Origin of the sequence: Tsuneonella aeria, from assembly GCF_009827495.1 — a bacterium.
Taxonomy (GTDB): Bacteria; Pseudomonadota; Alphaproteobacteria; order Sphingomonadales; family Sphingomonadaceae; genus Tsuneonella; species Tsuneonella aeria.
The window spans coordinates 2,001,087-2,058,757 of sequence record NZ_WTZA01000001.1 but is presented as its reverse complement, the minus strand read 5'-3'; the positions used below and the strand labels follow the sequence as shown (position 1 = coordinate 2,058,757).

Below are 57,671 nucleotides of genomic sequence, written 5' to 3'. Positions count from 1 at the left end.
CGGGCGAGCGTACTGACAGGCGGCTCACGAAAAAGCGGCCCCGGATCGCTCCAGGGCCGCCTTTGATAAGATCGTTGATCGGATCAGGTCGGGTCGGTGGTGTTACCGGCAGCCTGGTCCTGGGCTTCGCCGACTTCTTCCATCGCGTCAGCCTTGTCCTCTGCGGCGTCGGTGACGGCATCGGCCTGGTCGTCGGTCAGCTGGCCGGCGTCTTCGAGGGCTTCGGCCTGCTCGTTCACGACTTCGGCGTTCTGTTCGCCGGCGTCTTCCATGGCGTTTTCCTGCGGGCCGTCGCACGCAGCGACGGTCAGGCCGAGGGCCAGCGCCGACGAAAGGGCAATTAGCTTCTTCATTTCAGTCTTCCCCTTTTGAATTGGGGGGCCTGCATAACAAGCCGAACCCCCGGTGGTAAGCGATTTCTGCGAGACGCCTAGCGGGCCAGTTCGCGGCGCGTCAGTTGATAAGCGCCGAGCAGGGCCACGGCCCCGGCGAGACCCAGGCCGAGCGCCGTAGCCGACAGACCTTCGATGAGCGAGGTCTGGGTGACGAGCGCCGCGCCGATGAAGGTGCCGAGGACGCCGATGGCGACATTCTCGCCAACCCCGCGCGTGCCGTCGCGGCGAGTGATGATTGCAGCCAGCCAGCCGAGAATGCTCCCGACCCCGACAAGTACCAGGAGTCCCATGTTCAATCCGAAAACAAATTTAGCGTAAGCCTTGAGGACGGAAAATCGCGAGCTCGCCTTTGGTTCCTGATTTGCTTTGCTGCGGCCCGACGCCGGGCCCGCCGGTCAGGCGCTCATGAGCCAGACGATGACCCCGGTGCCGAGCGCGATGCGGTACCATGCAAAGGGCGCAAAACCATGGCGGCTGACATAAGCCACGAACAGGCGGATCACCGCGAGGGCCACGAGGAAGGCCGTGATGAATCCCGCAGCGATCTCGCCCCAGCCGATGGCCGCTTCCCCCGCCAGCAGCACCGGATCGTCGAGAATCTTCACCGTGGCGGCGCCCAGCATCGTGGGCACCGCAAGGAAGAACGAGAACTCCGCCGCCGTCTTGCGGCCGACGCCCATCGCCAGCGCGCCGAGGATGCTGGCGCCCGAACGGCTGGTTCCCGGGATCATCGCCAGGCACTGGAAGAACCCGATGGCGACCGCCGTGCGCATGGGCATGTCCGCAACGCCCGTGTCCGGGCCGGGCCGCACGGTCCGTTCCAGAACCAGCATGGCAATGCCGCCGACCACCAGCGCGATCGCGACGACCAGCGGGCTGCCGAGCATCACCTCGATCGCGTCCTTGGCCAGCAGGCCGATCACCGCGGCCGGCAGGAAGCCGGCGATGATGTTGCGGGCGAACCGCAGCGCCTCCGCCTCGCGGCGCAGGACCCCGGTGCCCATCTGCCAGAACAGCGTGCGATAGGTCACCAGGACGGCCGAAATCGCGCCGAGCTGGATGACGATGTTGAACTGGCTCCACTGCGCCGGATCGTAGCCGAAGATCGCCTGCCCCAGGATAAGGTGGCCGGTCGAGGATACGGGGAGGAACTCGGTCAGCCCTTCGAGCATGCCGAGGAGGATTGCGGTCAGTAACAGGCCCATCGGCTGCGCTCCATGACGAAAGGCCGGGGCAAGTCAAGCGACTGCCCCGGCCCGTCATGCCGCCTGCGGCGGATCACCAGATGCGGATGCGCTGTTCCGGCGGAATGTAAAGCGCGTCGTCCGGCGTCACGCCGAACGCCTTGTACCATTCGTCGAAGTTGCGGACGATGCCGTTGACCCGGTACTCCTCGGGGCTGTGGGGATCGGTGCGCAGCCGCTGGCGTGCGGCATCCTCGCGCTGCTGGGCGCGCCAGATCTGCGCCCAGGCAAGGAAGAAGCGCTGGTCGCCCGTCAGGCCGTCGATCACCGGCGCTTCCTTGCCGTTGAGCGACATGCGGTAGGCACGGTACGCGATGCTGAGCCCGCCGAGATCGCCGATGTTCTCGCCAAGCGTCAGGCGGCCGTTGACGCAGGTCTTGCCGTCATCGAGCGGGCACAGCGCATCGTACTGGGCCACCAGCGCATTGCCGAGCTTGTCGAACGCGGCGCGGTCCGCGTCGGTCCACCAGTTGCGCAGCATGCCGGTGCCATCGGACTTGGAACCCTGGTCGTCGAAGCCGTGGCCCATTTCGTGGCCGATCACCGCGCCGATCCCGCCGTAGTTCACCGCCGGGTCCGCCGTCAGGCCGAAGAACGGCTGCTGGAGGATGCCCGCCGGGAACACGATCTCGTTCTTGGTGGAGTTGTAGTATGCATTCACCGTCTGGGGCAGCATGCCCCATTCGGTGCGGTCGATGGGGCCGCCCAGCTTGGACAGCATGTCGGCATAGGCCCACTTGCCCGCCGCCATGCGGTTAGCGAGCGGCTGGCCCGGCGTGATCGCGAGCCCCGCGTAGGTTTCCAGTTCATCGCGGTAACCGATCTTGGGGTCGAACGCGGCCAGCTTGGCCATCGCGGCGGGCTTTGTCGCCGGGCTCATCCAGGCGTTTTCCTGGATGCCCACGGCCATCGCCTTGCGCAGGTTTTCGACCAGCTCGGTCATCGCCGCCTTGTTCGCAGGCGGGAAATAGCGCGCGACATACGACGCGCCCACCAGCTCGCCCAGCAGGCCTTCGGTCTCGTCGATCGCGCGCTTCCACCGCGGGCGCTGTTCCGGCGTGCCGTTGAGCGTGCGCCCGTAGAAATCGAACTGCGCCGCGTCGATCGCGCTCGGCAGCACGGCGGCGTTGGAGTTGAGGAAGTTCTTGATCGTCCACGCCTGCAGCACGTCGACCGGCGTTTCGCGCAGCAGCTTCATCATCGCCGGGGTGCCGCCGCCGATCTTGGCAACCGTCGCCGCATCGAGGCCAAGCTCTGCCACGCGGTCGGCGGTGGGCGGAAGATCGGACACGATGAAGCGGTCCGTCTCGTCAAAGCCCGATGCCTTCAGGAACGCCGCAGTCGGAAACGACGGATCGAGCGCGGCCAGCTCCGCCGGGCTCATCGCGTTGTAGGTCAGGTCGCGGTTGCGGCGGACCGCGCGGTCCCAGCTCACGTTGCGCGCGATCGCGTCTTCGAAACCATAGACCCTGGCCGCCATGGCCGCGGCATCGGCGTAACCGGCCTGGCCGAGCAGGAAGGTGAGGTATTCCCGGTACTTGGCCTGGATACCCTTACCTTTCTCGGTCGTGTCGAGATAGTAATCACGGTCAGGCAGGCCCAGGCCGCCCGATCCCACGCCGACGGAATAGCGCGTCGGCTCCTTGGCATCGACCGTCACATAGCCGCCGACCGGAGAGGGGTAGCCCACGGTGCCCCACAGGGTCGCCAGTTCGCCCAGCGTGTCCGCTCCGCGGATTTCGTCGAGATAGGGCTTTGCCGGGGCAAGGCCCGCGGCATCGATCGCGGCCGTGTCGAGGAACGACTTGTACGCCCCCACGATGCGACGCTCGTCATCGCTGAGGCTGGCCGGGTCCTTCGCGACGAGCGCGTCCACCAGCGCCTTCACATCGCTGGTCGATTTCTCGCGCAGCAGGTTGAACGCGCCGAAACGGCTGAATTCGGGCGGCAGCGGATTGGCATCGAGCCAGCGCTGGTTGGCGAAGGCGAAGAAATCGTCACCCGGATCGATTGCGCGGTCGATGCCCGCCGGATCGAAGCCCCACTTGCCGAAGCTCATCGTCGGCAATGGCGCTGCGGCGGGCTTGGCCGTCGCCGGCTTGGCATTCGCGGTAGCGGGCGTGGGCTTGGCGGTGGTCGCCTGGGCAGGCGCCGATTGGGCCAGCGCCGGTGCCGCCGCTGCCAATGCAAACGCGCTCGCGCCCAAGGCGATGAAATTCCGGATGATCATGGATTGTGCTTCCCGTTTGTCCCCGCAGATGCCGTGCAGCACCCGCACACTACCTTTGACTGCACAGCCTTGCGGCCTCGCGGTCAATGCCGTTGGTCGGCGCTCATGCCCCGTTGATAGAGTTTCCTGCCTGAGGGCGGCCTGAACGACGGATCGCGATCACGGGGATCACGCCGCTTCGGCGCCGCCGAACTGCAAGGCTGCGAGCCGGGCGTAGAGGCCCCCGTTTTCCGCCAGTACGCCGTGGCTGCCCTGCTCCACGATCCGGCCATCATCCATCACGACGATCCGGTCGGCCTGGCGCACGGTGGCGAGACGGTGCGCGATGACCAGCGTGGTGCGGTCCGCCATAAGGCGTTCGAGCGCATCCTGCACCAGGCGCTCGCTTTCGGCATCGAGCGCGCTCGTCGCTTCGTCGAGCAGCAGGATCGGCGCATCGCGCAGGATCGCGCGGGCGATCGCAATGCGCTGGCGCTGCCCGCCGGAAAGCTGCGTGCCGTTCTCGCCCAAGAAGGTGTCGAGGCCCTGCGGCAGCGCGCGCAGGAAAGCGCTGGCGTTGGCCGCCTCCGCCGCGTGCCAGATTTCCGCATCGGTCGCGCCCCAGTTACCGTACCGCAGGTTGTCGCGCGCGTTCGCGCTGAAAAGCACGCCTTCCTGCGGCACGAACGCGATACGCTTGCGCACTTCGGCCGGGTCCGCGCTGGTCAGCGGCACGCCGTCGAGACGGATCGTGCCGGCCTGGGGGTCGTAGAACCGCTCGGCGAGCTGGAAGATCGTGCTCTTGCCCGCACCCGACGGGCCGACGATGGCGACCGTTTCGCCCGGCTGCACCTCGAGCGTGAAATCGCGCAGCGCGGGACTTTCAGGCCGGGTCGGGTAACGGAAGCTGACGCCGCGGAAGCTCAGCGATCCGCGCGGCGGCACGGGCAGCGCCTCGGGCCGGGCGGGCGTGGCGATGGTCGGCTTTTCCTCCAGCAGTTCCGCCAGCCGGCTGGCCGCGCCCGCGCCCCGCAGAAGATCGCCGTACACTTCGGTAAGCGCGCCGAACGCGCCGGCCACGATGCCCGCCGTGATGACGACCGCAGCGATCGTGCCGCCGGAAATCGATCCGCTGGCCACGCCCACCGCGCCGCGCCACATCAGAAGCACGATCGCGCCGAACACGACCGCGATGATCATCGCGGTCATCGCGGCGCGGATCAGAATCCGGCGGCGGGCGGTGTTGAACGTCTGCTCCACCGCCTCGTCGAACCGGCGGCGTTCGCGGTCTTCCTGGTTGAACGCCTGGACGATCTTCATCGCGCCCAGCACTTCGGACACCATGGCGCCGATGTCGGCGACCCGGTCCTGGCTGGTCCGCGACACCTTGCGCAGACGGCGGCCGAACACGCTGATCGGGATCACCACCGCCGGGATCACCAGCATCATCCACATCGTCAACTGGGGCACCAGCCAGAACAGGTAAGCCGTGCCCAGCACCGCCATCAGCACGTTGCGCAGCGCCACCGACACGGTGGTGCCCACCACCTGTTCGATCAGCGTGGTGTCGCTGGTCATCCGGCTGGAGATTTCCTTGGGGCTGTTCTCCTCGTAGAACCCGGGCGCCAGCCGCAGGAGATTGTCCTGCACCCGCCGGCGGATGTCGGCGACCACGCGCTCGCCCAGCCAGCTCACGAAGTAGAACCGCATGGCCGTGCCCAGCGCCAGCACGACCACCACCACCGCCATCAGGCGGAACGCATGGCCGATCCGGTCCATGTCGCCGCCGCCCGAAAAGCCTTCGTCGATGATGAGCTTGAAGTAGGCCGGGATAGCCAGGGTGGCGAGCGCCGTGATGGTGAGCGCGATCAGCGCCAGGACCACGCGCCCGGGATAATGCCCGGCCTGCTTCCAGATCATCAGCAACGGGCGCACGCTGCGCGCGGCGCCCGGATCGCGCTGCTTGCGCCGGAAGAGGCCGCGCCGCCGGGGTTCGAGCGCTGGCGCCGCATCGGCGGCCGGTTCGGTACGGGGGGTGAGGCTCTCGTCCATCACCCGCGCACATAGGGCCACGAACCGCGTAAATCTACCGGATGCGGCCGGCGCCGGACCCATGTCCCCGGATTGTGCGTTGCACAACTCACCGAACCTCGGCACGATGCCGAAGTCTGGCCATACCGGCCGCTTTAAATTCCGGCGCACCAGGGGAAACCGATTGCTCTACCACGCCTACGAACTGCAACGCGCGTGGCTCACCGGGGCCAGCGCCTGGGCCTCCATCGGGGCCGAAATGCTGGCCAACCCGCGCAATCCCCTCGCGTACAATGGCATGGGCCCGATCGCGGCCAGCGCGCTGGAGGTGTTCGCGCACGCGACGCAGCCCCGCGGCAAGCCGGCATTCGGCATCGAACGCGTGACGGTGGGCGGCACGGCGCACCGCGTGACCGAGGCGATCGCCTACAACAAGCCGTTCGGCGACCTGCGCCGCTTCACCCGCGATGGTCTCCCCGCCGATGCGCCCAGGGTCCTGATCGTCGCGCCGATGAGCGGGCACTACGCCACGCTCCTGCGCGGGACGGTGGCGCGCATGGTCGAAAACGCCGACGTGTACATCACCGACTGGGCGGACGCCAAAATGGTGCCGCTCAGCGAAGGCCGGTTCGACCTTGACGATTACATCGATTACCTGATCGAATTCCTCGAATTCATCGGCCCGGGCGCCCATGTCATTGCGGTGTGCCAGCCTTCGGTGCCCGCGCTGGCCGCGACCGCGGTGATGAACGCCGCCCGCCACCCGGCCCGCCCCGCGACGCTGACCATGATGGGCGGGCCGATCGACACGCGCTGTTCGCCCACTTCGGTCAACGACCTGGCGATGGATCGGCCGATAGCCTGGTTCCGCCAGAACGTGATCGCCACCGTGCCGATGCAATATCCGGGGGGCGGACGGCGGGTCTATCCCGGCTTCCTGCAGCTTGCCGGCTTCATGAGCATGAACCTCGGCAACCACATGCTCAGCCACTACGAGATGTTCAAGCACCTCACCGTGGGCGACGAGGCGAGCGCCGAGGCGACCAAGGCGTTCTACGACGAATACCGCAGCGTCTGCGACATGAGCGCGGAGTTCTATCTCCAGACGGTGGAGGAGGTCTTCCAGAAGCATTCGCTACCCGGTGGCACGTTCGTTCATCGGGGCGCGCCGGTCGATCTCGGCGCCATAACCGACACCGCGATCCTGGCGGTCGAGGGGGAGCGGGACGATATCTCCGGCATCGGCCAGACCAGGGCGGCGCTCGACCTCGCCACCGGGCTCGCGAAGGCGAAGAAGCAGTACCTGCTGGCGGAAGGGGCCGGCCATTACGGGATCTTCAACGGCCGGCGCTGGCGCGACAGCATCGCCCCCGTGGTGGAACAGTTCATCGCCCGCCACGCGGCGCGCACGCTCAGGGCGGCTGCGTAAACGTTATCGATTAATCGAGGTTATTTTCGGAACGGACCGGCGCGCCGCAGCTTGGGAGGGGGTAGCCCCCCAACAAGACGGATGCCCGCGTGCCCGACACACCCCACCCCGCCGACGATGCGCCCGTAGCGGCGTCGAAGAACATCAAGTCCGATCGCGCCCTGCTGGAAGAGGCGGTGACGATCCGCCGGCCGGCGCAGGAACTCTACGCCTTCTGGCGTGACCAGACGCGGCTGGTCGGCGTGCTGGAAAACGTCACCGCGATCGAGCGCCTGGCGCCCGACCGATCGCGCTGGACGGTGAAGGCGCCCGCGGGCCGCGAGGTGAGCTGGGAATCGGTGATTACCGACGACGATCCCGGCCGATCGCTGACCTGGCAGTCGGCCGAAGGGGCCGATATCGCCAATTCGGGACGCATCGTGTTCGAAGACGCGGGCGAGCGGGGGACCGTGGTGCGCGCGACGATCGCCTATGATCCGCCGGCGGGCACGGTCGGCAAGCTGGTGGCCAAGCTGTTCCAGCGCGAACCCCGCATCCAGACCCGCCGCGATCTCCACCGTTTCAAGCAGCTGATGGAAACCGGCGAGATCGCCACGTCGGCCCGTAACCGCCGCGAGCGCGACGAGCGCGGCGAGGACCAGACCGAAACCACAGAGCAAGCGGAGCAAACGGCATGAAGGCCATCGCCTGGCACGGCAAGCACGACGTTCGCTGCGATACCGTCGACGATCCCGAGATCCTGAACCCGCGCGACGCGATCCTGCGGGTGACCTCCACCGCGATCTGCGGGTCGGACCTGCACCTTTACGATGGCTATATCCCGGCGATGAAGCCCGGCGACGTGCTCGGCCATGAATTCATGGGCGAGGTGGTCGAGGTGGGATCGGCCAGCACGCTCAAGAAAGGGCAACGGGTCATCGTCCCGTTCCATATCGCGTGCGGCAACTGCTATCATTGCCACAAGCACGATTATTCCGGGTGCGAGAACGGCAACCCCGCCGACAAGCAGGACGCCGGGCGCGAGGCCTATGGCCAGCCGACCACGGCGGCGTTCGGCTACAGCCATCTCACCGGCGGCTATTCGGGCGGGCAGGCGGAATACGTGCGCGTGCCGTTTTCCGACTTCGGCCCGCTGGTGATCCCCGATGACAGCATCGAGGACGACCGTGTCCTGTTCCTGACCGACATCCTGCCGACCGGGTGGATGGCGGCGGAAAACTGCAACATCAAGCCCGGCGATACCGTCGCGGTATGGGGCTGCGGTCCGGTCGGCCTGTTCGCCATCCAGTCGGCGTTCCTGATGGGCGCGGAACGGGTGATCGCCATCGACCACTTCCCGCGCCGGCTGGAACTCGCCCGCGGCTTCGGGGCCGAGACGGTCGATTTCGAACAGTCCAAGGTGTACGAAGCGCTGCAGGACATGACCGGCGGCATCGGCCCGGATGCCTCGATCGACTGCGTGGGCCTGGAAGCGCACGGCGCCTTCGCCGACAACATCATCGACCAGATTAAGGTTTCGACATTCCTCGGCACCGATCGGGCGCATGTCATTCGCCAGACGATCATGGCCACGCGCAAGGGTGGCACCGTGTCGGTGCCCGGCGTCTATGGCGGCGTGGTCGACAAGTTCCCGATGGGCGCGCTGATGGAAAAGGGTCTGACCATCAAGACCGGGCAGACCCACGTCCACCGCTACACCCAGCCGCTCTACACCGCGATCGCGGAGGGCAAGCTCGATACCACCTTCCTCATCAGCCACCGGATGCCGCTCGAAGCCGGCCCCGAAGGCTACCAGAAGTTCCACGACGAGCAGGATACCTACACCAAGATCGTCCTGAAGCCGGGAATGTAGCCGTCGATACCCGGCGGTAACAACGGAGAGCGAAGGAGCAAGGGCATGTCAATTTTCGACAAGATCGCTGCGGCGGTCATGCCGCCCGAGTCGGACGAGGATCGCGCGGAAGCACGGCGCAAGGCCGAAAGCCTGGCGACGGGCGACGATTTCCTGGCCGACGTGCTCGACCATCACCGCCAAATTGAGGCGGCATTTGCCTCCACCCTCGGCGCCAGTGACGCCGCTTCGCGCACGGCCGGGCTGAAGAACCTCGGCCTGGTGCTCACCGGCCATGCGATCGCGGAAGAATCCGTGCTTTACCCGGCGCTTGCCGACAACGGCGAAAAGGCCCACGCCGGCATGGGGTATGACGAGCAGGCGATGGTCAAGGTCGAGATGGCGCTGCTGGAAAACCTCGATCCCATGAGCAAGGAATGGACCGACAAGCTTGAGCATGTCCAAGGGGCCGTCGCGCACCACATGTACCAGGAGGAAGGCACCTGGTTTCCCGAGCTTGCCGAAGCCGTGCCCGCCGGGATGCGCCAGAAGCTGACCAGCGGTTCCGCGAGGAATACGAACGTTACGTCGGTGGCGCCAAGGCAGGGGCGCGCGCGGCCGCCCTCGCCTGACCCATTGCGTCAACCGGGCGGCGTCTCCTGCCGCCGTCCGGGACCGCGTCCGAACAGGCGGCGCAGCACGCGCCGGGCCATGAGCAGGGCCGCGACCGTCAGGGCGAAGAGGATGACCGCCACCGCCGCGGCCGCGTAGGGGTATTCATACACGCCCCACAGCAGGCCGGCCGTCGCCACGTCCTCCGCAGTGGAAACCGCCACGTTGCTGAACGGTTCGGGGCTGGTGTTGACCACCGCCCGCGTGCCGGCCTTGCCGGCGTGGGATGCGAGCGCCGCCCCGCCCCCCAGCAGGAACGCGATCGCCTGGGTGGCGGGATCGCCGGGATCGACGATAGCAAGCGCCAGAAGCGCCCCGCCCACGGGCCGCACAAACGTGTGTACCGCGTCCCAGGCACTATCCAGCCAGACGACCTTGTCGGCGAAGAATTCCGCCAGCGCGGCGATTGCGGCAACGCCCATGACCCAAGGGTTCGCCAGCACATCCAGCGCGGCAAGATGTTCGGGCAGCGGAATGGCTCCCAGCCGCATGGCAAGCCCGGTGGCAAACACCGTCAGGTAGAGGCGCCAGCCCGCCAGCAAGCTCATGCTGCCGGCGATCCCGAGGATTTCGACGATACCCATGCGGCTTTCTCCTGCCGGATCAGACGGCAGGTAGATGCCCCGCCCCGGCCCGCAACGCAATCAGGCGATGCGCGTGGGGGCCGATGCGGAATCGAACGGGAATAGGCCGCCGGGCGCTTACAGGACTTCGAACAGCCCCGCCGCGCCCATGCCGCCGCCGACGCACATCGTCACCACGACATGCTTCGCCCCCCGGCGCTTGCCTTCGCGCAGGGCGTGGCCGACGCAGCGCGCGCCGGTCATGCCGTAGGGGTGCCCGATGGAGATCGACCCGCCGTTGACGTTCAGCAATTCGTTGGGGATGCCCAGCACGTCCTGGCAATAGAGCACCTGGACGGCGAATGCCTCGTTCAGTTCCCACAGGCCAATGTCGTCCATCTTCATCCCGAACCGGTCGAGCAGCTTGGGGATCGCATAGACCGGGCCGATGCCCATCTCGTCCGGTTCCGTACCCGCGACGGCCATGCCGACATAGCGGCCCATCGGCGCGAGGCCGCGCTTCGCCGCCACGCCCGCTTCCATCACGATGACCGCGGCCGATCCGTCAGAAAGCTGGCTGGCGTTGCCGGCGGTGATCGTGCCGCCTTCGATCACGGTCTTCAGGCCCTGGAGCCCTTCCAGCGTGGTATCCGGGCGATTGCCTTCGTCCTTGTTCAGCGTGATCTCGCGGTCGGAGATTTCGCCCGTCGACTTGTCCTGCACCTTCATCGTGGCGGTGACTTCGACGATCTCGTCATCGAACAGGCCGGCGGCCTGGGCCGCGGCGGTGCGCTGCTGCGACTGCAGGCCATAGGCGTCCTGCCGGTCGCGGCCGATGTTGTACCGGCTGGCGACCGTTTCGGCCGTTTGCAGCATCGGCATGTAGATGGCGCCGTGCATCGCCATCAGCGCGGGATCGGGCTGCACGCGCATATCCTTGGTCTGGACCAGGCTGATCGATTCCTGGCCGCCGGCGGCGACGATGTCCATCCGGTCGGTGATCACCTGCTTGGCGGCGGTGGCGATGCTCATCAGCCCGCTGGAGCACTGGCGGTCCATCGTCATGCCCGACACACTGATCGGGCAGCCGGCGCGCAGCGCGACGAGCCGCGCGAGGTTGCTGGACTGCGTGCCCTGCTGCAGCGCGCTGCCCCACAACACGTCGTCGATTTCGCCCGGTTCGATGCCGGCCCGCTCGATCGCGGGCTTGAGACTCAACGCGCCGAGCGTCGGGCCGAGCGTGTTGTTGAACGCGCCCTTGTATGCGCGGCCGATGGGGGTGCGGGCGGTGGAAACGATGACGGCGTCACGGGACATGGGAATTTTCCTAATGCGTGATCCCAGCGAAGGCTGGGGCGGGTGGGACTTGGTCGGACGTCGCCAAAGGGTGCGACGCGATCCCGGCTTTCGCCGGGTGACGGGTTTAGACGAAGAACTGCATGATCCATTCGGTGATCAGGGCGGGCTTGTCCTCGCCTTCGATCTCGATGGTGATCTCGTGCGTCTGCTGCCACTGGCCGGGGCGTTTTTCTTCAAGCTCGATCAGCTTCCAGTGGCCGCGGATGCGCTTGCCGCTGCGGACGGGCGAGATGAACCGTGTCTTGTTGCCGCCGTAGTTCACGCCCATTTTCACGCCGTCGACCTTGGGCAGGTCCGAATGGGCGCTGAGGTAGGGGATCATCGACAGCGTCAGGAACCCGTGGGCGATGGTCCCCCCAAACGGGGTCATCTTCGCCTTTTCCGCGTCGATGTGGATGAACTGGTGATCGCCCGTCGCGTCGGCGAACAGGTTGATCCGTTCCTGCGTCATCTCGACCCATTCGCTGGTGCCGACGTTCTGGCCGACCATGGCCTTGACTTCCTGCGGGGTCATCCGCGCCTCCTGCTGGTCCATCCGCCGCGCCGACCGTGGGCGCGCTGCGGCGGCTTCATGGCGCAGCGCGGCGCCTAGTGCAACGGCGCGGGCGCTGCCGTTACGGCATCCGGGGCCGTGCGCGGCGCGGGCGCGGCGTGGCGTCCGGGCGCGCGCCTGCCCGGCGAATCGGCCAGCCGCACCAGGTCCACAGCGCGCACTGCACGCCCAGCAGGGTAAGGATGAACGGCTGATAGGCGATCCCCTGGAACAGCGACCCGACGAGATAGACTGCCTGGGCCAGCTGCAGCGCGCCGGCCAGCGGCGCCTGCCATGTCTCGCCGGCGCCGGTGCGGTTCCTCCACCGCCGGCGGATCCGCTCCATCTGCCACAGGCCAAGCGCGTGAATCCACAGCCAGAGGACCAGGCCCGGCCACCCCTGTTCGCCCAGCATCTCGAACACCGCCGAATGATAGGCGCGAGCGCGGTCCGTCACCTCGACCATGCGGATCGACACCGTGCTGCCTTCCACCACCCGCTGCGGCAGGTGGTAGGTGAAGCTGTTGCCGCGATAGGCATCGAACCCGCCGCCCAGCGGGTGCTCCGCGGCGTAATCGATCGTCCAGTCCCATACCGCCATGCGCGTGGAGGCCGATTCGTCGCCCGCCGGGGTCTCGATCGTGCCCATCCGCTCCCAGTAGCTCTGCGGCACGAACGGCAGGGCCACGAGTGCGAGAGCGCCCGCGCCGGCGAGGTAGAGGAACCGCCGCTTCACGTCGCGCAGCAGCAGCACGGCCAGCGCCGCCGCGCACAGGAGCCCGGTGCGCGCCTCCGTCCCGATGGGGATCAGCAGGCATGACAGGATCAGCGCGTAACCGAACAGCTTTACTGCCCGCCCCGGCGGGAACACCGTGCCGTGCCGCATCAGCCAGACGATGATCGGGATGATCGCGATGGCCACCGTGGAGAGGGTGGAGCTTTCGTAGATGCCGGTATTGTCGTTCACGAACATCGTCAGGACGCCGTAGCCGCCGCCGCCCGTCGCCGTCTTGATGCCGCCATCGATGATGATCGCGCCCGCGGTCAGCACCATCGTCAGCAGGACCGCCTCGATCCGCAGCCGGGTGGTGAGGGCGAGCGGCACGAAGATGGCGAAGACCAGCGCCTTCCATACCCAGTCCCACTTGGCCGCCGCCGCTTCCGGGAAATCCGCGTGCATCGTGGTGAAGGCGCAGAGGGCCAGCAGCGCCAGCAGCAGGCCCTGACGGAACGTGAAGCGCGCGCCGTGCTTGCCGTCGATCAGCAGCCAGCCGCCAAACGCCGCGCAGAACGCGATCAGCGAGACCGGGAGGGCGGCAACGTATTCGTACCCGATCGTCTGCGGCGAAAGCGTGTCGATATAGACATAGGCGAGCACCCACAGGAACGGGCGCCGCAGCCCCAGCAGCAGCAGCGCCGCGATGAACGCCAGCAGCGCAAGGTCGATCATTCCGGCGCCTCGCCATCCTCGGCAGGGGAAGGATCGCGGTCGAGATCGGCCCGCGCGATCAGCCGTAGCGCCATGACCAGCAGCAGGCCGTGCGTCAGCGTGAGGGCGAACATGTCGATCATAGGATGCCGCTGCGGGTACCAGCCGGCGGTTGACGCGCCGTTAAGGCTATCGTGCGATTCCTCCGGGCCATGACCCGCGTGCTCCACGTCCTCGATCACTCGCTGCCGCTGCACAGCGGATATACCTTTCGCACGCGCGCCATCATGAAGGCGCAGGCGGCGCTCGGCCTCGACGTGCGCGGCGTGACCGGCTTGCGTCACGAAGCGCCGGGGCCGGCAGCGGCGGAGGTCGCGGACGGGCTCCTGTTCCACCGCACCGCCGGCGCGGCAGGCGGCCCCCCGGGCCTGCGCGAATGGCGCGAGGTGGCGCGGCTGGCGGACACCATCGGGCAGGTGGCGCGCGACTGGCGGCCCGACGTGCTCCACGCGCATTCACCGGCGCTGTGCGGGCACGCGGCGCTCCAGGCGGGGCGCGCGCTGGGCATTCCGGTGGTCTACGAGATTCGCGCCTTCTGGGAAGACGCGGCGGTAGGCAACGGCACGGGCCGTGCAGGCTCGCTTCGCTATCGCCTGACCCGCGCGCTGGAGAACGCCGCGGTCACCCAGGCGGACGCCGTGTTCACCATTTGCGCGGGCCTGCGCGACGATCTCGTCGCGCGCGGCCATGCGGCGGGGAAGATCGGCCTGTCGCCCAACGGCGTAGACCTTTCGCTGTTCGGCGATCCGCCCGCGCGCGACGATGCGCTGGCCAGGCGGATCGGGCTGGGGCCGGGCCCGGTTATCGGCTTCATCGGCAGCTTCTACGACTACGAAGGGCTGGACGACCTGATCGACGCCCTCCCCCGCCTGCGCCAGCGCCACCCTGACGCCGCGCTGCTGCTGGTCGGCGGCGGGCCGATGGACACGGCGCTGCGGGCGCGGGCGGCGGCATCGCCCGCGGCGCAGGCCATCCATTTCACCGGCCGCGTGCCGCACGCGGAGGTGGAGCGGTACTACGCCCTCATCGACGTGCTCGCCTATCCGCGCAAAGCGAGCCGGCTGACCGAACTCGTCACCCCGCTGAAGCCGCTGGAAGCCATGGCCCAGGGCCGCATCGTGGCGGCCAGCGACGTGGGCGGACACCGCGAGCTGATCGCGCACGGGATCACCGGCGCGCTGTTTCCGCCCGACGACCCGGCGGCTTGCGCCGATGCACTCGCCGACCTCGTGGACAACCGCGCCGATTGGCCCGCGATGCAGGGCCGGGCGCGGGCCCACGTGGCCGCGCACCACGACTGGGCCGAGAACGTGAGCCGTTATCTCAGCGTTTACCGGCACCTGATAGTCCGGCGCGCGAACGGGGACCTCCCCGCCGCGGCCTGACCGGCACGCGGACGGGCAGCGCTCCCCACGGCAACGGGGCAAGACGAGTGAGCGACAAGCAGACGCGCATGGCGGAGCATCAGGCATCCGTCACCGCGCACCCCGCATTCCCGGTGATCGTGTCCCTGTGGCTCGCGTCGCTGTGCGCGATCGCGGCGACGGCCCTGCCTGTCGCCCTGGTGGAGAGCCTCGCCCGGTCGAGCGGCCTCGCCGCCATCGCCGAAGCCGTGGACGCCGGGGCCCGCATCCCGGTCGTGCTGGCGGCATTCGTGCTGGGCGGTATCGCCGGCCTGTTCGTCGCGCGCCGCATCGCCGCCGCCAAGGCGCGCGCACGCGTCGCGGCAACGGAGGCGTCCCCAACGGGCCCAACGCGCCCCATCCTCGCCGTGGCGGACATCGGGAGCGACGGATTCGACGAACCCGAACCGGCCGCTGCCCCCTGCGAAGCAGCCGAACCTGCGGGAACCGACGCCACCATGGCTCCCGAAGACCGCCCCAACGACGAATCGGTCGAACATCCGCGCGCGCGGGGTGTCGAGGGCCGTCCCCTGAGCGAGCTCGGCACGGTCGAGCTGGTCGAACGCTTTGCGATCGCCCTCCAGCGCCACCGTGCCGAAGAGGCGGATCGCGGCGCGCGAGCGTACCCCGCCCCGCAGCCCCCGCTGCTGGCGGATGACGACGCAGACGCTTTCGTCAACGACAGCCATCGCGCGCCGGCGACGGCGAGCCCGTTCACCGCGCCGCGCGCACCGACGCGCCCCGGCGCGGACTTCCCGGAACAAGCGCTGCGCGATGCGCTGGCGAAGCTTGAGCGCCTGAGCCGCACAGCCTGATCGCCGCCACCCGGCTGGCCGCAGCGGGGAAAGCCGCGCTTTAGCCGGCTCAACTCCCCGCTCGGTTGCACGCGGTGAATCCTTTCGCCATTGCAGCATTTCGCGATCGTTTTGCTGCGTCCGGCTGCACGGCGGCTCGCGGTTCGTTGCCGAGTGCACCCCTGAAGGTGCGCCGGCCACCGCAAGAGGATGGACACGGGCCCGATGGATTTTCCGCCGACCCAGGGATTGTACGACCACCGGAACGAGCACGATGCCTGCGGCGTCGGGCTGCTGGCGCACATCAAGGGCGTGAAAAGCCACGACATCGTCACTCGGGCGCTGGAAATCCTTGCCAACCTCGACCACCGGGGCGCGGTCGGCGCCGACCCTCTGCTGGGCGACGGCGCGGGCATTCTGATCCAGATCCCCGATCCCCTGTTCCGCGACTGGGCGTCCCGCGAAGGGCGCGACCTGCCGGAGGCGGGCCGATATGCGGTGGCGCAGTGCATGATGCCGCAGGACGCGGCCGCCCGCGCATTCGTGACCGAACAGTTCGAGAAATTCGTCGCCAAGGAAGGCCAGCGCCTGGTCGGCTGGCGCGATGTGCCGACCACGGCGCAGGGGCTGGGCAAGGCGGTGATCGAATCGATGCCGGTCATGCGCCAGTGCGTGATAGCGATGGGCGCCAATTGCGCGGATCAGGACGCGTTCGAACGCAAGCTGATCGTCATCCGCAAGCAGACCCAGAACCCGCTCGCCAGGCAGGAAGCGAAGTTCGGCATCCCGGGCCTCACCCAGCTGTACATCCCCAGCTTTTCCAGCCGCACGATCGTGTACAAGGGGCTGCTGCTGGCGACCCAGGTCGGCAGTTTCTACGACGACCTGCGCGATCCGCGCTGCGTGAGCGCGCTCGGCCTCGTCCACCAACGGTTCTCCACCAACACGTTCCCCAGCTGGCGGCTGGCGCACCCATACCGGTTCATGGCGCACAACGGCGAGATCAACACAGTGCGCGGCAACGTCAACTGGATGAACGCGCGCCGGCGGACGATGGAATCGCCGCTGCTGGGCGCCGATCTCGACAAGCTGTGGCCGATCATTCCCCACGGGCAGAGCGATACCGCCTGCCTCGACAACGCGCTCGAACTGCTGCTGCTGGGCGGATACAGCCTTGCCCATGCGATGACGATGCTGATCCCGGAAGCGTGGGCGAAATCGCCCACGATGGACCCGGTCCGGCGCGCGTTCTACGAATACCACGCCGCCCTGATGGAGCCGTGGGACGGGCCGGCGGCGGTGTGCTTCACCGACGGCCGCCAGATCGGCGCCACGCTCGACCGTAACGGCCTGCGCCCCGCGCGCTACTGCGTGACGAAGGACGATCTCATCTGTCTCGCTTCGGAAAGCGGCGTGCTGCCGTTCGCCGAAGAGGACATCGTGCGCAAGTGGCGGCTCCAGCCCGGCCGCATGCTGCTGGTGGACATGGAGCAGGGCCGGATCATCGAGGACGAGGAACTGAAGGCCGGACTGGCCGGCGCGGAACCCTATGCCGAATGGCTGCGGGCCGCGCAGTACAAGCTGGAAGACCTCGACCAGATCGAACCGGAACTGAGCGCGGTGCCGGAACCTGCGACCGACCTGCTGCAGCGCCAGCAGGTGTTCGGCTATACGCAGGAGGACGTTTCCCGCTTCCTGGAGCCGATGGCCCAGGCGGGCGACGATCCCATCGGGTCGATGGGCACCGACACGCCCATCGCCGTGCTATCCGCCAGGCCGCGCCTGCTGTTCGATTACTTCAAGCAGAACTTCGCCCAGGTCACCAACCCGCCGATCGATCCGATTCGGGAAGAACTGGTGATGAGCCTCACCAGCATGATCGGGCCCCGGCCCAACCTGCTGGGGCGCGACGCCGGCACGCACAAGCGGCTGGAGGTCGGCCAGCCGATCCTGACCAATGACGATCTTGCCAAGATCCGCTCGGTGGAGGCGGCGCTCGACGGCGCGTTCCGCTGCGCCACCATCGACACCTGCTGGGATGCCGAAGCGGGGGCCGAGGGGCTGGAACTGGCGCTGAAGGAAATGTGCTGGGCGGCGACCGAAGCGGTGCTGCAGGATCACAACATCCTGGTTCTGAGCGACCGGGCGCAAGGGCCCGGCCGGGTGCCGATCCCCGCCTTGCTGGCGACCGCGGCGGTGCACCACCACCTCGTCCGCCAGGGCCTGCGGATGCAGACCGGGCTGGTCGTGGAAACCGGCGAGGCGCGCGAGGTCCACCACTTCTGCGTGCTGGCGGGATATGGCGCGGAAGCGGTCAATCCCTACGTGGCGTTCGAGACGCTGGAGGCGATCCGCGCCGCGCGCCTGCCGCACCTTGCCGAAGACGAAGTGCGCCGCAATTACGTGAAGGCGGTGGGCAAGGGCCTGCTCAAGGTCATGTCCAAGATGGGCATCAGCACGTACCAGTCCTATTGCGGGGCGCAGATCTTCGACGCGGTCGGCCTGTCGTCCGCCTTCGTCGATCGCTATTTCACCGGCACCGCCACGACCATCGAGGGCGCGGGCCTGGTGGAAGTGGCGGAAGAGGCGCTGCGCCGCCACGGCATCGCCTATGGCACGAGCCCGCTTTACGAACACATGCTGGATACCGGGGGCATCTACCAGTTCCGCCTGCGGGGCGAAGATCACGCCTGGACGCCCGGCTCCGTCGCCGACCTGCAGCACGCGGTGCGCGGCAACAGCCAGGACCGCTACGAAGCCTTCGCCGCCGCCGTCAACGACCAGTCGGAACGGCTGCTGACGATCCGCGGCCTGATGACGCTGAAGCCGGCCGACAGCCCGGTGCCGCTCGACGAGGTCGAGCCCGCCGCCGAGATCGTCAAGCGCTTCAGCACCGGGGCGATGAGCTTCGGATCGATCAGCCGCGAAGCGCACACCACGCTCGCCATCGCGATGAACCGCATCGGCGGCCGCTCCAACACCGGCGAAGGCGGGGAGGAGCCCGACCGTTTCACCCCCCTGCCGGGCGGCGACACCATGCGGTCGAAGATCAAGCAGGTCGCCAGCGGCCGCTTCGGGGTGACGACCGAATACCTCGTCAATGCGGACGATATCCAGATCAAGATGGCGCAGGGCGCCAAGCCCGGCGAAGGCGGCCAGCTGCCGGGCCACAAGGTGGACAAGGTGATCGGCAAGGTGCGCCACGCCACCCCCGGGGTCGGCCTCATCAGCCCGCCGCCGCATCACGATATCTATTCGATCGAGGACCTGGCGCAGCTCATCCACGATCTCAAGAACGTCAACCGGCAGGCCCGCATCTCGGTGAAGCTGGTGGCCGAAGTGGGTGTAGGAACCGTCGCCGCGGGCGTCGCCAAGTGCAAGGCGGACCACGTCACCATTTCGGGCTACGAAGGCGGCACCGGCGCCTCGCCGCTCACCTCGCTGACCCATGCCGGGTCCCCGTGGGAGATCGGCCTTGCCGAAACGCAGCAGACCCTGCTGCTCAACGATCTGCGCAGCCGCATCGCGGTACAGGTGGACGGGGGCCTCAGAACCGGGCGCGACGTCGCCATCGGTGCGCTGCTGGGCGCGGACGAGTTCGGCTTCGCCACCGCCCCGCTGATCGCCGCCGGCTGCATCATGATGCGCAAGTGCCACCTCAACACCTGTCCGGTCGGGGTCGCCACCCAGGACCCGGTGCTGCGCAAGCGCTTCACCGGCACGCCGGAACACGTCATCAACTACTTCTTCTTCGTGGCCGAGGAACTGCGCCGGATCATGGCCGGCATGGGTTTCCGCACCGTCGCGGAAATGGTCGGCCGGGTGGACCGGATCGACACCGCCCGCTGCGAACGCCACTGGAAGGCGCACGGTATCGATCTGTCACGGCTGCTCCACCGGGTCGCCCCGGCGGAAGGCGCCACGCTGTTCCATTCGCAGGAACAGGACCATGGCCTCGGCGGCGCGATGGACGTGGAACTCATCGCGGCCTGCAGTGATGCGCTTGAACGCGGTGTTCCGGTCCAAAAGAGAATTCTCATCCGCAACTCAAATCGCGCGACCGGGGCGATGCTGTCGGGCGAAATCGCCCGGCGCCACGGCCACGCGGGCCTTCCCGCCGACACCATCCGTCTCGATTTCACCGGGGTCGCCGGGCAGAGCTTCGGCGCCTGGCTCGCCCATGGCGTGACCCTCAGCCTGACCGGCGACGCCAACGATTACGTCGGCAAGGGCCTTTCCGGCGGCCGCATCGTCGTCCGCCAGCCGAAGGGGGTTGAAAGGGATCCGGGGGCCAACATTATCGTTGGCAATACAGTGCTTTACGGCGCGGTCGCGGGGGAGGCGTACTTCAATGGCGTGGCCGGCGAACGCTTCGCCGTGCGCAATTCCGGCGCGGTCGCGGTGGTGGAAGGCTGCGGCGATCACGGCTGCGAATACATGACCGGCGGGGCTGTCGTCGTGCTCGGTCCGACGGGTCGTAACTTCGCCGCGGGGATGAGCGGCGGGGTCGCCTATGTCTATGATCCGGAAGGGCATTTCACACCGCTCTGCAACCCCGCGCAAGTCGAACTGTCGTACGTATCGCCCGAGCGCGACGCCGAGGATGGCACCGGCCGCCCGCAGCAGCGCCCGCGCAACGTGGACGACATGGGCATGGGGGACATGCTCCGCCACGACGCGGAACGCCTGCGCGTGCTGATCGAGCGGCACAAGCTTCACACCGGCAGCGCGAAGGCGGCCGCGATCCTGGAGGATTGGGACAACGCCCTGCCCCGTTTCGTAAAGGTCATGCCGGTCGATTACGCCCGCGCGCTCCGCCAGCTGGAAGCCGAGCGCGCCGACGCGGAAATGGTGGCGGCGGAATGATGCGGGCTGACGACAAGGGAGTCATGTAAGCGTGGGCAAGGACACCGGCTTCCTCGAACAGGCCCGCAAGGATCGCGGCTACGCCGATCCCCGGGAACGGGTGCGCCATTACAAGGAGTTCGTGATTCCCCATGCCGAGCCCGACCTGCGGCTGCAGGCGGCGCGGTGCATGGATTGCGGCATTCCATACTGTCACAATGGTTGCCCGGTGAACAACCTGATCCCGGACTGGAACCACCTGGTCTACGAAGCCGACTGGAAGAACGCGCTCGATTCCCTGCATTCGACCAACAACTTCCCCGAATTCACGGGGCGCATCTGCCCCGCCCCGTGTGAGGCGGCGTGCACTCTCAACATCATCGACCAGCCCGTCACGATCAAGAGCATCGAATGCGCGATCGTGGACCGCGGCTGGCGCGAAGGTTGGATCGTGCCGGAGCCGCCGGCACGCAAGACCGGCAAGCGGGTCGCAGTCGTCGGCAGTGGTCCGGCGGGCCTCGCCTGCGCCCAGCAGCTCGCAAGGGTCGGCCATTCCGTGACCGTGTTCGAGAAGAGCGACCGGGTGGGCGGGCTGCTGCGATACGGCATCCCCGACTTCAAGATGGAAAAGCACCTCGTCAACCGGCGCGCGGTGCAGATGGAAGCCGAAGGGGTGAGCTTCCGCACCAGCACCGAAGTGGGCGTCGATGTCTCGTTCGCCTCGTTGAAGGAGAATTTCGACGCGGTGGTGCTGGCGGGCGGGGCGGAAGAACCGCGCCAGCTCCAAATCCCCGGGGCAGAGCTTTCGGGCGTGCGCCTGGCGATGGAATTCCTGACCCAGCAGAACAAGCGCAACGCTGGCGATGACGAAGTGCGCGCCGCTCCGCGCGGCAGCCTGATCGCCACGGGCAAGCGGGTCGTCGTGATCGGCGGCGGGGATACCGGCTCGGACTGCGTCGGCACCTCCAACCGGCAGGGCGCGGCGAGCGTCGTGCAACTTGAAATCATGCCGCGCCCGCCGGAGCGTGAGGACAAGGCGCTGACCTGGCCGCACTGGCCGCTGAAACTGCGCACTTCGACCAGCCACGAAGAAGGCGCGGAGCGCGACTGGGCGGTCCTTGCCAAGCGCGTGACGGGCGAAGGCGGCGCGGTGACCGGGCTCGAATGCGTGCGCGTGGAGTGGAGCGGCGGCCAGATGACCGAAGTTCCCGGCAGCGCGTTCAATATTCCGGCCGACCTCATCCTGCTGGCGATGGGCTTTATCGGGCCGCGCACCGCAGGTCTGATCGACCAGTCGGGCGCGGCACTCGACGCGCGCGGCAACGTCCGGGCAGACACCATCACTTATGCCACCAGCGAAAATGGCGTGTTCGCCTGCGGCGACATGCGGCGGGGACAGAGCCTGGTAGTCTGGGCGCTCCGCGAAGGGCGCCAGGCGGCGCATGCGGTCGACACCGCGCTGATGGGGCGCAGCGACCTGCCCCGCTGAGCCGCTCCGGACTGGCTGCCGGCTGCCGGCGGCGGCATCTGTCGCAAAGCACTTGCGGGACCTTCGCCAAGGCCGCTAGTCGCCCGCTTCCGCCCGCGATGCGCGGGCCCGATAATTCTGGACGAGGGAGCGTGACCGTGCGCCGCAAGATTGGACTTATGCTGAGCGCTGCCGTGAGCTGCGCCCTTCTCGCCGGTTGCTTTGGCGGCGGTGACGACGATTCATCGCCTGCGCCCACTCCCACTCCTTCGCCGACCGCTTCCCCCAGCCCGACCCCCACCCCCGCGCCGGTGGCGATCGACTTCGACTTCTCCAAGGCGTTCACCGACACGGCGACCAACGCGTCCTATATCTTCGCCTACTTCACCCCGACCGGCGGGGCCGAGGTGTGGAGCGACGGCATGCGTCGTGACGGGCAGAGCGGGATCACTTATGCTGTCTCGCCTGAAAGCGTCGCGTTCAGCTGGCCTGACAGCGCCACGCTCAGCACCTTCGGCGCCGCTGACCGCCAGACCGATACGGCCACCCGCCGCACGTATCGCAAAGGCAACGACGGGATCGTGCTGGAACGCCCCTTCCAGCACGTGTTGCGCGTGACGTACCATCGGATCGAAAACTTCGTGCGCGAATCGGTCAATGGAACGCTGCGCAGCAACCGGGTGACCCTGTTCTTCAACGAGGTCAGCACGACAAGCGCCATTACCTCGAACCTGAGCTACACGGGCACAGCCGAAGTAGCCGGCGGCAAGCCGGGGGCCGCCACCAGCACGTTCACCGCCTCGCCATCGACCTTCACCGTCACCGCCAGCGACAAGAAGCTCACCGGGTCGATCCAGATCCTGGAGACGGTGAACGGCGTCGCCACAGTGCGCGCGGTGCTGCCGATTTCCGCCACACTCAGCGCCAGCGAAGGCGTTTCGGGCGCGATCGACGATACGGCCAACGGCTTCAAGGGCACGTTCGTGGGCGCGCTCGCCGGTCCGTCGCGCGAAGAGATGGTCCTCATCTTCAACGTCGCGCACACGGACGGCCGGGAATTCATCGGCTCGGTGATCGCCAGCTGACCCACTTGGCCGCGCGGCGGGTCCGTCCTCCGCGCGGTCAGGGCTGCCAGTCGATGGCGCCCCGCCCGTTGGCCAGCAGGAAAGTGTTGGCGCGGCTAAAAGGGCGCGAGCCGAAAAACCCGCGATACGCGGAGAGCGGGCTCGGGTGCGGGCTCCGGATCACGAGATGGCGCCCGTCGGAAACACCTGCGACCCGGTCTGCCTTGGCCTGCGCGTGGGCGCCCCACAGGATGAACACGGTGGGTTCCGGACGCGCGGCGACGGCGGCGATGGCGGCATCGGTCAGCGCCTCCCACCCAAGTCCGGCGTGGCTGCCCGCCTTGCCGGCCTCCACGGTCAGCGCGGTATTGAGCAGCAGCACGCCCTGCCGTGCCCAGGCCTGCAGGTCGCCGTGTCCGGGGCGTGGAATGCCGCAGTCGCTTTCCAGTTCGCGGTAGATATTGGCGAGGCTGGGCGGCACCGCCACGCCTTCCGGCACGGCGAAGCATAGGCCCATCGCTTGGCCGATCCCGTGATACGGGTCCTGGCCGAGGATCACCACCCGCACCGCGTCGAGCGGCGTCAGGGCGAAGGCACGCAGCCGGCAATCGCCGGGCGGGAAGATCGCCTTGCCCGCCGCCTCCTCGGCATCCAGCCACGCGATCAGGTCGTGCAGGGCGGGGGCTGCCATCGCGGGGCCCAGCGCCTGGCGCCAGCCCGGGGGGAGATTGTCGGCGTCCATGCCAGCCGCGCTACCGCGCCCTGGCTGCGCCCGCCAGCGCCCCTTTCCCTCAATCCCCGATGGGCCTAAGGCGGCGCTCCCATGACCGTACATTTCCATGAAGAAGACCTGCCCGAAGGCCTGGCGTTCGCCGACGGGCCGATCGCGATCGATACCGAGACGATGGGCCTCATCACCCATCGCGACCGGCTGTGCCTCGTGCAGCTGTCCGACGGTCATGGAGACGAGCACCTGGTGCGCTTCAATCCCGGTTCCACGTACAATGCGCCGCGGCTGAAGGCGCTGATTGGCGATCCCGGCCGGCTGAAGCTGTTTCATTACGCGCGGTTCGATCTTGCCGCGCTCTATTTCTATCTCGGCGTCATGGCGGCGCCGGTGTTCTGCACGAAAATCGCCAGCAAGTTGACGCGCACCTACACCGACCGGCACGGTCTCAAGAACCTGGTGTCGGAACTGCTCGCGGCTGATCTTTCCAAGCAGCAGCAGCTTTCCGACTGGGGCGGGCCGGAGCTTAACGAGGCGCAGCGCGAATATGCTGCCTCGGACGTGCGCTATCTCCACCGCCTGCGCGAGGTGCTGGCGTCGCGGCTGCAGCGTGAGCACCGGATGGAGATCGCGCAGGCCTGCTTCGATTTCCTGCCCACGCGCGCGCGGCTCGACCTCGCCGGATGGGCCGACCGCGATATATTCAGCCACGATTGAGGCAGACGCGCGTTAAGCACGAACAATGGTGAGCCACGACCGCATCGAAACGCTGGAAGCGAAGGCCCTGCGCAGCAGGCGACAACACTTCGCCGCGCCCGGTGGCTCGCACGACCGGCTCATCTCGTTGCTTGCGAAGGTCCTGCCCATGGGGATCGGGGTGGTCGCGGCCCTGATGATCGTCACCCCGCTCAGTCCACGGGGAGAAATCAGTTTCCTGCTCGACAGGTCGAAGGTGGCCGTCATCAACGATCGCCTGACGGTGGACAACGCGATGTACCGCGGGTCCGACAACGATGGGCGGCCGTTTTCGCTGACCGCGGGCGACGCCGTGCAGCGTTCGCAGCGCGAAGGACTCGTGCGGATGAACGACCTGGTCGCCCGCATCCTGCTGCGCGACGGGCCTGCCAGCGTCCGCGCTGATGCCGGCCAGTACGACATCCGCCGCGAAATCGTCGCGGTGCCCGGCGGGGTGGTGGTCAACGCCGCAGACGGTTACCGCATGGCTGCCAGCGGCGTTGTGGTGGACCTCAAGGACAAGAGCCTGGTGGGTGGCGGCGGCGTGTCCGGCGCGGTACCTGCCGGTACGTTTTCCGCCAACCGGCTCGTAGCCGATCTCGATGCGCGCACCGTGGCGCTGGAGGGCAATGCCCGCCTGCGCATGGTTCCTGGCCAGCTGAGGATGCCCCGATGAATCGCCATCTTTCCAATTCGGCCCGCTGGAGCATCGCGGGATTCGCCGCCACGCTGGTGGCCATGACCGGCATCCAGGCCGCGGCTCAGGCCATTGCAGGTCACAATTCGAACGCGCCGGTCAACTTTGCCGCCGACCGCATCGAGTTGCAGGACCGGCAGAACCGGGTGGTCCTTTCGGGTAACGTCGATATCACCCAGGCTGGCCTCCGCCTGCGGGCGGCGCGCACCCAGGTCAGCTACAGCGATGCCGGCTCCCTCAGCATCCAGCGCATCACCGCGACGGGCGGGGTGACGGTGACACGCGGCGACGAGCGCGCGGCGGGCGAAGTGGCCGTGTATGATTTCAACCGCCGCGTGATCACGATGGCCGGCAACGTACGGCTCAATCGGGGGCCCGACACGCTTAACGGCGGCCGGCTCGTGATCGACCTCCGGAGCGGGGTGTCGAGCGTCGACGGCCGGGCCAGCGGATCGAACTCGGTGACCGGCGCGGTGCAGGGTTCGGGCAGCGGGCGGGTCACCGGATCGTTCCGCGTGCCGCAGGACTGACGGTTCGCCCGGGGCTGGCGTCAGAACGCCCGGCGGTGAACCAGTACGCCTAGCGTCTGCACCAGGATTCCCACGTCAGTGAGCGTGCTCCAGCTACGGATGTATTCGAGATCGGCGTCGAGCTGGTTGGTAAGATCGGCCTCCTCGTCCGTCGCGCCGCGATAGCCGCGGACTTGCGCAAGGCCGGTGATACCGGGTTTCAGCGAATGACGGCGCCAGTATGCCTGGTCGACTTCCCAGAACAGCTTGTCACCCGCCTGCGAGCCCAGGGCGTGAGGCCGGGGGCCGACTAGGCTCATCTCGCCTTTCAACACATTGAAGAGCTGCGGCAGTTCGTCGATGCTGGTGCGGCGGATGAACCGGCCAACCTGCGTCACCCGGTCGTCCTGCGGGGAAGCAGATCGATGGCCGTCTGCATCAGCGCGCTCGCGCCGCATGGAGCGGAACTTGTACATCTTGAAAAAGCGGTTGCCCCGGCCGAGGCGGCGCTGGCTGAAGAAGACCGGTGGACCGTCCTCGATCAGGATCGCGAGCGCGGTCAGCAGCATCACCGGGGACAGCGCGATCAGGCTTGCGATCGACAGGACGATGTCGAACACGCGCTTTATGGCCCGTTGGCGCAAGCCCAGGGGTCCGGTCGAAACGACGAGAGCAAGCCACCCTTCCTCTACCGACAGGCCGATGGGTTGCAGTTCGTTGAGGCGATCGGTTACCAACTCGCCCCGGACACCCCCAGCGCGCAGGACGTCGGCCCACGCGGCCCGATCCTCGTATGCGCAACTGACGATCACGCGGTCCATATTGCGCATGACGCGGCCGATCCGGTCGAGCGCGTGCGGATCCTCGACGTTGGGCGCAAGTCCGCTTGCGCGGGCATCAAGGCGAATCGCGTGGGCCAAGGTAAGATCCGGCCCGCCCGCCACGATGTGCAGCGTGTTGATGACGTGCGGCCCCCAGGTCCGGGCAATCCAGCGGCCGAGCAGCCACCTGCTGGCCACCAGAAGCGCCCCACCGCACACGATCCCGCCGGTGAACACCACCCGCGAGAAAGACGCAGTGCTCTTGGTATAGAACGTGATGAAGATCAGCAGCGCCGCCGCCAGGCCCAATGCCATGAGGGCGTGGCCGGCCGCGAACCGCCAGTCCTGCAGCGCCTTGATGGAATAGGCACGCTGGTAGAGGGCCAATGTCAGGTAAAGCGGCAGCAGGAGCTGTGCCTGAAGCAAGGCGTTTAGCACAGGCCGATGCGCAAGGTAGCTGAGCCCCACTGCAGCGAATGCTGACAGGATCAGCACGATATCGACAACCAGCATCAGCAGGTACAATCGAACCCGCTCGCGCTCCAGCGAGGGGGCGAGCGGCGCGTTGTCAGCCAACGTAGTAACATTGCCTACGATGGGCGCGTTCATGGAGTCCCTGCCTAGAACCGAACCGGGACCGGACGAATGCATTCAGGTGTGCGCTTCGTGCGACCGAGGGGAATTGCTAGGACAGTTGTCCCGGATTGGCAATCCGGCGGAACGGCCCCATCCTAGCGCCGCGCCGCCTGCGCGATACGGGTGAGCGATTGCGCGAGGATCTGGTCGTGCGGCGCATCGGCCGTCATCAGGTCGCGGTGCAGCGCAACCAGGCGCGCGATGAGCCGCGCGAGTTTGGGCCCGCGCCACGCGGAAAGCTGCTCGATCAGATCCTTCTTTTCCTTCCAGAACACCCGCTTCGCCTGGCTCTCCGCCTCAACGAAAGCGGCGACCTGGCCGCGCGGGCCCATCCGGGCGTTGAGCTGGGCAAGCTGGGCGGTGCGGCGCTCGAAAGCCAGCAGCAGGCCAACTGGGTTGAGCGACAGTTCGCGCATCCGGTGGATTTCGGTGGCCAGGCGCTGGACATGGCCGCCCAGCACGGCGTTGACGATCGGCATCAGGCCGTCGTCTTCGGTCTTTGCCCCCACCGCATCGAGCGCATCTGCCCCGACCGTGACCGGCGCGGCCGGATCGGCATCGAGATACAATGCCAGCTTGGCGACTTCCGAGCGCGCGAGCCGAATATCCAGGCCCGCGGCGTACGCCAGCCGGTCCGCAATCTCGCCGGAAATGCGCAAGCCCAGCTCGTCGCCTGCGCGCCGGATGGTATCGCGGATCTGGGCAATGTCGGGCGGGTAGAACATCGCCACCAGCGCATCGGCCCGCTTTTCCAGGAGCTTGGCCGTGCGCGCCTTGTCGGTCGCGGCGGTTGCCACGATCAGGACCGGACACGCGGCGCCTTCCGCTGCATCGATCCGCGCGAGGTGATTGGCGACGGCGTCATGCGCCTCGTCGCCGGTCGCGCGCACCATGATATGGCGGGCGCCCGCGAACAGGGAGCTCGATCGCGCCTCGTCCCCCAGAAGCACGGGATCGCGCTTGAGGTCGCCGCCGGCGAGGTCGATCCTTTCGCCCGGTTCGACCAACGCCGCCGCGATCCGCTCTGCCGCTGCCGCGGCGCCCGCTTCATCCGGACCGCAGAAGAAGAACACGGCAGCATTTCGCGCCGCCGCGGGCACGCCCCGTGCGAAATCCTTCTGGGTGGCTTTCACGGCGGCCCGCCTTACTGACGGTCGCGCAGCACCAGCGCGAGCCTCGTGGAAATTTGCGACGCGACCTCGCGCGAGAGGTTTTCCAGTGCTGTCTGCTCGGCGGCGATGGTCGCGTATTCGCTTGATACGACGTCGATCCCGGCGTCGGAGCCCGCCGTCGCGTCGACGAGGATTTCGCCGTTCGCAAGATCGACGAGCTGATAGCGGGCACGCAAGGTGCGCCGTTCGCGGCCGATGGTGTCGTCGCTCAACACGCCGAGCCCTTCCAGGCGGTCGTCAAGCCGCACAAGCAGCCGGTAACGCGCGGCGGCGCTGCCCTCCGGCGCGCCCAGCCGATCGACCAGCGCGTTGCGGACCAGCCAGCCGGCCTGCCCTTCGATCGCCGGGACTTCGACAGCGGCGAGCGCGCGGGCGACCTGTCCGCTGCCCCCGCCGGCGTACATCGGCTGCAGCCCGCATGCCGCCAGCGGGAGCGCTGCTGCGAGCAGGGCCACCGCAGCGCGGATCGGGACACGAAGGCGGTTCATGCGACGATGTTCACCAGCTTGTCGGGCACCACGATCACTTTGCGGACCGGTGCCCCGTCGATTGAACGCTGGACTTTCTCGGACGCAAGGGCAAGCGCCTCAAGATCGGCAGCTGCCGTGCCCTTGGCCACTGTCAGCGTGTCGCGCAGCTTGCCTTTGACCTGGACAGCGATCGTCACCTCGTTGGCGATCAGCAGCGCCGCGTCGAACACGGGCCAGGCGGCTTCGGCCACCAGCCCTTCCCCGCCCAGCAGCGACCAGGCCTCTTCGGCGAGATGCGGCATCATCGGCGCGGCGAGCAGCACCAGCGTGCGGATCGCATCGTCGCGGCTGCGCGAAGGCGCGGCCTTTTCGACTGCCGAAGTCAGTTCGTAGATCCGCGCGACGGCCTTGTTGAATGACAGCGCCTCGATATCCGCCCCCGCACCGGCAACGGCCTGGGCAACCTTGCGGTCGAGCGCCGGATCGTCGCCCTGCTCGCCACCCTGCGAATCAACCCCGAACGTGCCGAACAACCGCCACAACCGCTGGACGAAGCGCCCGCAGCCCTCGATGCCGGCCTCGGACCAGGGCAGGTCCCGCTCTGGCGGGCTGTCGCTCAGCATGAACCAGCGCACCGCGTCCGCGCCATAGCGATCGACCATTGCGTCAGGGTCGACCACGTTCTTCTTCGACTTCGACATCTTGACGACCTTGCCGATCGTCACCGGCTGCCCGTCAGCCTTCAAGGTCGCGCCTTCGGCGGTGCGGATGACTTCGTCGGGGCCGTACCACGTCTCGCGCCCGCCATCTTCGCGCGCGTACGTTTCGTGAGTGACCATGCCCTGCGTGAACAGCGAGGCGAACGGTTCCGCGAAATCGACCATGCCGAGGTGGTTGAGCGCGCGGGTCCAGAAACGGGCGTACAGCAGGTGCAGGATCGCGTGTTCGACCCCGCCGATGTATTGTTCCACCGGCAGCCAGGCGGCCACCTCCTCGCTATCGAACGGCTTGTCCGCGGGCTGGCTGGCAAAGCGCAGGAAGTACCACGAACTGTCGACGAAGGTGTCGAGCGTGTCCGTTTCACGCCGCGCGGCGCTGCCGCAGGCGGGGCAATCGACGTGCTTCCAGGTCGGATGGCGTTCCAGCGGGTTGCCGGGGGCGGAAAAATCGACGTCTTCCGGCAGCACGACGGGAAGCTGGCCTTCGGGCACCGGCACGATGCCGCAAGCGTCGCAGTGAATGAACGGAATCGGCGTGCCCCAGTACCGCTGGCGGCTGACGCCCCAGTCGCGCAAGCGCCAGACGGTGCGGCCCTGGCCGCGGCCCTGCCCTTCGATCCGCCGGATCACTTCGCGCTTGGCGTTCTCCACGCTCATCCCGTCGAGGAACTGCGAATTGACGATCAGGCCGTCGCCACTCTCCGCCTCGCCGTCGAAGGGCCTTGCAGCATCGTCCAAGCCTGACGCCACGACGCGGAGAATCGGGAGGCCATACTTGTCGGCAAATTCGTAGTCGCGCTGGTCGTGCCCCGGAACGCCCATGACGGCACCGGTGCCGTAATCCATCAGCACGAAGTTCGCGATAAAGACGGGCAGGTGCGCATCCGTGAAAGGATGCCTGGCGCCGATACCCGTATCGAAGCCGAGTTTTTCCGCGGTCTCGAGCTCGGCCGCGGTGGTCCCACCGCGCTTGCATTGCGCGATGAACTTGGCTGCATCGCAGTTCATCGCCGCTACGCCCTGCGCAAGCGGATGGTCTGGGGCGACGGCTACGAAGCTGGCGCCGAAGATCGTGTCCGGACGCGTGGTGTAGACTTCCAGGCTGTCGCCGTTCGAAAGATCAAAGGCGAATTGCAGGCCCTGGCTCTTCCCGATCCAGTTCTCCTGCATCAGGCGGACCTTGTCGGGCCACTGATCCAGGGTCGAAAGCCCGTCGAGCAGATCGCCTGCGAACTGCGTGATCTTCAGGAACCACTGGCTGAGCTTGCGCCGCTCGATCGCCGCGCCGGATCGCCAGCCCTTGCCGTCGATGACCTGTTCGTTGGCCAGGACCGTCATGTCCACCGGGTCCCAGTTGACCTCGCTTTCCTTGCGATAGACCAGCCCGGCTTCGTACAGCTTCAGGAACAGCGCCTGTTCGTGCCCGTAGTATTCGGGATCGCAAGTCGCGAACTCACGGCTCCAGTCGAGCGCGAAGCCTAGGCGCTTCAGCTGCGCTTTCATGTGGGCGATGTTATCGCGCGTCCACCCGCCGGGGTGGACGCCCCGCTCCATCGCGGCATTCTCGGCGGGCATGCCGAAAGCATCCCAGCCCATCGGATGCAGCACTTCGTGCCCCGTCATCCGCTTGTAACGAGCCAGCACGTCGCCCATCGCGTAGTTGCGCACGTGGCCCACGTGGATGCGCCCCGATGGGTAAGGGAACATCTCCAGCACGTAGCTTTTCGGCTTCGCGCTCGAGCTGTCGGCGCGAAATGTGCTGGCGGCATCCCATACGCCTTGCCATTTCGCATCGGCGATGGCGGGATCGAAACGTCTGGCAGTCATCTCAACAACACCCGTTCATCCTGGAGCCTGTCGAAGGACCGCTTATCGTTTCGGCCTCAGCTAAAGGGAAGGACAACCCGCCCCCGGCGTCCACTCAGGCGCGGTGGACCGGGCCTCGGATGCCCGAGCGTCAGCCGGCGATCGCCTCCCGGCGAAGCTGGCGAGCCTTGGTCAGGATGATGTCTTCCAGCCGCTGAACGGTGGCCGCCTGAACGGGCGCATCGACCCACTGCCCCCCTTGCGCGACCTGGCGGCTCGCGGCGACACGCACGGCATCGGCGCGCAAGTCGCGGTCGAGGATCGAGACAGTCATCTTGACCCGTTCGCCGGCGTTGCTGGGGTTGGCGTACCAGTCGGTCACGATCACGCCGCCGTTGCTGTCGGACTGAAGCAGCGGAGCAAAGCTCACCGTTTCCAGCGCGGCGCGCCAGAGGTAGGCGTTGACGCCGATGGTGGTCACCTGGCTGGCGGCGAGGTCCGCCCGAGGCCGGTCATTTCCGCCGGCGCAAGCGGCCAGCGCGGCGACAGCGGCGATCACGCCGGCGGCGCGAAGGGTGCGAAGGGTGCGCGAAGTGGCGGTCATGCTGGCGGAAAGATCCCTCAAAGAATGTGCAACAGCGCCTCTAGAGCGCCCGCGCGGCGCGGGCAAGGCATCGCTGGGCACCCTCAAGTGGCAGGGCGCCGTGAACCCGTGCTTAATCCTGCGATGGGCCACCTGTGCGAATGGAGCAACAGTCGGCGGCACTTGCGCACGCCTGTCACGGATTTGCTCGCCAAACACGGCCTGTGCGTTACAGTTTGAAGCTGGACTTGCCCCCAGGGGCGAGTCGGTTGCCGGTGAAACCATTCGGCTCATCAAACGTTAAGGCGCGCGAGGCTCTATCGCCCGCGGGGAAGGACCGAGGAGCAACAGTGAAGCGCAAGGCGCAGACGAACGGCAAGGGCCCTGCCCGGGAGCGTATCGCCCCCGCGCTGGCGGCTGTGGCTGTCGCGCTGGCCGCCGTGCCCACTGCCGGCCTTGCAATCACCGCCGCTTCGCCCCCGGTGCGTACGCTTTCCGCGCTGACGCCGTTCACCCCCGCCAATGTCGACCCCGCGCTGGCGCAGCGCGTGGCAGCGAAGATCGCGGCGCGCGGGCGCACGATGCGCTTCACCCCGGCCGGCACGAATCTCGATGCGGATCGCACCGCTACCGTTGCCATTCGTGTCGACTCCGAAGTCGCCCGCGCCATATCCGTGCGCAACGCGATCGCCGTGGCGAAGACGGAGGTCGGGGCAGGCCCGTCGCTCGCCACGCTCGCGCCGTCGCGTTACAATCTCGGCATTTCGCGCGGGTATCAGACATTCGCCAAGCCCGCCGCGCCCGCGCTCGACATACGGCAGATCGACATGCCTGATCTTGCGAGCTTTCGACCGCGCGAAGGTGTGAAGGAAACGCCGGGCCGGCTCCAGCCGCGCCTCGCGCTTGAAAGCGACAGCCGCACCGGCCGCAGCCCCCTGACGCTGGAAGGCGCCGGCGAGCAGGCGGTGGATCTCGGCGCCGGTTATCGCCTGTCGCGCAACATCAACGTCACTGCCGGCGTGCGCCTGAGCCAGGATCGCGACCGGCTCGCCCCCTTGACCGACGCGGTGCGCGACGATCAGGCGGTTTACGTCGGCACCCAGTTCAAATTCTGACGATCGGGCGACAGCGCGCGTGATTTCAGCCCCGGCCCGGCGGGGTTTTTCTTTGCCCGGACGCAGCCTTGGCCCTAGCCTGTCAGGCGGAGAGACCTGAAACAGGCAAGGAGCGGCAATGGAACGCGTGGCAATCGTCACTGGGGGCACCCGTGGCATCGGAGAGGCGATCTGCCTCGCGCTCAAGGAACAGGGACGCACGGTCGTCGCCAACTACGCTGGCAACGATGCGAAGGCCCAGGCTTTCGCCGAAGAACACGGTATCACGGTCTACAAGTGGGACGTAGGCGACCACGAGGCGTGCCTCGAGGGATGCCAACGCGTGACCGAAGAGGTCGGCCCGGTGGACATCGTGGTCAACAACGCCGGCATCACTCGCGACGGCACTCTTGCCCGGATGAGCTACGACGACTGGCACGACGTGATGCGGGTCAACCTGGGCGGATGTTTCAACATGGCCAAGGCGTGCTTTCCCGGCATGGTGGCGCGCGGCTGGGGCCGGATCGTCAACATCGGCAGCATCAACGGGCAGGCGGGCCAATATGGCCAGGTCAATTACGCCGCGGCCAAGAGCGGCATTCACGGCTTCACCAAGGCGCTGGCACAGGAGGGGGCGAAGAAGGGCGTCACCGTCAACGCGATCGCGCCCGGTTACATCGACACCGACATGGTGGCGGCCGTGCCCGAACCGGTTCTGGAAAAGATCGTCGCCCGGATACCCGTCGGCCGGTTGGGCCAGGCAGGCGAGATCGCCCGCGGGGTGGCCTTCCTGACCAGCGACGAAGGCGGCTTCGTCACCGGCTCCACCATGAGCATCAATGGCGGCCAGCACATGTACTGACGGCGGCGCGCGGCAGCGGCGAAAGCGGCCGCGCGCAACCAACAGATGTTAACTCGATATTCGTACTTCCCCCGTAAGAACCCGCAAAACAAGACAGGTCGCTCTTCCAGCAATCGCCAGGACGGAGCAGATGAGCACGGATTCGATACACGGGGACCGCCGCGCCGAACCCCGGTTTGATACGCGGATCGACGGCCGCATCCGGTCGAGCAAAGGCGCGCGCTTTCCCGTGCAAGTCGAAGACCTGTCCGCCACCGGCTGCCGGATCAGCATGGCCGACCAGTACGTGGCCGCCAGCAGCGGCTGGGCCCTCAAGATCGGTGGCCTCGAAGCGCTCGGCGGAGAAATGGCATGGATTTCCGAGGGCTCTGCAGGCATTCGCTTCAGCGACCCGCTGCATCCTGCGATCGTCTCACACCTGGTGGCCGCCAATCCTCCGCCGGAGGACGAATCGGCGGACTGAAGGCGGGCGACAGCGCCGCGGGCGTCGGCTAGACCGCCCGGCGTGCCTGTTCCCTACCACCCCCCGGTCAAGCGCTCGGTCGAGATCGCCGGCCACAAAACCTCGATCAGTCTCGAGCCGATGTTCTGGGACATGTTGCGCGCCGCGGCCGCCGCGCGCGGCGTGCCGGTCAATACGCTGGTCGCGATGATCGACGAAGAACGCATCGCAAGCCCGACGCCCTGCGGCCTCGCGGGGGCGGTGCGTCTGTGGCTGGTGTCTCAGGACACGTCCCGGCACCCCGCCAAAGGCGCATAGAAAAGCGGGCAGATCCGAAGAAGGACCCACCCGCCTCTTCACCCGTCAGGGCGATCCAGACCCGTTGCTCCTTCAGTAGGTCGCCGGGGGATCGCTGGCGGGAAAGCTTTCATCGCTTGCCTGATCGGCCTTGTCCCACGCACGGCCGCCGTTGTCGCGCATCGATTCGGGACCCGCCGCGCGGACGTGGTTGGCGCCGTAGTTGCCTTCGCTGCCGGCGAAGGCGGCCTGGCCCTTATGCGCGAAGTTCTTCTGGTAGTACTGGTATCCGACGTAGCCGAGCGTTCCGAGCGCGGCGAGTTTCAGCAGTGCCATGGTGGACCTCTCTTTCTTGGCCCATCAACGCCGGAAGCGGTGCGCGTATCCCGTCAAAGAGAATTCTCATTCGTCTCCGACGCGTTCTACTTGTGCGCCGACCAGTGCGAGCTTTTCCTCCAGCCGCTCGTAACCCCGGTCGAGGTGATAGAGACGCCGCACTTCGGTCTGTCCTTCGGCCGCGAGTCCGGCGATCACGAGGCTCATCGATGCGCGCAGATCGGTGGCCATTACTTCGGCCCCGTGCAGCTTGGCGACGCCGTGAACCACCGCGGTGCGGCCGGAGGTTTCGATGTTCGCCCCCATTCGTGCCAGTTCCGGGACGTGCATGTAGCGGTTTTCGAAAATCGTCTCGTGCAGCACGCTGGCGCCTTCGGCCACCGTCAGCAGGGCCATGAGCTGAGCCTGCATGTCGGTCGCGAGGCCCGGGTAGGGCGCGGTGGAGAGCGTCACCGCGCGCAGCTTGCCATCCGCCGCAACGCGGACGCCGCCCTTCTCCGCATCGACCCTGACGCCGATGTTGCGCAAGGCGTGGATGGTGGCGGACATGTCTTCCGCCTTGGCACCTTCCAGCAGCACTTCGCCCCCGGTGATCGCGGCGGCGCAGGCGTAGCTGCCCGCTTCGATCCGGTCCGGCATGACGCAATAGGTCGCGCCGTGCAGGCGGCGCGCGCCGTGGACCGTCAGGTCCGACGTGCCGATGCCTTCGATCTCGGCACCCATGGCGACCAGCAGATTGCACAAGTCGACGATCTCCGGCTCGCGCGCGGCATTGAGCAGGCGGCTGGTCCCGCTGGCGAGCGCCGCCGCCATGAGCGCGTTTTCGGTCGCGCCGACGGACACCACGGGAAAATCGTACTCCCCGCCCGGCAGCCCGCCGTCCGGCGCGTGCGCGCGAACGTATCCCTGGGCGAGCTCGATCGTGGCCCCCAGCGCCTCCAGCGCCCGCAAGTGCAGGTCGATCGGGCGATTGCCGATGGCGCAGCCGCCCGGAAGCGAGACGGTCGCTTCGCCCATGCGCGCCAGCATCGGGCCGAGCACGAGGATCGAGGCGCGCATCTTGCGCACCAGATCGTACGGCGCGGTCGTGCCGGTGATGCGGGTCGCCTCGAGCGACATGACCCGGCCGAAATCCTCCGGCCGGTTGCCCTGGATGACGGTCGTCACGCCGAACTGGTTCATCAGATGCTGGAACCCGTCGATATCGGCCAGCCGCGGCAGGTTGCGCAGCGTCACCGGCTCTTCGGTCAGCAGGGCGCAGGGAATGAGGGTGAGCGCCGCGTTCTTCGCGCCGCTGATCGGAATGCTGCCACTGAGGCGCTTGCCGCCTTCGACGATGATCTTGTCCATCGACGCGCTTTAGCGCCGGCGGGGCGCGGCACAAGAATTGGTTCGCGCGAAGGTGCGGCGCGCGGGCTGGACGCACGCAAGGCCGCAACCGGTTGACGCCTTCCCCGGCGCCTGCGATTCGCATCGGCCATGATCCGCAAACCTATCCGGAAAGCCGTTTTTCCCGTCGCCGGGCTGGGCACCCGCTTCCTGCCCGCGACAAAGGCGGTGCCCAAGGAAATGCTGCCGATCGTCGACCGACCGCTGATCCAGTACGCCGTGGACGAGGCGCTGGAGGCGGGGATCGAGCAGATGATCTTCGTCACCGGGCGCGGCAAGGCCGCGATCGAGGATCACTTCGACATCGCGTTCGAGCTGGAGCGGACGATGGGTGGCCGCGGCAAGGATCTCGCCGTGCTGGGCCCGACCCGGTTGCCGCCGGGGAATTGCGTTTTCGTGCGCCAGCAGGAACCGCTCGGGCTGGGCCACGCGATCTGGTGCGCCCGCGATATCGTGGGCGACGAACCGTTCGCGGTTTTCCTGCCCGACGAGTTGATGCACGGCAGCCCGGGCTGCATGGCGCAGATGATCGCCGCCTATGACGCGGTGGGGGGCAACCTCATCAGCGTGCTCGACGTCCCGGCCGACCAGGTATCGAGCTACGGCGTGATCGCGCCCGGCGCCGCGGTGACAGACAGCCTGACCGAAGTCACCGGCCTCGTCGAAAAGCCGCCGCTGGGCCAGGCGCCCTCCACCCGGATCATTTCCGGCCGTTATATCCTCCAGCCGGAAGTCATGCGCGTGCTGGAGGCGCAGGAGGCCGGCGCCGGCGGCGAGATACAGCTTACCGACGCGATGGCCCGCATGATCGGCGGCCAGCCCTTCCACGCCGTCACCTTCGCCGGTCGCCGATTCGACTGCGGCAGCAAGCTGGGTTTCGTCGAAGCGACGCTGGCGCTGGCGCTGGAGCGTGAGGACATGGGCAGCGAAGTGCGCGCGATCGCCCAGCGGCTGCTCGGCGCATGAACGCGGTCGCGGATTTCCTCGCGGCCACCGGCCTCACGCCCAACCAGGCGGTGACGCTGGGCGTGCTGGCGGCCGTGGTGGGCGCGATGATCCTCGACCGGTTTCGCGCGGACGTCGTCGCGCTGACCGGGGCGGCGGTGCTGCTGATGACCGGCGCGGTCAAGCCGGTTGACGTGCAGGTCGCATTCGCGAGCCCGGCGATCATCGCGCTCGCCGCGCTGTTCGTGATCGCTTACGCGATGGAGCGTTCCGGCCTGCTCGACAAGGCGATCGGCGGCGGGGTGTGGCTGGCGCGCAAGGCGGGGGCGACCGGCATCTGGATCGTGATGGTCCTGTGCGGCGCGGTCAGCGCGTTCCTGAACAACACGCCGATCGTGGTCCTGGCAGCCCCGGTGATCCGCGACGTGGCGAAGAGCGTGGGGCTCGACCCGCGGCGTTATCTCATGCCGCTATCGTACATCACTGTCCTGGGCGGGTGCTGCACGTTGATCGGCACTTCGACCAACCTGCTGGTCAACGACATGGCCCGTTCCAGCGGTTCGCCGACGTTCTCGATGTTCGAGATTGCGCCGGTCGGCCTGGCGGTGGCCGCGGCGGGCGGCGCGTTCCTGTTTTTCTTCGCCGGGCGGCTGATCCGCTTCGACACGCCGGCAGACGATGCGGAGCGGACGGCCGAGGCGCTGCGCCACCCGGACCAGTCCGCATCGATCGGCAACGCGGCGGTCTTCGCGCCCGAGCACAGCTTCCACCCATGGAGGGCGTTTGCGTCCCTGATGGTCTTCATCGGCGCGGTGACGGCCGCCACGATGGGCGTGGCACCCATCGCCGCGACCGCCTTTGCCGGGGCGGTGCTGCTGATCCTGATCCGCGTGATCGATCCGGACGAGGCATACCGCGGGCTGCGCCCGGAAATCCTGATGCTGATCGCCGGGATGGTGGTGATCGGCGTGGCCATGGAGGAAACCGGCCTTGCCGCCGCGGCGACCGCCAGGCTGGTGAACACCATCGGCCCGCTGGGCCCCCTGTTTGCATTGATCGTGTTCTACGGCGCGACGGTCCTGCTGACCGAACTCCTGTCGAACGCCACCGTCGCGGTGCTGCTGACCCCGGTGGCCGTGAGCCTGGCCGAAGGGCTGGCGGTCCACCCCAAACCGTTCGTCGCCGCCGTCATGATCGGGGCAAGCGCGGCCTTCGCCACGCCATATGGATACCAGACCAATGCGCTGGTCTTCCAGCTGGGCGGATACCGTTACATGGATTTCGTGCGCGTCGGCCTGCCGCTCAACCTCGTCACCTGGGCCGCGGCGTGCATCGCGATCCCGATCGTTTTCCCGTTCTGACGGCCTCGCTCCCGGGATGCCGACCGCCTATCCCGGGCGCTCGGCCGCGGCGCGCTCGCGGAATTCCTCCTTCAGCTTGCGCTTGTAGAGCTTGCCGTTCGCCTCGCGCGGCAGGGCGTCGCGGAACTCGATCTCGCGCGGGAGCTTGAGCCGGGCGAGCCGCTGGCCCAGGTATTCGAGCAACTCGGCCCTCAGGCCGTCGCCGGCCCGCGCCATGTCCGCTGGTTGGACCACCGCCACCACGCGTTCGCCCATGTCGGGGTCCGGCGCGCCGACAACGGCGGCGTCGACGACCGCGGGGTGCGTGATGAGCAGGTTCTCGATCTCCTGCGGGTAGATGTTCACCCCGCCCGAGATGATCATGTTGCTGCGCCGATCCGTGAGATAAAGGTAGCCGTCGGCATCCAGCTTGCCGATGTCGCCCAGGGTGGTCCATCCTTGGGCATGGGTCGCTTCGGCCGTCTTGTCCGGATCGTTGTGATAGGCGAACTGGCTGTCGTTCTCGAAGAAGATCACCCCTTCCTCGCCAACGGGCAGTTCCTTGCCTTCGCCGTCGCAGATATGCGGCACGCCCATGATAGGCTTGCCGACCGAGCCCGGATGATCGAGCCATGCCTGCGCGGTGAGGAACGTCATGCCGTTGCCTTCGCTCCCCGCGTAGTATTCCAGCAGGATCGGCCCCCACCAGTCGATCATCGCGTGCTTCACATCGACCGGGCAGGGCGCGGCCGCGTGGATCGCGCGCTTGTGGCTCGACAGGTCGTACCGCGTGCGCACCTCTTCCGGCAGCTTGAGCATGCGGACGAAGTGAGTCGGCACCCACTGGCTGTCGGTGACCGCGTATTTCTCGATCGCGGCGAGCGCGGCTTCGGGATCGAACTTTTCCATCACCACCACCGTGCCGCCGAGACAGTGCGTGGTCATCGTCCAGCGGAACGGTGCGGCGTGGTAGAGCGGGCCCGGCGAAAGATAGACGACGCTGCCGTCCGTGGGCCATCCGAAGGCGTGGGCCGCCAGCATGACGAGCGGCGAAACCGCCATGTGATCGGGATCGGGCGGGCTGACCGGCTTGATCCCCTTGGGCCGGCCCGTGGTGCCGGAGCTGTACAGCATGGCGAGGCCGGGCGCCTGGTCGGCGATCGGCTCCGCCGGCATGGCCGCGATCGCCGCCGCGGCATCCGGCGCCCCTTCGAACACCAGCTGCGCGACATCGGGCGCCAGCGACGCCAGTTCGGCCAGGCGCGGGGCGAACTGGACTGAACTGATCAGCAGCGTGGCGTCGCTGTCGGCCAGGATATAGGCGATCTCGTCGGCCGTCAGGTGCGTGGAGATCGGTACCAGCGTGGTGCCGGCGCGCTGGTTGCCCCAGGCGATCTCGAGATATTCCGGCCGGTTTTCCAGCAGCAGGGCCACCGCCCCGCCCTGCCCGATGCCCCGGCTGCGCAGCAGCTGGGCGATGCGGTCGGCGGCGGCGTCGAGCTCTCCGTACGTCACGATCTGGCCGCTCCCGGCCATGACGATAGCCGGATGCTGCGCACGCGCCTGCGCGTGGATTGTCGGATGCATCGTCATCTCTCCCGTCGCTCTTTTGACGGGAGCCTAGTTTTCCATTGCCACCGGGCAAGCGAAAAGGGCGGCAGGACTTACGCCCGCCGCCCCGTCACCGGCGCCCTCTCCCAGCTGCCGGAGCCCGCCGCGTTCGGCGGGCGCTGTTCGTCGAAATGCTTACTTCGCGGCGAGCGCGAGACCGCTGCTGCTGCCGCCACCGGTTTCCGCCATGTAGGGGATCGGATTGACCGCTTCGCCGGCAACGCGGACTTCGTAGTGCAGGTGCGGCCCGGTCGAGCGGCCGGTGGAACCGACGTAGCCGATCACGTCGCCCTTGCGCACCCGGTCGCCCGCGGCAACGGCGACGCGGCTCATGTGAGCGTAACGGGTTTCGATGTCGCCGCCGTGCGCGATGGAAACGAACAGGCCGTAGCTGGAGAACCAGTCCGCCTTGCCGATCACGCCGTCGGCGGTGGCGTAGATGGGCGTGCCGGTCGGAGCCGCAAGATCGATGCCCTTGTGGGCGCGCTTGCCGCCGATCACCGGGTGGGTGCGCATGCCGTAGCCGCTGCTGGTGGAGCCGACGGCCAGCGGGGCGCGCGACGGGATGGAAACACCCATCGACGGCGCGACGGGCGTGGAAACGGTCGGACTCTGGTCCATCGAGCGCCAGCTGCTGAACAGCTGCTTGAACTGTTCGTCACCGCCCGAAACGCCCGCTGCCTTGGCATCGCGGACCGGGGCGACCAGGTCCGCCGAAGCGGCGCTGGCGTTGGCGAGGGCGGGCGTGGCGCCCATCGTGAAGACTGCGCCGAATGCCGCGAGTGCAGCAATGACCCGGCGCTGGATAAGGCTTGCGACCAAAATACCCGTCCTTTTTACGGCGACACCCCCCGGCGCCGCTTCGAACCCGATGCGAAATCACCGCAAAAGCGATGTTTCGTTAAATTTCCTGAGACTGATCGGAACCCCCCGCCGTCTCGTGGATTGTGGGTTAAGCGGCGAAACTTTTATGAAGCAAGCACACCGCACGCTGCGAGCGACAAACCGGCAGCCGAACGCGCCGAGTCGTTGAATGGAGGCTTCAGCGCGCCGCGGAAATGCCTGCGCACCAGCGAAATCCATAGCGAATCCGGGCTTACGCCGCGGTTATGCGCAATTCGCCGCAGGTATTTGACGCCAATCCGGACGTGGCGAATTTCGTCGTCAAGGATTCGTTCGAGGATGCGGGCGCCCGATTGATCGCCGGCTGCGCGCACCCGCGCCAGGGTCGCCGGCGTGACGTCAAGCCCGCGCGCCTCCAGCACCATCGGCACGACCGCCAGCCGCGCCGCGACATCGCCAGCCGTGTCCGCGGCGGCCTGCCACAAGCCGTCGTGCGCCGGCAACGCACCGTAATGACTGCCCATCGACGCGAGATGCCGATCCAGCAAGGCGAAGTGCATCGCCTCGTCCGCTGCGACGCCGAGGAAATCGCCGACGAATTCCGCGCCCATTTCCGTGCCGAACCGCCCGGCCATGTCGAGCGCCAGATCGATCGCGACGAATTCGATGTGCGCGAGCGCGTGCCACAGCGCGATCCGCGTCCGCCGCGATCCGCCCTTTCCGCGCTTGGGCATCCGGTTCGGCGGCAGCAGTTCCGGCGCCGCGGGCCGGGCCGGGCGGGACGGCATCGGCAAGTCACCGGACAACGCCAGTAGCCCCAGCCGCCAGTCGCGGGCGACCTTGCGCGCCGCCTTGACCTTGGCCGCAGGGTCAGCGGTCAGCAGCGCCGCGCGGATCGCCGCGCCGACCGACGGGTCCGGGTTCACAGCGCGCGGGCCGCTTCCAGCACTTCGGCGGCGTGGCCCCTGACCTTGACCTTGTTCCAGACCCGCGAAATCCGGCCTTCGGAATCGAGCAGGTAGGTGGTCCGCACCATGCCCATGAACGTCTTCCCGTAGAGCTTCTTTTCCGTCCAGATGCCGAGCGCGTCGGACAGGCCGCCTTCCGCCGCATCGCTCGCCAGCGGGACCGCGAGGCTCTGACGGGCAATGAAGGACGCGTGCCGTGCCGGCGAATCCTTCGACACCCCCAGCAGGGCCACGCCGGCTTCCGCGAACGCCGGGGCGAGTGCGGTGAAGTCCTTCGCCTCGGTCGTGCAGCCGGGCGTGTTGTCCTTGGGATAGAACCAGATCACGGCCGGCGCGCCGGCGAAGTCCGACGGGCGCACCGTGCCGCCTTCGGGCGTTTCCAGCGCGATATCAGGCATCGGGTCGCCCACTCCGGGATAGCTCATTTCACGTCTCCAAGGGTTCGCCGAGCGATTCGGCCCAGCTCGCGGCGACTTCCTGCCGGGCGCGGGCAAAGGCGTCCACCAGCGCGCGCCAGCCATCATGGCCGCATGCTTCGGCCAGCGCCTGCGCTGCCGCAGGAGCCGGTTCGGCAAGGTCCGGCGCGAGCAGCCGGCCCGCGACCAGCAACCGGGTCATCAGCGCCAGCGCGGGGCCCAGTTCCGCACGCAGCACACCCAGTTCGGCCAAATGCGCCACCGCCTTGCCGAGATCGGGATCGAACCCGGCGCGTTCGCGAAGCTGCAGGTAGTGCACCAGGAATTCGAGATCGACGAGCCCGCCGCGCAGCAGCTTTGCATCGAGCGGACCCTGCGGCGGCTTGTGGGCAGCCATTTCCGCCCGCATCCGCAACACGTCGGTCCGCAGCACGTCGGCGTCGCGCGGCTGGTGAAGCACGCTGTCGATGATCGCTTGCAGGCCAGCCCGCGCGTCCGCTGACCCGGTAAGCGGCCGGGCGCGGGCCAGCGCCATGTGCTCCCATGTCCAGGCTTCCTCGCGCTGGTATCGGGCGAAGCTGTCGAGGCTGACGGCGAGCGGCCCCTGAGCGCCCTGGGGGCGCAGCCGGGTGTCGACTTCGTACAGCGCGCCCTCGGCGGTCGGCACGCTGAGCGCAGCCGTCACCCGCTGGGCCAGCCGATTGAAGTAATGCGTGACGCCAAGGGGCCGCCGACCGTCCGATTCCCCGTCGAAGGTGCCGGTGAACAGGTAGATGACGTCAAGGTCCGATGCATGGGTCAGCGTCCCGCCGCCGAGCCGCCCCAGGCCGAGCACGACGAGCTCCCCGCCCGGAACCTTGCCGTGCACCTGTTCGAATTCGCGCACAGCATCGCGCTGCGCCACCACCAGGGCCGCCTCCGCCGTCCGCGACAGCGCCGCGCCGATGGCCAGCGGATCGTGGATCGCCGCAATCGTCTGGAGCCCCAGGCCGAAGCGCAGCTCGCCGGTGACGCGGCGGATGCGGTCGAGCCGGACTTCGTAATCGGTGCCCTCCTCGCAGGCCATGCGGTCGGCGATCGCCTCTACAGGGCCCGGCAGCTCCAGCGCCCGGCGATCGATCAGCGTGTCGAGCAGTTCGGGCCGCCGCCCCAGCTTGTCCGCCAGGGTCGGCGCGAGCACGAGGATGCGGGCAAGCTGGTCGAGCAGCGCGGGGCGCTGGATCAGCAGATTGAACAGGTTGATCGCACTCGGGCTCGCCGCAAGCACGCGCTCCCAGCGGTTGAGCGCCTGCACCGGGTCCGGCGCCGCGGCAAACCGTTCGAGCAGCGTCGGCAGCAGCGTTTCGAACGCATCGCGCGCGGCCTGCGACCGCAGTGCGCGGATCCGTCCGTCCCCCCAGCCGGCGATGCGTTCGGCCAGGCGCTCCCCATCCGGGAAGCCCAGCTCCTCCAGCCGGGCCGCCAGCGCGCCGCCGCGTGCGGGCATCGCGACGGCAACCTCGTCCTCCGCGATCAGCGAATCGTAACGCCGTGCGACCGCGTCCGTTATCGACCGCAGTTCTTCGACCAGTGCCTTTCCATCGGCCAGGCCGTCGAGCGCGGCGACGTTGTCGAGCGCATCGCCGGCAGGGAGGCTGTGCGTCTGGTGGTCTTCGACCATCTGCAGGCGATGCTCGATCGTTCGCAGCCGGTCGTACGCCTCGCCAAGCTCGGCGGCGTCGCCGTTGTCGATCAATCCCGCGGCGGCCAGGGCGTCGAGGGCCGCGCGTGTCCCCCTTTCGCGCAAGGCCGGATCGCGCCCGCCATGGATGAGCTGGTGCGTCTGGGCGAAGAATTCGACCTCGCGTATGCCGCCGCGGCCCAGCTTCACGTTGAACCCGGGCCCGGGCGTGCGCGGCCCCGAATGACTGGCGCGGATGCGCGCGGTCAGGCGGCGAATTTCCCCGATGGCGCCGAAATCGAGGCTGCGGCGCCAGACGAATGGCCGGATTGCGGCGAGGAATCGCTCCCCCGCCGGCACATCGCCGGCGCAGGCCCGCGCACGGATGAATGCCGCGCGCTCCCACGCCAGGGCGGAGCTTTCGTAATGCGTCAATGCCCCTTCCACGGGAATGGCCAGCGGGCTCACCTCCGACGCCGGCCGCAGCCGCAAGTCGACCCGGAAGACATAGCCTTCCGCCGTGACCTCGCTCAGCAAACGAACCACCTCGCTGGCATAGCGCTGGGCCGCCTCCCCCGGATCGTCGCGATCGCGCCGGGGGAGCGTGTCGCGATCGTACAGCAGGATAGGATCGATATCGGAGCTGTAGTTGAGCTCGCACGCGCCGTGCTTGCCCAGCGCCAGGGCGATCATGCCGGCCGGCCGGGCATCTGGCACCCGGCGGCGGATCGCGGCGCCGATTGCCGCGTCCATGGCCCGGTCGGCAAACGCGGACAATTCAGCCACGACCCGGGCCAGGGGGAAAGCGCCCGCCAGGTCGCCCAGCGCCAGCGTCGTCGCCAGGGCCAGCCGCTGGCGCCGCAGGGTGCTGCCGACCTCCCCGGCGCCCGATCCTGCATCCGCGACCCAGCGCAAGGCCGCTTCGCCGTCCCCGGTCTCGAGCAAGGCGGCAAGATCCGGCTGGCGATCGAGGGCGCGGGCCAGGAACGGCGCGTGCCTGCGTGCGCGTTCGATCGCGGATGACCAGTCGCCTTCCATTCCGCGTGCCCTGCCGCCTCGCGCCCGGCCGTGCAAGCCGCGCGCCCTTGCGGCGGGTGCCCGGCTTTGCGACAAGCGCGCCAAATCGAAGGGGAAATGCCATGATCGCCCGCCTGCTGACCGCCGCCGCCACCGCCGCCCTGCTGACCGCCTGCACCACGGCCGCCGCGCCGCCACCTCCGGCATCGGGCGCCGTGCCCGAAGTCGCCGCCGGCACGCTGTCGGAAGCGACCATGCGTCATGCGATCGCGCGCCTGGCCTCCGACGAATTCGAAGGGCGCGCGCCCGGGACCGCGGGGGAAGAAAAGACGGTCGCCTTCCTCATCGACCAGTTCAGGAAGGCCGGGCTGGAGCCGGGCAACAACGGATCGTGGGTGCAGCGCGTGCCGCTGGTCGAGATCACCGGCGCGAATTTCGCCCCGCTTGCCGTCACCGGGCCTGACGGCAAGACGCAGACTTTCGCTTACGGCGACGACTGGGTGGCGGCGACCTACCGCGAGACACCGACGGTAAACCTCGCAAACAGCGAGCTCGTCTTTGTCGGTTTCGGCATCGTCGCCCCGGAGAAGGGCTGGAACGATTACGCCGGCGTCGACATGAAGGGCAAGACGGCGGTGATCCTGGTCAACGACCCGGATTACGAAGCGCAGGGTCTGACCGGCGAATTCAACGGCCGCGCGATGACCTATTATGGTCGGTGGACCTACAAGTTCGAAGAAGCCGCCCGCCAGGGCGCGGCGGCCGCGATCATCGTGCACGACACGTTCCCCGCCGCCTATGGCTGGAACGTCGTCGAAAGCAGCTGGTCGGGCCCGCAGGTCTATGCCCAGCGCGGCGACAAGGGCGCAGACCAGACCATGATGAACGGCTGGGTACAGAAAGGCGTGGCGGAGAAGATCCTTGCCGCCGGGGGCCAGGACCTGGCGCGGCTGTCCGCGGCGGCGAAGGCGAAGGGATTCAAGCCGGTGCCCCTGGGCGTGAAGGCTGCGACCCGCTTCGACAACACGATGCGCACTTTCGAATCGCAGAACGTGATCGCGATGCAGAAGGGCAGCGTCGCGCCGGACGAATACGTTCTCTACACCGCGCACTGGGACCACCTCGGCCGCTGCAAGGCGGACGCGACGGGCGACGATATCTGCAACGGCGCGGTCGACAATGCCACGGGAACGGCCGCCCTCGTCGCGCTGGGTGAAGCCAACGTCAAGGCAGGGCCCGCGCGCCGCAGCCAGGTGTTCCTGGCCGTCACGGCCGAGGAATCGGGCCTGCTGGGCAGCGAATACTACGCGGCGAACCCGGTCTTCCCCCTCGCCCAGACGGTGGGCGGGGTGAACATGGACGGCCTGCTGGCCGGCGGCCGTTCGCGTGACGTGACGATCGTGGGCGGCGGCAAGAGCGAACTCGACCGCTACCTCGATTGGGCGCTCTCCGCGGAAGGCCGCGCCGGCACGCCCGAACCGACGCCGGAAAAGGGGTTCTACTACCGTTCCGACCACTTCAGCCTCGCCAAGCGCGGGGTGCCGATGCTCTATATCGATGCTGGTGAAGACATGGAGACAGGCGGGGTCGCCGCGGGCAAGGCAGCGGCCAAGGCTTACGAAGAAGCGCGCTATCACCAGCCGGCGGATGAATACGACGCGAGCTGGGACATGTCGGGCCTGATGCAGCAGGTGCAATTGTTCTACCGCGTCGGCCGCAGCATGGCGATGGCGAGCGGCTGGCCGAACTGGGTGGAAGGCGACGAATTCCGCGCGATCCGCGACCGCAACTGCGCGCAGAGCGCCGCCGGCTGCTGAGCAGGCGCACGATGACCGTGACGATGCCGCCCGAATGGGCGCCGCAGGAATGGCTGTGGATCGGCTTTCCCCACGATGCGGAGGAATGGCCCGATTTCCTTCCGCGCGCGCAGGAGCAGGTCGCGGCATTCGCGAACGCCGTTGCCGAGAGCGGGCAGCCCGTTCGCCTGCTGGTGCGCGATGCGGCAAACGAGGCGCGGGCGCGCGCGCTCGTTTCGGGCGCGGTCACGCTCGAGCGGCGAACTTACGGCGACATCTGGCTGCGCGACACGGGTCCGCTGGTCCGGGGCGACGGCACCGCGCTCCGCTGCCGGTTCAACGGCTGGGGCGGCAAGTTCCTGATGGAAGGCGACCGGGAGATCGGCGCCGCGCTGGCCCGGGATGCCGGGCTGCCGGTCAAGGCGAGCGACTGGATCCTCGAAGGCGGCGCGATCGACACCGACGGCACCGGCCTGGTTGTGACGACGGAGCAGTGCCTGCTCAACCCCAACCGCAATCCCGACCTGTCACGCAGCGAGATCGAGGCGCGGCTGGCGCGCGACCTCGGCTTCACGCGCGTCCTGTGGCTGGGCGATGGCCTGGTGAACGATCACACGGACGGCCACGTCGATAACCTCGCCCGCTTCGTCGCGCCGAACCGGCTCGCGCTGCCGCGCGCGACCGGGGCTGGCGATCCCAATGCCGCGATCTATGCAGACGCGAAGGCGCGGGCCGAGGCGTTCGGGGTCGAGGTTGCGGAAATCCCCTCGCCCGGCCTGGTCACGCGGGGCGATTTCGTCGAGCCGGCGAGCTACGCCAACTTCGCGGTGACGACGAAGCTGGTGGTCGTGCCCACGTTCGGCTCGCTGCACGATGCGGACGGCGTCGCGGCGATCGCGGCGCTGTTTCCCGACCGCGCGACGATCGGGTTGCCGGCGGACGCGGTGCTGGCCGGGGGCGGCGGCTTTCACTGCGCCAGCCAGCAGATGCCGCGCCTGGCAGGATAAAACCGCTCTCCGGTGGCCGGCGTCAGGGGGGCGTCGCGAACCATATCGTATGGCGCGGGCCCTTGCCGCCGATGCGGGCGGACACGCTGACTTCGTCCACCTCGAACCCGGACTTGCCGAGACGCCGGGCGAACGCCGGGTCGGGCGCGGCGGACCAGATCGCCAGCACCCCGCCCGGCCGCAGCGCGTGGCGGGCGGCGCGCAGGCCCTGCGGCGAATAGAGCGCATCGTTCTCTGCGCGCACCAGCCCGTCAGGGCCGTTATCCACGTCGAGCAGGATGGCGTCCCACGCGTGCGGCCGCTCGCGAATCGCAGTGCTCACATCGCCCATGCGCAGGGTGACGCGGTGATCGTCGAGACAGCCGGCCGCGAGTTCCGCCATCGGGCCGCGCGCCCATTCGACGATCTCGGGCACCAGTTCCGCCACCGTCACCCGCCCGCCGGAGCCCATCCGCGCGAGGGCCGCGCGCAGGGTGAAGCCCATGCCGTAACCGCCGATGAGCAGGTGCGGTGCGGCCGCGTGGGGAAGCCGGTCGAGCGCCATTTCGGCGAGCGCCACCTCCGAGCCCCAGCGCCGCGTGCTCATCAGTTCGTTATGGCCCAGCACGATCATGAAGTCGGCGTCGTGGCGGTAGAGGTCGAGCCGCTCCCCGCCCGGGACCTGGGCCGAGCCCAGCAGTTCGCGCTGAATCAAACCCGGAGGTCCGGTGGGGTCGCTTCCGCCCGGAGAAGCGCGATCGCCTCGGCAAGCGAGAGCACTTTCTGGTGCTCCGCGCCGAGGGTGCGCAGGGCCACGGTCCCTTCCTCCGCCTCGCGCTTGCCGACCACCAGCAGGTGCGGGACTTTTGCCAGAGAGTGTTCCCTTACCTTGTAATTGATCTTCTCGTTGCGAAGATCCGTCTCGACCCGAATACCTGCCGCCGCGAGCTGCCGCGCGACATCGCCGGCGTAGCCATCGGCTTCCGACACGATCGTCGCGACCACCGCCTGAGTGGGCGCAAGCCAGAGCGGCAGCTTGCCGGCAAAATGTTCGATCAGGATGCCGATGAAGCGTTCGTAGGAGCCGAAGATCGCCCGGTGCAGCATCACCGGACGATGTTTCTCCCCGTCTTCGCCGATGTAGCTTGCATCCAGCCGGTCGGGCAGCACCCGGTCGCCCTGGATCGTGCCCACCTGCCAGGTCCGCCCGATCGCGTCGGTGAGGTGCCATTCCAGCTTGGGGGCATAGAACGCGCCTTCGCCGGGCAGTTCTTCCCACCCGTAATCCGCGTTGGCCATGCCGGCTTCGGCCACGGCATCGCGCAGTTCCTGTTCCGCCTTGTCCCAGTCCGCTTCCGAGCCGAACCGTTTTTCCGGACGAAGCGCCAGCTTGACGTGGTAGCTGAACCCGAAATCGCGATAGACGCTGTCGGCCAGCGCGCAGAACGCGCGCACTTCTTCCACCACCTGCGCTTCGGTGCAGAAGATATGCGCGTCGTCCTGGGTGAACTGGCGCACGCGCATCAGGCCGTGCAGCGCGCCGTGCGGTTCGTTGCGGTGGCAGCAGCCCATCTCGCCGAGGCGGATGGGCAGTTCGCGGTAGCTGGTGATCCCCTGCTTGAAGACGAGGACGTGCGCCGGGCAGTTCATCGGCTTCAGCGCCATCCATTCGGCTTCATCGGCCACGCGCGGCGCGGCGCCGGCACCCTCTCCGTCGAGGTCGGGCACGATGTCGGGCACGGCGAACATGTTTTCGGCATATTTGCCCCAGTGTCCGGACTGTTCCCACTGGCGCACGTCCATCAGTTGCGGCGTCTTGATCTCGCGGTAGCCGGCGGCGTCCATCTTACGCCGCATGTAGGATTCGAGTTCGCGCCAGATGCGGAAGCCCTGCGGATGCCAGAACACGCTGCCGTGCGCTTCTTCCTGCAGGTGGAACAAGTCCATCTCGCGGCCCAGCTTGCGGTGGTCGCGCCTGGCCGCTTCCTCCAGCCGGTGGAGATGCGCGTCGAGCTGCTTCCTGTTCAGCCAGCCGGTGCCGTAGATGCGCGTGAGCTGCGCGTTGTTCTGGTCGCCCCGCCAGTAGGCGCCGGCCACCCGCATCAGCTTGAACGCCGCCGGATCGAGCTTGCCGGTCGAGGGCAGATGGGGCCCCCGACACATGTCGAGCCACGCGCCCTCCTCGCCCGGCTGGCCGGAGTGATAGACGGTCAGCTCCTCGTTCTCGGGCAGCTCGGCAGCCCATTCGGCCTTGAAGGTTTCGCCATCGGCGCGCCACTTCTCGATCAGGCGCTGGCGGCTCCACACCTCGCGTACCAGCGGCTTGTCGGCGCGGATGATCTCGCGCATCTTTTCCTCGATCGCCGGCAGGTCGTCCATCGAGAACGGATCGCGCGTGGCGGGCGCCATGACGTCGTAATAGAACCCGTCGTCGGTCGCCGGGCCGAAGGTGATCTGCGTGCCGGGCCACAAGGCCTGCACCGCTTCGGCCAGCACGTGCGCGTAATCGTGCCGCGCAAGCTCCAGCGCATCGGCCTCGTCGCGGCTGGTGACGAGCGCGAGCGCGGCGTCGCCTTCGAACGGGCGATTGAGATCGCGCAGTTCCGCCCCCGAGCCATGATCCACGCGCGCCGCCAGCGCCGCCTTGGCGAGGCCCGGGCCGATCGCGGCGGCGATGTCGCCGGGCGTGGAGCCGGCGGGCACTTCGCGCACCGATCCGTCGGGGAGGCTGATCTTGAGAAGCTCGGTCATGAATACCCTTGGCCGCGATATGCGCGGTTTGCCTGGCGGGCCCTTGGCACAAGGCGGGGCGCGCCGGAAGGCGTCAGATGTTCGGCAGTTCCGGGGGATGACGCCGTTCCGCCCCGAAACCGGGCGGCGGCGAACCTGCTAGCGCAGGATCGACCAGCCCCGGCACGCCGGGCTGGTGGTAGTCGAAATTGCAGCAGCATTCGTCATCGCCGTCATAATACGCCGGCAGCCGGGCCATCTCAACCCCCCGGCGCCGGGCCGCGGGATTCGGCCTTCATACCATTGCCCCCGCCCGCGCCGCCCGGCACAAGCCGGTCATGATCGAAACGCAATACCATGTCGTGGGGGATCGCCGCATCGCCCTGCGCCACGTCGCGGGCCAAGGCCCGGCGATCGTGTTCCTGCCGGGCTACATGTCCGACATGGCCGGCAGCAAGGCGTGCGCGGTCATGAAATGGGCGCGCGGCGAAGGGCGCGAATGCCTGCTGCTCGATTATTCGGGATGCGGCGAATCGGACGGCGCCTTCGCGGAAGGGACGCTCCGCAGATGGCGGGATGAAGTGCTCGCACTCATCGCGGCGCGCGTGCGCAATCCGGTGATCCTGGTCGGCAGCTCCATGGGCGGCTGGCTGATGCTTCTTGCCGGCCTCGCACTCGGCGAGCGACTGCACGGTCTCGTCGGCATCGCCGCCGCGCCGGATTTCACCGAATGGGGCCGATCGGCAGAGGACAAGGCGCGGCTGCAAAACGGAGAGACAGTGCTCGACGAAAATCCCTACGGGCCCGATCCCACGCCGATGCATCCCGCTTTCTGGGCGGACGGACAGGCGAACCTGTTGCTCGACGACCCCATCCCGCTCGATTGCCCCGTCCACCTTTTGCACGGCATGGAAGACCGGGACGTCCCGTGGGAGATTTCGCTGCGCCTGTCCCGCGCGCTGCGTTCGCCGCAGGTTCACCTGACGCTGGTCAAGGACGGCGACCACCGGCTCAGCCGCGAGGCGGACATCGCCTTGCTCCTGACCACGATCGCCACCATCTGAAGGCCCGACATGCTCACCGCCCTCGCCCCCATTCTCCTGATGCAGGTCGGCATCGCGCCCACCGCCGCGCCGGTCAGCGCCGTCCCGCCGGAACTGCGCGACAGGCCGGCGCGCAATGCGCCCATGCCCGATCGCGCGGCAGCCCAGCCGGCGATAGAGGTGTGCCTGCAGACGGCGCGGACCGACCCCGCCCGTGCGCGCGCGATCGCGGAGGAATGGACGGCGCGCACCGCGGGCGTCCAGCGCGCGGCGGGGCAGCACTGCCTGGGCGTCGCCGCGGCCAATGCCGGCGACTGGCGCGCGGCTTCGGACGCCTTCATCGCGGCGCGGGAAGGGGCGACCGATGGCCGCTTCCGCGCGCGGATGGGCGCGCTCGCGGGCAGCGCATTGCTGGCGCAGGACCGCGCGAAAGACGCCTTGCGCATACTCGACGCCTCCGCCCTGGAGGCTGCGGGCGAACCTGAACTCGCGGGCGCCATCGCGATGGACCGCGCCAGTGCGCTGATCGCGCTGGACCGAACGCAGGATGCCGCCACCGCGCTTTCCGCCGCGCGCGCCGCCGTGCCCGGCGATGCCCACGCTTGGCTGCTCTCCGCCACCCTTGCCCGCAGGGACGGCGATCTGGCGTCCGCGCAGTCGTGGATCGAGGAAGCCGCGCGGCGCGATCCGCGCGATCCGACCATCGGCCTGGAAGCCGGCGTGATCGCCGCGCTCGGCCAGCGGGATGACGCAGCGCGGCGCTCGTTCCAGTCGGTGGTGGAGACCGCTCCCGACAGTGCGGAGGCGGCGGCCGCGCGCCAGTATCTCGCGCAGCTCGCCGGCGGATGATCCCGCTTTCCGTCCTCGAACTCGTGTCCGTGCGCGAAGGCGGCACCGTGGGCGAGGCGCTGCGCGCCGCCGCCAGCCTGGCGCGGTGTGCCGAACGCCATGGCTACAAGCGCTTCTGGGTCGCGGAACATCACGCGATGGAGGGCATTGCCGGCGGGGCGACATCGGTCGTGCTGGCGCATATCGGCAACGCGACGTCGACGATCCGCGTGGGATCGGGCGGCATCATGCTGCCCAACCACAACCCGTTCGTGATCGCCGAACAGTTCGGCACGCTGGACGCGCTGTTCCCCGGGCGGGTCGACCTGGGGCTGGGCCGGGCCCCGGGCGCCGGTCCCGAACTGCAGCGGGCCCTGCGCAAGAACCTGCACCAGGCGGCCGAATATTTCCCGCAGGACGTGGCGGACCTGCGCGCGCTGCTGACCGGGGAGCCGCCGACCACGATCCGCGCGACGCCCGGGCACGGGTCCAATGTCGAGATGTGGATGCTGGGCTCCAGCCTGTTCGGGGCCGATCTCGCGGCAAAGCTTGGCATGCCCTATGCGTTTGCGAGCCATTTCGCGCCCGATCACCTCGACGCTGCGCTCGCCCTCTACCGCCAGCGCTTCCAGCCGTCGCAGTGGCTGGAGCGGCCCTATGTAATGGCAGCGATGACGGTCTTTGCCGCAGAGACCGATGCCGAAGCGGAGTTGATCGCCAGTTCCCAGCAGCAGAGCTTCGTCCGCCTGCGCACGGGGAACCCCGGCAAGCTTCCGCCGCCAATCGCCAATTATCGCGATAGCCTGCCCGTGCAGGCGCAGGCCATGCTGGCGCACATCGGCCAGGCGAGCGCGATCGGCTCGCCCGCCACGGTGCGCGAGGCGATCGGCCGGTTCGTCGAACGCACCGGAGCGCACGAGATCATCGCATCGGGCGCTGCCTACGATGCCGACGCGCGCGAGAATTCGCTGGCGCTTACGGTCGAGGCGCTGAACGGGTAGAAGGGCGCCAGCCGGGGTGGGGCGCTGCCCTTGCGGGGTAGGAGGCAAAGGCCTATCGGCCTCAGATTGCTGCAATAGGCGGCAACAATATAACACGGGCCCGAAACCCGCGCGGCCCAACGGAGTAAGACCCGATGGCCGCTGACGCCGCTGATACCGATCACAAATCCCCTGTGCCTTCCGCTGGAGGCACCGCCTTGTCGAAGGCGCTGGCGGAGCGGCTGGCCGATTCGATCCTGCCCGGCGACACGCCGATGGCGCACAGCGAACTGGAAGAAGCGGCGCGGTTCCTGCTGGAGGCGGCGGTCCGGCGCGAAGCGGGCCAGCCGATCATCGCCCTGGGATCGCCCGGCGACGGACGCCGGTTCATGCGGATCGCCATCATCAATGACGACATGCCGTTCCTGGTGGATTCGGTCTCGGCGTGCGTCGCTGCCCATGGCCTCGCCATCGACCGCCTGCTCCACCCCGTCGTCGCGGTCCGCCGCGATGATGCCGGGGCCATCGTTGCCCTGCCCGCCAGCGCCGCCGGGGAAGCGCGCGAATCGATGATCTACATCGAGACGCCGCGCCTCGACGCCAAGATGCGGCGCGAGCTGGAAAAGGACCTTGCCGTCACGCTGGCCGACGTCCGGGCCGCGGTCACCGACTGGGGCAAGATGCGCGAGGCGATGCTGGCGGACGCCGAGCGGCTGGTCGACACCGAGGGCGGCGCCCTGCTGCGCTGGCTGGAAGACGGGATGCTGACCCAGCTCGGCCACATCGTCCGCTATCGCGACGGCAGGAACGCCGGCGCGCTGGGCATCTGCCGCAAGAGCGCCCGTCAGATCCTGGCCGATGCATCCTATGACCGCGCGTTCGCCTGGTTCGAGGACAGCGCGAACGACGGGCACGCCCCGCTGATCGTCAAGGCGAACCGCACGTCCAACGTTCATCGCCGTGTGCCGCTCGACCTGTTCATCGTGCCGGTTCACGACGATGGCAAGCTCGCCGCGCTGTCGATCCACGCCGGCGTGTGGACCAGCGCGTCGCTGGCCACGCCGCCGGCCCAGGTGCCCCGCCTGCGCGCGCAGCTGGCGCAGCTCAACGCCAAGTTCGGGTTCGATCCCGCCAGCCATACCGGCAAGGCCCTGGTCCACGCGCTGACCGCGCTGCCGCACGATCTGGTGATCGGCTTTTCCGACGCCGATATCGAACGCGTGGCGACCACGATGATGAGCCTGGTCGACCGGCCGCGGCCGCGCCTGGTGCTGGTCGAAGCGCCGCTGTCGCGCCACCTGTTCGCGTTCGTCTGGCTGCCGCGCGACATGCTGTCCACCCAGGTGCGCCTGCGGATCGAAGCCTTGCTGGAAGAAGGTTCGGGCGCGAAGGCGCTCGACTGGAGCCTGCAGGTCGAAGGCGGCAACCTCGCCATGCTGCGCTACGTGCTCGATTATCGCGAGAACGAGGGCACGCCGGACGTTTTCGCCATCGAGAACGCGCTCCAGGCCCTGCTGCGCGGCTGGGGAGAGGCTGTCGAAAGCGAGCTGGCGGAGGACGAGGAACCCGCCCGCGCCGCCGCGCTCGCCGCGCGGTTCGCAGACAGCTTCCCCACCAGCTACCGCACCGCCTATGGCGCGGCCGAGGCCGCGCGCGACATCCGCCGGTTGCGGCGCCTGGCGTCGGCCGATGGCGAGGGCGGCGCGGACATGCCGCAGCGCGACGTTCGCCTCTATCGCCTTGCCGGCGACGCCGACGACCGCCTGCGCCTGAAGGTCTATCAGCACGCCGGATCGTTCGCGCTGTCTGATGCCGTGCCCGTGATGGAGAACTTCGGCTTCCGCGTGCTGGAGGAAGTGCCCACTTCGCTGGGCCAGGGGCGGCTCGGCACGATCCACGATTTCACCCTCGGCCTCGGCGAAGGAGAGGAGGCGGACGCCTTGCTCGCCCGCTGCGACGCCATCGAACGCGCCATCGCGGACGTGCTGAACGGCGGTGCGGAAAACGATCCGTTCAACCGGCTGGTGGTCGGCACCGGCCTGGCGGCGACGGACGCGGACCTGCTGCGCGCGCTCTATCGCTATCTGCGCCAGACCGGCATGGGCTTCACCATTCACACCGTGGTCGACGCCTTGCGCCGCGCCCCGCAGGTCACGCGGCCGCTGGTCGCCCTGTTCGCAGCGCGAAACGATCCCGCCTTCCCGAACGACCGCACCCAGGCGGCGGAAGAGCAGGACGAGGCGATCCGCCGCGGCCTCGCCCAGGTGACCGCGATCAACGACGACCGCCTGCTGCGCCTCTATCACGGCGCGATAAAGGCGATCCTCCGCACGAACGCGTTCGCCCCCGCCGCGCGCGAGGCGCTGGCGCTCAAGTTCGATTCGGCGCTGGTGCCGGGCCTGCCCAAGCCGCTGCCCTGGCGCGAAATTTTCGTCTATTCCCGCCGCGTGGAAGGCATTCACTTGCGCGCCGGCCCCGTCGCGCGCGGGGGCCTGCGCTGGTCCGACCGCCGCGACGACTTCCGCACCGAAGTCCTCGGCCTGATGAAGGCGCAGCGGGTCAAGAACGCCGTGATCGTTCCCACCGGGGCCAAGGGCGGCTTCTACCCCAAGCAATTGCCCGATCCCGCGCGCGATCGCGAAGGCTGGGCCGCCGAAGGGCGCGCAAGCTACCAGATCTTCATTCGCTCGCTGCTGTCGATCACCGACAACATCGTCAACGACCAGGTCGTCCACCCGGCCGATGTCGTCATCAACGACGGCAACGACCCCTACTTCGTCGTGGCCGCGGACAAGGGCACGGCGGCGTTCTCCGACGTCGCCAATGCCATCGCCGAAGAGCGCGACTTCTGGCTGGACGATGCGTTCGCCAGCGGCGGTTCCAAGGGGTACGACCACAAGGAAATGGGCATCACCGCCCGCGGCGCGTGGCTTTCGGTCCGGCGCCACTTCCTGGAAATGGGCATCGACGTGCAGACCCAGCCGGTCCGCGTGGCGGGCTGCGGCGACATGTCGGGCGACGTGTTCGGCAACGGCATGCTGCTTTCGCAGGCCATCCGCCTGGTTGCGGCATACGATCATCGCCACATCTTCCTCGATCCCGATCCCGATCCGGCCACCAGCTGGCAGGAACGCAAGCGCCTGTTCGACCTGCCTCGGTCGAGCTGGGACGACTATGACAAGGCGCTGATCAGCAAGGGCGGTGGTGTGTTCGCCCGCAGCCTGAAGAAAGTGCCGCTGTCGGATCAGGTGCGCGCCGTGCTGGGCGTGGACGCAAGCGAGATGGAGCCTGACGCCCTGATCTCCGCGATCCTCCAGGCGCCGGTTGACCTGCTGTGGTTCGGCGGCATCGGCACGTACATCAAGTCCTCGGCCGAAACCAACCCCCAGGTCGGCGATCCGGCCAATGACGCGCTGCGGGTGGACGGCGCGAATGTCCGCGCGAAAGTCATCGGCGAAGGTGCGAACCTGGGCGTCACCCAGGCCGGGCGCATCGAGTTCGCCCTGCGCGGCGCCGAAGGGCGCGGCGGCCGCATCAACGCCGATTTCATCGACAATTCGGCCGGCGTCGACAGTTCCGACAACGAGGTGAACATCAAGATCGCGCTGGCCGCGGCCAAGCGTGCCGGCAAGATGACGGAGCCGGAGCGAGTGGACCTGCTCGTCTCGATGACCGAGGAAGTCGCGCACCTCGTGCTCGAGAACAACCGCCTGCAGGCACTGGCGCTGTCGATCGCATCGCGCGGCGGCCCGGCGGCGACGGCATCCTATTCGCGGCTTATCGAAACGCTGGAAGACCGTGGCGCGCTCGACCGCAAGACCGAAGGCCTGGCGGACGCCGACATCCTGGCCCGCCGTGGGAGCGACGGCGACGGCCTGACCCGGC

49 protein-coding genes and 1 pseudogene (1 of these 50 only partly in view) are annotated in these 57,671 nt (G+C 68.2%); 24 read left to right on the top strand and 26 right to left on the bottom strand.

Features of this window, described 5'->3' with window-relative positions; genetic code table 11:
• Positions 1-83 precede the first annotated feature (83 nt).
• From GRI40_RS10090 to GRI40_RS10070, 5 genes are all read right to left on the bottom strand, one after another.
• Positions 84-353: a hypothetical protein gene (locus tag GRI40_RS10090; RefSeq protein WP_160611200.1), complete on the bottom strand. Its 270-nt coding sequence runs from the start codon at positions 351-353 to the stop codon at positions 84-86.
• Between the two features lie 77 nt (positions 354-430).
• On the bottom strand, positions 431-685 hold the full coding sequence (locus GRI40_RS10085) for a GlsB/YeaQ/YmgE family stress response membrane protein (RefSeq protein ID WP_160611199.1): 255 nt from the start codon (positions 683-685) through the stop codon (positions 431-433).
• A gap of 105 nt (positions 686-790) precedes the next feature.
• The gene (locus tag GRI40_RS10080; RefSeq protein ID WP_160611198.1) at positions 791-1,600 is read right to left on the bottom strand and encodes an undecaprenyl-diphosphate phosphatase; all 810 of its coding nucleotides are present in this window, start codon (positions 1,598-1,600) and stop codon (positions 791-793) included.
• A 73-nt stretch (positions 1,601-1,673) separates the two neighbouring features.
• Entirely contained in the window at positions 1,674-3,869 is a 2,196-nt protein-coding gene (locus tag GRI40_RS10075; RefSeq protein WP_160611197.1) for a M13 family metallopeptidase, read from the bottom strand.
• 168 nt (positions 3,870-4,037) lie between these two features.
• Positions 4,038-5,900: an ABC transporter transmembrane domain-containing protein gene (locus GRI40_RS10070; protein ID WP_160611196.1), complete on the bottom strand. Its 1,863-nt coding sequence runs from the start codon at positions 5,898-5,900 to the stop codon at positions 4,038-4,040.
• Positions 5,901-6,063: 163 nt separating this feature from the next.
• On the opposite strand from GRI40_RS10070, the gene GRI40_RS10065 reads away from it, so the two are divergent.
• The 4 genes and pseudogenes from GRI40_RS10065 to GRI40_RS13895 all read left to right on the top strand — a co-directional run.
• Entirely contained in the window at positions 6,064-7,308 is a 1,245-nt protein-coding gene (locus GRI40_RS10065; RefSeq protein ID WP_160611195.1) for a polyhydroxyalkanoate depolymerase, read from the top strand.
• An 89-nt stretch (positions 7,309-7,397) separates the two neighbouring features.
• Positions 7,398-7,985, top strand: a complete 588-nt coding sequence (locus GRI40_RS10060) for an SRPBCC family protein (RefSeq protein ID WP_420006867.1) — start codon at positions 7,398-7,400, stop codon at positions 7,983-7,985.
• Complete coding sequence (locus GRI40_RS10055; RefSeq protein ID WP_160611194.1) at positions 7,982-9,160, top strand: zinc-dependent alcohol dehydrogenase; 1,179 nt, start codon at positions 7,982-7,984, stop codon at positions 9,158-9,160. Before GRI40_RS10060 ends, GRI40_RS10055 begins: the two co-directional genes overlap by 4 nt.
• Before the next feature lie 45 nt (positions 9,161-9,205).
• Positions 9,206-9,598: pseudogene (locus GRI40_RS13895) on the top strand (hemerythrin domain-containing protein); the annotation flags it as partial.
• Positions 9,599-9,780: 182 nt separating this feature from the next.
• On the opposite strand, the gene GRI40_RS10045 reads toward GRI40_RS13895, so the two are convergent.
• The 5 genes from GRI40_RS10045 to GRI40_RS14035 form a co-directional block, all read right to left on the bottom strand.
• Entirely contained in the window at positions 9,781-10,395 is a 615-nt protein-coding gene (locus tag GRI40_RS10045) for a DUF4126 domain-containing protein (RefSeq protein ID WP_160611193.1), read from the bottom strand.
• Between the two features lie 117 nt (positions 10,396-10,512).
• A complete protein-coding gene (locus GRI40_RS10040; protein WP_160611192.1) occupies positions 10,513-11,691 on the bottom strand; it encodes an acetyl-CoA C-acyltransferase in 1,179 nt (392 codons plus the stop codon).
• A gap of 106 nt (positions 11,692-11,797) precedes the next feature.
• Complete coding sequence (locus GRI40_RS10035) at positions 11,798-12,247, bottom strand: MaoC family dehydratase (RefSeq protein WP_160611191.1); 450 nt, start codon at positions 12,245-12,247, stop codon at positions 11,798-11,800.
• Positions 12,248-12,347: 100 nt separating this feature from the next.
• On the bottom strand, positions 12,348-13,715 hold the full coding sequence (locus GRI40_RS10030) for a DUF5935 domain-containing protein (RefSeq protein WP_160611190.1): 1,368 nt from the start codon (positions 13,713-13,715) through the stop codon (positions 12,348-12,350).
• A complete protein-coding gene (locus GRI40_RS14035; RefSeq protein ID WP_272916553.1) occupies positions 13,712-13,837 on the bottom strand; it encodes a hypothetical protein in 126 nt (41 codons plus the stop codon). The genes GRI40_RS10030 and GRI40_RS14035 overlap by 4 nt, the downstream gene beginning before the upstream one ends.
• 69 nt (positions 13,838-13,906) lie before the next feature.
• Here GRI40_RS14035 and GRI40_RS10025 point away from each other — a divergent pair, with 69 nt between their 5' ends.
• From GRI40_RS10025 to GRI40_RS10005, 5 genes are all read left to right on the top strand, one after another.
• Positions 13,907-15,139: a TIGR04063 family PEP-CTERM/XrtA system glycosyltransferase gene (locus GRI40_RS10025; protein WP_160611189.1), complete on the top strand. Its 1,233-nt coding sequence runs from the start codon at positions 13,907-13,909 to the stop codon at positions 15,137-15,139.
• A gap of 47 nt (positions 15,140-15,186) precedes the next feature.
• Positions 15,187-15,972, top strand: coding sequence for a hypothetical protein (locus GRI40_RS10020; RefSeq protein ID WP_160611188.1), 786 nt, complete (start codon positions 15,187-15,189; stop codon positions 15,970-15,972).
• Between the two features lie 204 nt (positions 15,973-16,176).
• Positions 16,177-20,817: a glutamate synthase large subunit gene (gene gltB / locus GRI40_RS10015; RefSeq protein ID WP_160611187.1), complete on the top strand. Its 4,641-nt coding sequence runs from the start codon at positions 16,177-16,179 to the stop codon at positions 20,815-20,817.
• Between the two features lie 31 nt (positions 20,818-20,848).
• Positions 20,849-22,285: a glutamate synthase small subunit gene (locus tag GRI40_RS10010; RefSeq protein ID WP_160611186.1), complete on the top strand. Its 1,437-nt coding sequence runs from the start codon at positions 20,849-20,851 to the stop codon at positions 22,283-22,285.
• Positions 22,286-22,422: 137 nt separating this feature from the next.
• The gene (locus GRI40_RS10005; protein WP_160611185.1) at positions 22,423-23,349 is read left to right on the top strand and encodes a transferrin-binding protein-like solute binding protein; all 927 of its coding nucleotides are present in this window, start codon (positions 22,423-22,425) and stop codon (positions 23,347-23,349) included.
• 37 nt (positions 23,350-23,386) lie between these two features.
• On the opposite strand, the gene ung is transcribed toward GRI40_RS10005, so the two are convergent.
• On the bottom strand, positions 23,387-24,070 hold the full coding sequence (ung, locus tag GRI40_RS10000; RefSeq protein WP_160611184.1) for a uracil-DNA glycosylase: 684 nt from the start codon (positions 24,068-24,070) through the stop codon (positions 23,387-23,389).
• Between the two features lie 81 nt (positions 24,071-24,151).
• On the opposite strand from ung, the gene GRI40_RS09995 reads away from it, so the two are divergent.
• The 3 genes from GRI40_RS09995 to GRI40_RS09985 are packed head-to-tail and all read left to right on the top strand — an operon-like array spanning position 24,152 to position 26,017.
• Positions 24,152-24,772 (top strand): ribonuclease D, encoded by a 621-nt coding sequence (locus tag GRI40_RS09995; protein ID WP_160611183.1) that lies wholly within the window; start codon positions 24,152-24,154, stop codon positions 24,770-24,772.
• Between the two features lie 25 nt (positions 24,773-24,797).
• Positions 24,798-25,466 carry an LPS export ABC transporter periplasmic protein LptC gene (gene lptC / locus GRI40_RS09990; RefSeq protein ID WP_160611182.1) on the top strand — a complete coding sequence of 223 codons (669 nt, stop codon included), beginning with the start codon at positions 24,798-24,800 and terminating at the stop codon, positions 25,464-25,466.
• Entirely contained in the window at positions 25,463-26,017 is a 555-nt protein-coding gene (locus GRI40_RS09985) for an LptA/OstA family protein (RefSeq protein WP_160611181.1), read from the top strand. Before lptC ends, GRI40_RS09985 begins: the two co-directional genes overlap by 4 nt.
• A 20-nt stretch (positions 26,018-26,037) precedes the next feature.
• On the opposite strand, the gene GRI40_RS09980 is transcribed toward GRI40_RS09985, so the two are convergent.
• The 5 genes from GRI40_RS09980 to GRI40_RS09960 all read right to left on the bottom strand — a co-directional run bounded on the left by GRI40_RS09980 (position 26,038) and on the right by GRI40_RS09960 (position 32,224).
• Entirely contained in the window at positions 26,038-27,426 is a 1,389-nt protein-coding gene (locus tag GRI40_RS09980) for a sugar transferase (RefSeq protein ID WP_160611180.1), read from the bottom strand.
• A gap of 122 nt (positions 27,427-27,548) precedes the next feature.
• Positions 27,549-28,586, bottom strand: a complete 1,038-nt coding sequence (holA, locus tag GRI40_RS09975; protein ID WP_160611179.1) for a DNA polymerase III subunit delta — start codon at positions 28,584-28,586, stop codon at positions 27,549-27,551.
• Positions 28,587-28,597: 11 nt separating this feature from the next.
• Positions 28,598-29,113 carry an LPS assembly lipoprotein LptE gene (gene lptE / locus GRI40_RS09970; protein ID WP_160611178.1) on the bottom strand — a complete coding sequence of 172 codons (516 nt, stop codon included), beginning with the start codon at positions 29,111-29,113 and terminating at the stop codon, positions 28,598-28,600.
• The gene (leuS, locus tag GRI40_RS09965; protein ID WP_160611177.1) at positions 29,110-31,641 is read right to left on the bottom strand and encodes a leucine--tRNA ligase; all 2,532 of its coding nucleotides are present in this window, start codon (positions 31,639-31,641) and stop codon (positions 29,110-29,112) included. Before leuS ends, lptE begins: the two co-directional genes overlap by 4 nt.
• A 130-nt stretch (positions 31,642-31,771) precedes the next feature.
• Entirely contained in the window at positions 31,772-32,224 is a 453-nt protein-coding gene (locus tag GRI40_RS09960; protein WP_160611176.1) for a DUF3576 domain-containing protein, read from the bottom strand.
• A gap of 329 nt (positions 32,225-32,553) precedes the next feature.
• Between GRI40_RS09960 and GRI40_RS09955 the strand changes: the two genes are divergently transcribed.
• From GRI40_RS09955 to GRI40_RS09940, 4 genes are all read left to right on the top strand, one after another.
• A complete protein-coding gene (locus tag GRI40_RS09955; protein WP_160611175.1) occupies positions 32,554-33,318 on the top strand; it encodes a hypothetical protein in 765 nt (254 codons plus the stop codon).
• 118 nt (positions 33,319-33,436) lie between these two features.
• Positions 33,437-34,159 (top strand): acetoacetyl-CoA reductase, encoded by a 723-nt coding sequence (phbB, locus tag GRI40_RS09950; protein ID WP_160611174.1) that lies wholly within the window; start codon positions 33,437-33,439, stop codon positions 34,157-34,159.
• A 130-nt stretch (positions 34,160-34,289) separates the two neighbouring features.
• Positions 34,290-34,622: a PilZ domain-containing protein gene (locus GRI40_RS09945; protein ID WP_160611173.1), complete on the top strand. Its 333-nt coding sequence runs from the start codon at positions 34,290-34,292 to the stop codon at positions 34,620-34,622.
• 42 nt (positions 34,623-34,664) lie between these two features.
• Positions 34,665-34,919 carry a ribbon-helix-helix domain-containing protein gene (locus GRI40_RS09940; RefSeq protein WP_160611172.1) on the top strand — a complete coding sequence of 85 codons (255 nt, stop codon included), beginning with the start codon at positions 34,665-34,667 and terminating at the stop codon, positions 34,917-34,919.
• A gap of 72 nt (positions 34,920-34,991) precedes the next feature.
• Here the strand turns inward: GRI40_RS09940 and GRI40_RS09935 are convergent, their stop codons facing one another.
• The gene (locus GRI40_RS09935) at positions 34,992-35,234 is read right to left on the bottom strand and encodes a hypothetical protein (RefSeq protein WP_160611171.1); all 243 of its coding nucleotides are present in this window, start codon (positions 35,232-35,234) and stop codon (positions 34,992-34,994) included.
• 66 nt (positions 35,235-35,300) lie between these two features.
• Positions 35,301-36,584 (bottom strand): UDP-N-acetylglucosamine 1-carboxyvinyltransferase, encoded by a 1,284-nt coding sequence (gene murA, locus GRI40_RS09930; RefSeq protein ID WP_160611170.1) that lies wholly within the window; start codon positions 36,582-36,584, stop codon positions 35,301-35,303.
• A 129-nt stretch (positions 36,585-36,713) separates the two neighbouring features.
• Between murA and GRI40_RS09925 the strand changes: the two genes are divergently transcribed.
• Positions 36,714-37,589 (top strand): UTP--glucose-1-phosphate uridylyltransferase, encoded by an 876-nt coding sequence (locus tag GRI40_RS09925; protein WP_160611169.1) that lies wholly within the window; start codon positions 36,714-36,716, stop codon positions 37,587-37,589.
• Positions 37,586-38,929 (top strand): SLC13 family permease, encoded by a 1,344-nt coding sequence (locus GRI40_RS09920; protein ID WP_160611168.1) that lies wholly within the window; start codon positions 37,586-37,588, stop codon positions 38,927-38,929. Before GRI40_RS09925 ends, GRI40_RS09920 begins: the two co-directional genes overlap by 4 nt.
• 27 nt (positions 38,930-38,956) lie before the next feature.
• Here GRI40_RS09920 and GRI40_RS09915 read toward each other — a convergent pair whose 3' ends face one another.
• The 5 genes from GRI40_RS09915 to GRI40_RS09895 form a co-directional block, all read right to left on the bottom strand.
• Positions 38,957-40,495 carry an acyl-CoA synthetase gene (locus GRI40_RS09915; protein ID WP_202390312.1) on the bottom strand — a complete coding sequence of 513 codons (1,539 nt, stop codon included), beginning with the start codon at positions 40,493-40,495 and terminating at the stop codon, positions 38,957-38,959.
• A 159-nt stretch (positions 40,496-40,654) separates the two neighbouring features.
• Positions 40,655-41,275 carry a M23 family metallopeptidase gene (locus GRI40_RS09910; protein WP_160611538.1) on the bottom strand — a complete coding sequence of 207 codons (621 nt, stop codon included), beginning with the start codon at positions 41,273-41,275 and terminating at the stop codon, positions 40,655-40,657.
• 212 nt (positions 41,276-41,487) lie between these two features.
• On the bottom strand, positions 41,488-42,288 hold the full coding sequence (locus tag GRI40_RS09905) for a DUF455 family protein (RefSeq protein ID WP_160611166.1): 801 nt from the start codon (positions 42,286-42,288) through the stop codon (positions 41,488-41,490).
• On the bottom strand, positions 42,285-42,755 hold the full coding sequence (locus GRI40_RS09900) for a peroxiredoxin (RefSeq protein ID WP_160611165.1): 471 nt from the start codon (positions 42,753-42,755) through the stop codon (positions 42,285-42,287). The genes GRI40_RS09905 and GRI40_RS09900 overlap by 4 nt, the downstream gene beginning before the upstream one ends.
• A 1-nt stretch (position 42,756) precedes the next feature.
• On the bottom strand, positions 42,757-45,444 hold the full coding sequence (locus GRI40_RS09895) for a bifunctional [glutamine synthetase] adenylyltransferase/[glutamine synthetase]-adenylyl-L-tyrosine phosphorylase (RefSeq protein WP_160611164.1): 2,688 nt from the start codon (positions 45,442-45,444) through the stop codon (positions 42,757-42,759).
• 101 nt (positions 45,445-45,545) lie between these two features.
• On the opposite strand from GRI40_RS09895, the gene GRI40_RS09890 reads away from it, so the two are divergent.
• Positions 45,546-47,240 (top strand): M28 family metallopeptidase, encoded by a 1,695-nt coding sequence (locus tag GRI40_RS09890; RefSeq protein WP_160611163.1) that lies wholly within the window; start codon positions 45,546-45,548, stop codon positions 47,238-47,240.
• Between the two features lie 11 nt (positions 47,241-47,251).
• Positions 47,252-48,226, top strand: a complete 975-nt coding sequence (locus GRI40_RS09885) for an agmatine deiminase family protein (RefSeq protein WP_160611162.1) — start codon at positions 47,252-47,254, stop codon at positions 48,224-48,226.
• 22 nt (positions 48,227-48,248) lie between these two features.
• On the opposite strand, the gene GRI40_RS09880 is transcribed toward GRI40_RS09885, so the two are convergent.
• From GRI40_RS09880 to GRI40_RS09870, 3 genes are all read right to left on the bottom strand, one after another.
• Positions 48,249-48,920, bottom strand: coding sequence for a spermidine synthase (locus tag GRI40_RS09880; RefSeq protein ID WP_160611161.1), 672 nt, complete (start codon positions 48,918-48,920; stop codon positions 48,249-48,251).
• Positions 48,917-50,956, bottom strand: coding sequence for a threonine--tRNA ligase (gene thrS, locus GRI40_RS09875; protein WP_160611160.1), 2,040 nt, complete (start codon positions 50,954-50,956; stop codon positions 48,917-48,919). Before thrS ends, GRI40_RS09880 begins: the two co-directional genes overlap by 4 nt.
• Before the next feature lie 73 nt (positions 50,957-51,029).
• Positions 51,030-51,194, bottom strand: coding sequence for a hypothetical protein (locus GRI40_RS09870; protein ID WP_160611159.1), 165 nt, complete (start codon positions 51,192-51,194; stop codon positions 51,030-51,032).
• Positions 51,195-51,273: 79 nt separating this feature from the next.
• On the opposite strand from GRI40_RS09870, the gene GRI40_RS09865 reads away from it, so the two are divergent.
• The 4 genes from GRI40_RS09865 to GRI40_RS09850 form a co-directional block, all read left to right on the top strand.
• The gene (locus GRI40_RS09865) at positions 51,274-51,999 is read left to right on the top strand and encodes an alpha/beta fold hydrolase (RefSeq protein WP_160611158.1); all 726 of its coding nucleotides are present in this window, start codon (positions 51,274-51,276) and stop codon (positions 51,997-51,999) included.
• A 9-nt stretch (positions 52,000-52,008) separates the two neighbouring features.
• Positions 52,009-52,827, top strand: a complete 819-nt coding sequence (locus GRI40_RS09860) for a tetratricopeptide repeat protein (RefSeq protein WP_160611157.1) — start codon at positions 52,009-52,011, stop codon at positions 52,825-52,827.
• A complete protein-coding gene (locus GRI40_RS09855; RefSeq protein ID WP_160611156.1) occupies positions 52,824-53,807 on the top strand; it encodes an LLM class flavin-dependent oxidoreductase in 984 nt (327 codons plus the stop codon). The genes GRI40_RS09860 and GRI40_RS09855 overlap by 4 nt, the downstream gene beginning before the upstream one ends.
• A gap of 134 nt (positions 53,808-53,941) precedes the next feature.
• Positions 53,942-57,671 carry the 5' portion of an NAD-glutamate dehydrogenase gene (locus GRI40_RS09850; RefSeq protein WP_160611155.1) on the top strand. The gene runs 1,007 nt beyond the window's last position, so the window shows 3,730 of its 4,737 coding nt (coding positions 1-3,730); its start codon is at positions 53,942-53,944; its stop codon lies beyond the right edge, outside the window.

Bases quoted from the DNA above. Each gene is read 5' to 3' on its own strand.
- gltB (WP_160611187.1), top strand. From the start codon at position 16,177: ATGGATTTTCCGCCGACCCAGGGATTGTACGACCACCGGAACGAGCAC.
- phbB (WP_160611174.1), top strand. From the start codon at position 33,437: ATGGAACGCGTGGCAATCGTCACTGGGGGCACCCGTGGCATCGGAGAG.
- GRI40_RS09900 (WP_160611165.1), bottom strand. From the start codon at position 42,755: ATGAGCTATCCCGGAGTGGGCGACCCGATGCCTGATATCGCGCTGGAA.
- GRI40_RS10090 (WP_160611200.1), bottom strand. From the start codon at position 353: ATGAAGAAGCTAATTGCCCTTTCGTCGGCGCTGGCCCTCGGCCTGACC.
- GRI40_RS10055 (WP_160611194.1), top strand. From the start codon at position 7,982: ATGAAGGCCATCGCCTGGCACGGCAAGCACGACGTTCGCTGCGATACC.
- GRI40_RS09895 (WP_160611164.1), bottom strand. From the start codon at position 45,444: ATGGAAGGCGACTGGTCATCCGCGATCGAACGCGCACGCAGGCACGCG.
- GRI40_RS09870 (WP_160611159.1), bottom strand. From the start codon at position 51,194: ATGGCCCGGCTGCCGGCGTATTATGACGGCGATGACGAATGCTGCTGC.
- GRI40_RS09885 (WP_160611162.1), top strand. From the start codon at position 47,252: ATGACCGTGACGATGCCGCCCGAATGGGCGCCGCAGGAATGGCTGTGG.
- GRI40_RS09995 (WP_160611183.1), top strand. From the start codon at position 24,152: ATGACCGTACATTTCCATGAAGAAGACCTGCCCGAAGGCCTGGCGTTC.
- GRI40_RS10040 (WP_160611192.1), bottom strand. From the start codon at position 11,691: ATGTCCCGTGACGCCGTCATCGTTTCCACCGCCCGCACCCCCATCGGC.
- GRI40_RS09980 (WP_160611180.1), bottom strand. From the start codon at position 27,426: ATGAACGCGCCCATCGTAGGCAATGTTACTACGTTGGCTGACAACGCG.
- GRI40_RS10030 (WP_160611190.1), bottom strand. From the start codon at position 13,715: ATGATCGACCTTGCGCTGCTGGCGTTCATCGCGGCGCTGCTGCTGCTG.
- GRI40_RS10045 (WP_160611193.1), bottom strand. From the start codon at position 10,395: ATGGGTATCGTCGAAATCCTCGGGATCGCCGGCAGCATGAGCTTGCTG.
- GRI40_RS09890 (WP_160611163.1), top strand. From the start codon at position 45,546: ATGATCGCCCGCCTGCTGACCGCCGCCGCCACCGCCGCCCTGCTGACC.
- GRI40_RS09920 (WP_160611168.1), top strand. From the start codon at position 37,586: ATGAACGCGGTCGCGGATTTCCTCGCGGCCACCGGCCTCACGCCCAAC.
- GRI40_RS09985 (WP_160611181.1), top strand. From the start codon at position 25,463: ATGAATCGCCATCTTTCCAATTCGGCCCGCTGGAGCATCGCGGGATTC.
- GRI40_RS10080 (WP_160611198.1), bottom strand. From the start codon at position 1,600: ATGGGCCTGTTACTGACCGCAATCCTCCTCGGCATGCTCGAAGGGCTG.
- GRI40_RS14035 (WP_272916553.1), bottom strand. From the start codon at position 13,837: ATGATCGACATGTTCGCCCTCACGCTGACGCACGGCCTGCTGCTGGTC.
- GRI40_RS09960 (WP_160611176.1), bottom strand. From the start codon at position 32,224: ATGACCGCCACTTCGCGCACCCTTCGCACCCTTCGCGCCGCCGGCGTG.
- lptC (WP_160611182.1), top strand. From the start codon at position 24,798: ATGGTGAGCCACGACCGCATCGAAACGCTGGAAGCGAAGGCCCTGCGC.
- thrS (WP_160611160.1), bottom strand. From the start codon at position 50,956: ATGACCGAGCTTCTCAAGATCAGCCTCCCCGACGGATCGGTGCGCGAA.
- leuS (WP_160611177.1), bottom strand. From the start codon at position 31,641: ATGACTGCCAGACGTTTCGATCCCGCCATCGCCGATGCGAAATGGCAA.
- GRI40_RS09945 (WP_160611173.1), top strand. From the start codon at position 34,290: ATGAGCACGGATTCGATACACGGGGACCGCCGCGCCGAACCCCGGTTT.
- GRI40_RS09915 (WP_202390312.1), bottom strand. From the start codon at position 40,495: ATGCATCCGACAATCCACGCGCAGGCGCGTGCGCAGCATCCGGCTATC.
- murA (WP_160611170.1), bottom strand. From the start codon at position 36,584: ATGGACAAGATCATCGTCGAAGGCGGCAAGCGCCTCAGTGGCAGCATT.
- GRI40_RS10025 (WP_160611189.1), top strand. From the start codon at position 13,907: ATGACCCGCGTGCTCCACGTCCTCGATCACTCGCTGCCGCTGCACAGC.
- GRI40_RS09935 (WP_160611171.1), bottom strand. From the start codon at position 35,234: ATGGCACTGCTGAAACTCGCCGCGCTCGGAACGCTCGGCTACGTCGGA.
- GRI40_RS10085 (WP_160611199.1), bottom strand. From the start codon at position 685: ATGGGACTCCTGGTACTTGTCGGGGTCGGGAGCATTCTCGGCTGGCTG.
- ung (WP_160611184.1), bottom strand. From the start codon at position 24,070: ATGGACGCCGACAATCTCCCCCCGGGCTGGCGCCAGGCGCTGGGCCCC.
- GRI40_RS09925 (WP_160611169.1), top strand. From the start codon at position 36,714: ATGATCCGCAAACCTATCCGGAAAGCCGTTTTTCCCGTCGCCGGGCTG.
- GRI40_RS09910 (WP_160611538.1), bottom strand. From the start codon at position 41,275: ATGGGCGCCACGCCCGCCCTCGCCAACGCCAGCGCCGCTTCGGCGGAC.
- GRI40_RS10035 (WP_160611191.1), bottom strand. From the start codon at position 12,247: ATGACCCCGCAGGAAGTCAAGGCCATGGTCGGCCAGAACGTCGGCACC.
- GRI40_RS09865 (WP_160611158.1), top strand. From the start codon at position 51,274: ATGATCGAAACGCAATACCATGTCGTGGGGGATCGCCGCATCGCCCTG.
- GRI40_RS09855 (WP_160611156.1), top strand. From the start codon at position 52,824: ATGATCCCGCTTTCCGTCCTCGAACTCGTGTCCGTGCGCGAAGGCGGC.
- lptE (WP_160611178.1), bottom strand. From the start codon at position 29,113: ATGAACCGCCTTCGTGTCCCGATCCGCGCTGCGGTGGCCCTGCTCGCA.
- GRI40_RS09860 (WP_160611157.1), top strand. From the start codon at position 52,009: ATGCTCACCGCCCTCGCCCCCATTCTCCTGATGCAGGTCGGCATCGCG.
- GRI40_RS10070 (WP_160611196.1), bottom strand. From the start codon at position 5,900: ATGGACGAGAGCCTCACCCCCCGTACCGAACCGGCCGCCGATGCGGCG.
- GRI40_RS10075 (WP_160611197.1), bottom strand. From the start codon at position 3,869: ATGATCATCCGGAATTTCATCGCCTTGGGCGCGAGCGCGTTTGCATTG.